The following is a 45849-nucleotide window of genomic DNA, read 5'->3' on the forward strand; positions in this document are numbered from 1 at the left end:
TCTAAAATAGTCGTTCTTCGTCTTGCCCGCTGCTTTGTCATACAGTCTGAAGTTGACCGGATAAGAATGACCGGAGGGGTCACTGTAGTACAGAGTAATTAGGTTGAGTCCCTTCACCGGTCGCTTGTGCTTGCCAGAGTAAAAGTAATCCACCAAGGCACTTTTGCTGGGGTCGCGATACGGTTTGTCTTCCACACTATCGTCTACGCTGAGCGTCCCGGATTCTAGGTTCAGCTCGCCTTTAACCTCGTCAAAGAGGTCTTTGGGCGTGTAACGTTCGCGTAATAAAAAGCGATTCACGCTATCGTGGCTCAAATCTGCCAAAATTTCTGAGAGCCGCACGCAGCTCACATACTTCGGCTCTGAGAGCAAAAATAAGGTGTAGAGCGTGCTATCGCACTGGGCTGTAGATGGTTTTGATAGCTCACGCATGGCCTAGCGATCACTCAAAAAGAAGGGGGCTCCTGCCAGCATACAGGCTGGCTACTCTGTCAATGCGTAAGTCCTAAGACTTACCTGAGCGATTGAATCATAGCTCTGAGCGTCTCTTCCTGCGCTTCAATACTCTCAGTGAGCTTAAACTGCACCAACGCACGAATCAGATTATGCGTTGGGTGCTTGACCTTAAAGTAGACATTGCCCTCTAGATAGTCGGTAAAAAATCTCAGACCCAGCTCAAAAGCCAGCAGGCGAATAGCATCGTACAGGTAGAGATAGTCCGACTCACTCAAAAAGTCTTTAGCCTGCACCAAATATCCGCGCAGCATGGCCCTAGCCAGCTCAACATCAAAAACAACATTTTCCCAGTCTTCGGTCTCTTCTCCCAGCGGATTACAGCCCGAGCGCAGACAGTCGCCGATATCGTAGTGCAAGAGCCCTGGCTTGAGCGTGTCCAAATCGATCAGACTGACCGCCTGGCCGTTTTCTCCTAGCATTATATTGTTTATCTTGGGGTCGCCGTGAATGGGCCGTAGCTGTAGATGGCCTGCCGCCTTAGCCCGCTCTAGCACATGCGCCCAGTCCTGCCGCTGCTCCACAAACGCCAAGCAATAGTGAACCTGTTCGGCCTGCAAGCTGTCTAGCGCATCGGTCAGCGCTGCGTTTGAATCGGCGTCAGTAGCCGTCGTCTTGCCATCCGTACAGCGCTCTGTCAGCACTTGTGCGTAGTGATCCAGGTACGCTGGCGTGATGTGAAACCCTTCTAAGGTATCAGCGAGCCGGTCAACAGGCAGCGTGCTGATCAGTCGATGAAACATGGCCAAGCCGTAGCCGACCTCTTCAGCATGGGCCAGACTCTCCACAGTTTCGAGCACATGGGAATCTTCGATAAAGCTAATAGCCCGCCAGTATTCACCGCTCTCTAGCCAGAAATGCTCGCCCTGCTGAGTCGGTAGAATATGGGGCGTCTCCCATCGCCTGGGCAGATCTGTAGGCTGGCAGCGCAGATGTTCGCTCAGCACGGCCATGTTTTGAATCACCAGCTCAGGCTGACGAAATACCTGGGCGTTAATGCGCTGCAGTACAAATCGCGATTCTGAGCGCGAGGGCAAAAAAACGGTCACTAAAAAAGTACTGTTAATATTGCCGTTGCCCAACGGACGAATATCGCTGACCTGACCGCTACGGACAAACCGTTCGGCAATGGCCCACAGCAGAGACTCCGCTGACCCGGTCGGATGCTTGTCTGAAACCAATGCGGCTGCAGGTACTTTCGGCATAGCGATGCTGAGATTTTCGAGATCTGCCTGTCCTATGTAGCCCGCCGTTGCCCGGTTAGCAACGTAGCCCCGAGCGGTCTTGCTAGAAAATCAGCTCCCTAAAAAGCGAGACGAACCAGCACAAGCGTATCTCAAGCGTCTTTAGAACGACACTTAAGAAAATAGCCGATAGTTGACACCTGCCATCGTTTGTCAGGCGATCTGTAATACCTTTGTTACAGATCTAGCCACTATTGCCCTGGGCAGAGGATTTTCTAAAGAGAGCTAGAGTTCAAGCTTTCAGCCTCTTCGGGGGTCTGCGGAATGTGAATGCCGCACTCCTGCTTAAGCCCTTTAAAGCGGGTCGACCGCTCGTCGGTGTCATCAGCGGTCATCGGGCGGCTAGAGTGCCAGTCGCCCACGGTGACATAGCCCTGGTCAAAGAGCGGATGATAGGGCAGATCGTGGGCTATCAAGTAGTCGTAAACGTCTTTAGAGCTCCAGTGTAGAATGGGCAGCAGCTTGTATCGCATAGCGCCGGAGGCCGCGTTCAGATGGGCACTCTCTGCCTTCGCTGCCTGCACGCTAATCCGGTTCAGCGTCTGACGATGACTTGTCTGCCCTGAGCGGAGCCCTGTCAGCCAAGCAGTTGCGCCTAACTCTGCGAGCGATCGCTCCAAAGGCTCTACCTTACGAATGCTGTCGTAGCGATTGAGGGCGGCTACCGTGTTTTCTTCCCATAGGCGACCATACAGGGACTCCATCCGAGCCGGGCTAATAGCCGACTGATACACCTTGAGATTGAGCGAGAGGCGGCGGCTGAGCTGCTCGGCAAAGCGATAGGTCTCTGGCGGCAAGTAACCCGTATCTATCCAGATAACCGGAATCTGGGGGACAACGCGGGTTACCAGACTCAGCATGACGGCTGACTGAATACCAAAGCTGGTGGTCATCACCAGCCCTTCGCCAAACGTCTGATAGCCCCACTCAACCAGATCGGCAGCTTGAGCCTGATCGAATTTTCGATTGAGACTCTCAAGGTCTAGGGCATTGAGCCATAGGCGATTGGGCTGGTCGGAATCAACGCTTTGGCGACTGGGTAACGGACTGGCCATAGAGAAATATCCTGCTCCCGCTGATGACGGTATAGCTCAGTGCTAACCTACCAGCTACAGCTTCCCATGTTCGGCTCAGTAATACCAAACTTACCTAACGTCTGCCAACGACTTCGCGAATTCGATAGATCGGTCGCCGCTGCGATTCGTGATAGGTGCGCATGCCCAGCTCTGCCAGCAGACCAAAGCTAAACAGCTGAATACCAGAGATAATCAGCAGCACCGCTAGCATCAGCAGGGGGCGATCGCCAATGCCCTGATTGAGAAATATTTTTAGAAAGCTAAGATAGAGTCCCAGCGCAAATCCGGTCACAATTGAGAGGATGCCAAACGGCCCAAAGACGTGCATGGGTCGCGTTAGGAACGTCTTCATAAAGTAGATCGTCAGCAGATCCATCACTACTCGCAGCGTGCGGCCTAGCCCGTACTTACTGTGGCCAAATTTACGAGCATGGTGGCGCACCGGGATCTCAGTGATTCGGGCTCCTTCAATGTAGGCTAGGGCGGGCAAAAAGCGGTGCAGCTCGCCGTACAGATGCATATCGCGGGCGACTTCTGCCCGGTAAGCCTTGAGTGAACAGCCGTAGTCGTGCAGAGAAACGCCCGTCACTTTGCCAATCAGCCCGTTGGCGATTTTAGAAGGCAGCAGCCGGGTCATGGCATCATCCTGCCGATCTTTGCGCCAGCCGCTGACGAGATCGTAGCCCTCCTGAATCTTGTGATAGACCGTTGGAATGTCGGCAGGTTCGTTTTGTAAGTCGCCATCCAGCGTGACGATGACTTTGCCTTTGGCCTGATGAAATCCGGCTGACATAGCTGCTGACTGGCCGTAATTGCGACGCAGGAACACCGCCTGAAGATCGTCACGGTTCTGGGAGATTTTTCTCAAAAGCTCGACCGAACCGTCAGTTGAGCCATCGTCTACGCAGATAAACTCGTAGGTGCAATCCATCCCCTGCAAGACTGTTGTAATCAGCTCTACTAACAGCGGAATGGTTTCTACCTCGTTGTAGATTGGCACGACAACCGAGATTTCTGGCGATCGCGCCCATTCTTCAGCGCTCAGATAGCTCGGGGTGATGGGAAAAGGCGGATGTCCAAGGGTAGTGTCAATCATGGCGAATCAAAATAACAAGAAATTAGGAGGTGACTACTATCTCAAATGCAAAAGTCTCAAACACAAGAGGGTATAAAATGTAGGCTACCGGCAACATCGATAAAAACTGCCGCTTCAGCGGGTCGTCTCAGGTCTTTATCCTCTCCTCTTGGGTTAAGTTAATCGGTGATTTTATGATGAATTACAGAAAGGCTTTTATAAATTCTTCAAGGCGGACGTTTCCTTGCAAGTAGTTTTAACACTGGGCGATGCTGACAGCGGGACGACTGCGAGATAGACGACTTCGAGATAATAGGAATTTGAAGCATAAACAAAGCGATTAGGCTTACTGTTTTGACTGCGCAGTGTCCGTCATTTTTTCCGATAGCCAGGCCAAGGCAGCGCCGATAACTTCGGCTAGCGTGCTAATCAGCCGGTAGAAAGCAACGCTACTCAAGATCACTGCAGCGGGAAACTCACCGCCCAGCAGCGAAATGGCCGTTGCTTCAAAGACACCGACGCCGCCCGGCGCACCGGGGATCACCAGCCCTAGCAGCCAGGCCAGGCTAAAGGCTGCCACCAAAGATTGAATGGCATCAGCTGTGAGCGGCTGCAAGGCGGCTACAGTAAAGACAAATCCTGACGCTCGCAAGGCGACAAAGCCAATCTCACCGATCAGCGGGCGGAGCGGGTATGCCTTCAGCGGCGGTGACCGGTCGCCCTCAAACGTCAGGCGCTGCGCTTTAGCCTTAGCCCGGCTCAGCGTCTGCAGAACGGGGTTAAAAATGCGGGGATGAACGCTTACCAGCGCTATACAGAGCACCACCACTTGGCCGATCCACCAGCGAGAGCCGCTCAGTTGCCAACCACCCACCAGACATCCCAAGATTAGCGCGGCCACGGCCATCAGCAGCGGCTCCATCACCACACTGAGCACCGCAGTACCGGTCGGCGTTCCGGTGGTTTGTAATGCCCGCACCCGCCCGTAGAAGTGCCAAACATTGCCCGGCAAATATTTGGCAACGTTAGTTTTGAGATAGACTTGAGTGCTCCACAGTCCGCCCAGAGGCTGATTAAAGAGGGCGAGTATCCAGTGCCAGACCCAGCCAGACCAGAGATGAGCCAGTAGCGTAATTCCTAAAGACACTGTCAGCAGTGACCAGGTCTGAGCGGTGATCTGTAAATCGGTCACCTCTCGCCAATTGTCTTTCAGAGCTTTAGCAATGAAGAAGAGCGTGCCGCCTAAAATCACCCAGCGTAAATAGGGCTTGAGCCGAGTCAGTAATGGTTTTACAAACATAATCACTTTCAAAACCTTCTGGCTCATTGGGGTTTAGTAAACCCACGATCATCAGACCGCGACCAAGATAACACCGATAGCTAAGCGAACAATCTGCCCATACGGAGAATGCTAGGGGTGTGTCAGGAGACTTGCGTTTTATGGCGGCTGATTCTATTAAGACTTCACACAAATGTTTAAGTATTCTAAGCAGCCTGACCTGGTCTCATAGATCACCTTAAAGTCTCTGTGAAGGTTTCTTAGAGAAGCGGATTGTGAGATAGACTCCACGGAACCCGATTGAGTAGAATTGCTAGCAAATCGAGGTCGGCCAACCCTGCACGTCAGTGGTTGAACGGATGGTCGAACAGATGGGTACTCTGCGCTCAGCCATGGCGACAATACTCGAACTCGTTGTTCGCACTCACTGGTGAGGTGCGGCCCTGTCATTATTATGAAAATTAAGCAGCTGTTGATTATTGGGCTGATTGTGGTGGGCATTTATGCCCGTTGCGCCAATTTGGATCAAAAAGTTTATACCGTCGATGAAGTCAGGGGAATATTGCGGGCTTCTGGCTACGCAGATGAGGAGCTGGTTGACACGGTTTATACCGGTGAGCCGGTTACCGGCAGTCGTTTTCAGCAGTACCAGGCTCCTACGGTTGAGCATCCTTTGGGCGACGCGCTCAGCGCGTTTGCCAACAATCCCGAGCATCCGCCTTTGTACTATTTGCTGATGCGGTTTTGTCTGCAGATTTTCCATGCGCCAGTCGCTTCTCGCTGGCTGGCTGTCGGCCTGGGTTTGCTGCTGCTACCGGCTATTTACTGGCTGTGTCAGGAACTGTTTGAATCGGCAGCTGTTGGCTGGAGTGCGATCGCTCTAATTGCGGTTTCACCCTTTCATGTGCTGCTTGCTCAAGAGGCCCGTCAGTATACTCTCTGGGCGCTGCTGGCGACTGTGTCCAGTGCGTTTTTGCTGCGATCGCTACGCCACAATAGTGGGAGGCAGTGGTTAGCCTACGGTCTGACGGCTGTTTTGGGCCTGTATTCTCACTTGTTTTTTCTCTGGGTACTGGTTACTCACGGGCTCTATGTCTTGATCGTAGAGCATCGGCTCACGCAGAGACTGCTGCGCTATGTGATGGTATCGGTCGGGGTCGGGATCGCCTTTTTACCCTGGGTTTGGGTGGTGGCCACGCGGCTGGCCCGACTGGAGGAAACAACTCATTGGGCTAGCAGCTACAAGACGGACTTGCTGAGTCGAATCGGCTACTGGCTGCACAATCTCGGCATTGGCTTTATCGATTTTGATTGGCCGGTCAGCTTTACCAATCCTTTCTCTTACCTGCTATTAGGGGCTGTGGCCTACAGTACCTATCAGCTCTATCGTCATACGCCAAAGCGAATATGGATATTTGTCCTGCTGCTGATGTCGGTGAGCACGCTGGCGCAAATCGTGCCCGATATTCTCAGCGGCGGTCGGCGATCGCTGCTGCCTCGCTATTCGCTGACGGCTTATCTAGGCATAGAGCTAGCAGTGGCTTTTGCTATTGCCCAAGTCTTTGGTTCTAAAAAGAGCCAGTGGGCATTGCACCTGACACAGCGGGTCGATCAGATCAGGGCACAGCAGGTCGGGGCGATCGCGCTACTACTAGGAGGCCTCATCTCCAGCTTGCTTATCACCCAGTCATTGGGGTGGGGAAAGGGCTCCAGTACCCTAACCTTACAGGCGGCTCCTCTAATTAACTCAGTAGCACAGCCAGTGGTTTTGACCGATGCTGACTATACCTACATTCTCTCTTTGAGCTATCAAGTCTCCCCTGACACCCGCTTTGTTTTGCTCAATCAAGCACAAAACCCTGACTATGCAGCAGCTCTGAAACAGCTTCCACCAGACAGTGACCTTTTTGTCTATAGCGCTTCCGACTCGCTGCTGGCCTTTTTACAAGCGACAAAAGATATCGTGATTACCCAGCCCACAGACGCCCTTCGTGAAGCGCAGCTCTATCAGGGCGTCACACCTCCTAGCCCAGCTCCTCATAGCACTATCTGACTGTCCGCCCCTCAACCGCCCCCCTCTTTAGCGACATGGAAAAACAACCGAAAACTTCAGAAGACTTGCTGAAGCCCTCATCTGGCTTAGCGGTAAGGGATCTGCCGATATCACTGGTCATTTTTTTAGTGGCGCTAGTGCTGCGACTGCTGGAGGTAGATGTGCCAATCAACGCCGACGAAGAGCTGTGGATGTATCGAGGCACAGCCTTTGCACTGCATCTGTTTGAGGGCGATTTAGCAGGAACCTACCTGCGTCATCATCCCGGTGTGACAAATATGTGGCTCACGGGCAGCAGCATGTTTCTCAACTGCCTATGGCACAAGCTCCATCCGCAGTTTTGGGGAATTGATCAACCGGCGTCGGTGGGGGCTTGCCTCAATGTGATGAGTTTCCCAATTGGGCTGTGGATTTTGCCCAGGATTTTTCAGGCGATAGTCACAGCTGGCTGCATAGTGGCTATCTACGATTTGGTACGGCGGCTAATAGGCAGGCCAATTGCGCTGATGACTATTGGCCTACTGATGCTAGAGCCCTTCTTCTTAGCCTATCAGCGCTACTTGACAACAGATGCCTTGCAATCATCTTTTGGGGCGGTTGGGCTGTTGGCGATGCTACTTTACCTGAAACAGCCTTTAGGCCAGGTAGAGGGGGCAACCGGGCGACCTCGCAAGTGGCTACTGCTCTCAGGCGTCATGACGGGCCTTTCGATTCTGTCTAAGATTCCGTCGGTATTCGTCATTCCAGCAGTGTTGACCTGGCTCATTGTGATTGAACTGCGCAATGGCGAAGCCGCTCTTTCGGAGAATCACAATTTTTCTCCCCAAGGCTCTTTCTCTAGACGAGGTTGGCCAAGACAAGGGCTAGATTTTGTGCTTTGGCTGATGACGATTGGTATGACCGCGTTTTTAATTTGGCCCGCTTTGTGGGTTGCGCCAATCGACACCTTGACACAGCTGTTAACAGGGCTGAGAGAAGAGTCAACGCGGGGAGCCTTCTTCTATTTGGGACAAACGACTGATGTGATTGGCCCATCTTTTTATCCGCTGGTACTGTTCTATCGACTTTCTCCTATCTTCTTACTCGGGCTCGTGATTGCGGTTATCATGGCATTTCGGCATCGGGGCGACCGGCAGCACTCTGTTTTCCTGCTACTGCTGATGGTAATTGGCAGTCTGTGGATGTTGGGGATGCTGTCGATTATTGGCAGTAAGATTGATCGCTACATCAGTTTGGTGATTCCGCTGTTAGCTGTCCTCTCAGCCACGGGTTGGGTCTGGCTATGGACTGAAGCAAGGGTGAAGCCATGGCAAAGGCTACCAATCTCTGAACCCGCTTCTGGATTTTTTTTGGGCCGTTCTTCCGGAAAAGGAACCGCACCGCCGCGTCGGAGCCTGGCTGCCGGTATGGTGGGATTGCTGCTGGTGCAATCGGTGGTAGTTGTCATCTACCAGCCTAACTATTTGACCTATTTTAATCCGCTGGCTCAACTGATATACCCGGCAGAGCGGGTATTTATGATCGGGCAAGGTGAAGGACTTGATCAGGCAGCTCGATGGATAAACCGGTCGCCTGAGGCCAAAGACATGACGGTAGCCGCTTGGTATGCCTCGGCTTTTCATCCCTATTTTGAAGGCAATGTCGTCCCCATCCCCAAGGTCACTGAAACGACATCCCCCCTATGGCTGAACACCCACCGGGTCGCGCTCTATATCAATCAGTATCAGCGCGATTTGCCTGAGCGCGAGATGCTGGACTACTTTTCGGCCCAGCCGCTGCTGCATAGCGTCCGCTTTCACGGGCTGGACTATGTGAAGATCTATCCGGGGCCAGTGGCTACGCCAGGCGATTTGGCAGCTATTGCTGAGCCGCAGTCTGTCAAGGTAAGCGATCGCATTCAGTTTTACGGTCACGAGCTTAAGGGCGATCGCCCAACCCCCGATCAGGCGCTGCAAGTCACGACCTACTGGGAATTTGCCGATGCCTTACCCGCCGAATCGAAGCTGGTGCTAACCCTAAAAAATTCGACCGATGAAATCAGCACCACGGCAGATCGACTGATGGGCGGCTATATCGCCATGGATAAGGTGCCCCAAAACATCCCTCTGCGAGAGAGCCAGACTATTCCACTCGAAACGCTGTCGCCCGGCAGATATAACCTCACAGCTAGCTGGCAAGTGCCGGCACCTCAACAGCCAGCGGCATCCTACAAGCTGTCTTTGGGCTCAGTGGAGATCGGCGCAGGCAGCTAGAAGCCGTGAGGCGGGCACTCGCGTCGTTGGGTCGATTATTCTAAATCCACCTTTTTACGTAGGGATTTTAGCTGCGATCGCTGCGTCTTATTCTCCAGTCGGCGTCGCTGCGATCCTTTCGTAGGACGGGTCGGTCGCCGTTTTTTGGGCAATACATTTACTGCTTGAACCATCTGCTGTAGTCGGGACAAGGCTTCCTCACGATTGCGCTCTTGCGAGCGGTGCTGCTGCGACTTAATCACGATTACGCCGTCTTTAGTCAAGCGCTTATCTCGCAGCGTCAGCAGCCGTCGCTTATAAAAATCTGGCAGTGAAGACGCTCCCACGTCAAAGCGCAAATGCACCGCGCTTGCTACTTTATTAACATTTTGTCCGCCCGCACCCTGAGATCGAATAGCGCTCATTTCGATCTCGCTTTCTGGGATAGACACACTGTTAGAGATTTTTAGCATTGCAAAGATAACCAGAATTCAGAAGGTAGACAGCCAGCTGTCTACTCCCTACTAAGATATCTCTACAGATGCATTCGTCGCTTGCGCACCGCTTTGCCCGCCATAAGCAATGGTTCTAGTGGTCACTTATATGGTGAGTAAAGCGGCCAACGCTATAATTTCTACCCTGTGAAAAACAGCACCCAGAAACCAGGCAACAGTTGAATTCTTCCTTTAGTAAGAGACTTATATGGAGATAACAAGAGCAGTCACTCACAGCTAACACTGTCAGGCTGATGTTATGCATTCCCTATCGCCAGTTGAAGAACTATCTGTGCACTATCTGAGGTGCTGTTTTTGGACGCGACAGATGCGGGGACAACCATCGTCATAGCGCCTCCTTGGCGAACTGATTTAGGCTGTTTTATCTGTCTTTAAGAGAGCTTGCTGCCCTCATGCCTCTATCTTAGATCCGTACCGACTCAACCTTAGTAAACAAACAACAAACGTTAACATCTCTAGAGACCATTCTTCCTGCTATCCCTGGCTAGCTGCTATCCCTGGCTAGCTTCAGAACCGCTCTCTCTGACCACCGCCCTGCCAGATTGCGGTCAGTCATCGCGTGTTTATTAATGTTAATATCTTTGAAGTGTCTATGGTCGGCTTCACCTGCTTTCTCCTACCAATCTGCGTTGGCTTACAGTTAAAGCGGTGGGTACAGGCCAGAGGGGGAGAGGTCGGAGGGGGAGAGGTTTGGTTCACTCGTCTTGTCTCTCTAACGCGCGCGCAACATAGCCGCTATCGGTTAGCAGCCGGGCTTTCAGCAAAACTTCAGTCGCACTTTAAGGAATAAGTTCATGAGCGAGCAGACCCAAGAATGTCTTAGAGTAGGCCAAAGTGCGCCCGACTTTACGGCTACGGCCGTAGTCGATCAAGAATTTAAGACGATCAAACTGTCTGACTATCGCGGCAAATACGTCGTGCTCTTTTTTTATCCTCTAGATTTCACATTTGTCTGCCCGACTGAAATCACCGCTTTTAGCGACGGCTACAGCGACTTCAGCGATATCGATACAGAGATCCTCGGCGTCTCGGTAGACAGCGAGTTTTCTCACCTGGCCTGGATCCAATCCGACCGCAAGTCGGGTGGAGTAGGCGATCTTGACTATCCTTTGGTTTCGGATATCAAAAAAGAAATTAGCGCTGCCTACAACGTACTAGACCCTGAAGTAGGCGTCGCCTTGCGCGGCCTCTTCATCATTGACAAAGACGGCATCATTCAGCACGCGACAATTAACAATCTTGCCTTTGGTCGCAGCGTAGACGAAACCTTGCGAGTGCTTCAGGCTATTCAACACGTGCAGTCGCACCCTGATGAGGTTTGCCCCGCTGGCTGGCAACCCGGTGACAAAACCATGAACCCTGACCCCGCGAAGTCCAAAGAGTTCTTTGCCGCCGTCTAGCCGTCTCAAGCAATTAACCCGAAAATTTGACTCGCATTTTTGACTCATATCTAATGACTAACCTTGGCCATTGACACGTCATGCAGCTGACTTCAAAAGGGAGCGATTTTCAGGGCCTAATCAGCCGCCGCTTTTTTAAAAACCTTTTGCCCATTCCCGCTAGCTGCCGGTTTCAGCTAGGTCAACTGCTACCCGACTTCACGCTGCCAGCAGTTGATGGCACTGCTAGCAGGCTCTCTAGCTACCGGGGCAAACCCCTTGTACTTGCCTTTACGCGCATTTTTACCGAAAAGCAATACTGTCCGTTCTGCTACCCCCATATACTGGCGCTCAACGAGGCTTACGATCAGTTTGTTGGGCTAGGGGCTACCGTGCTGATGATTACCAGCACCGATCTAGATCAGAGCCGGGTCGTTCAGCAGGATCTGTCTCTAGCGATGCCGCTGCTCGTTGATCCGGCCTGCCAGACTTTTCGCCGGCATGGCACTGGCCAAGCACTGGGTGCGCCTTTACCGGCCCAATTTGTCATAGATGCTGAGGGCAGACTGCGCTTTCAGCATCTATTTTCGTTTGCGCACACAAACGCGACGCCTGAGCGGCTGCTCTGGGCCATTCGCAATTTATAAGCAAGCCAGGCCGGACTAAAAAAGCCAAGTCAAAAGGCCGAAACCAACGGAGAAGGAGGGATTCGAACCCTCGATGAAGTTTACACCCCATAACTCCTTAGCAGGGAGCCGCTTTCAACCACTCAGCCACTTCTCCATGAGTGAGCATCCATAATACCAAGAACTCTGCGAAAGCCCTAGCAATATTATCGGATGATTTTAATTAGGGATCTGCAGCCTCCGAAAACAGGCGCTCTGCCAAAGCTCGTTGGCCAGCTGCCGGGGACGCAGTTGTGTTGATGCGCGGGAGGCGATGCTTAAAGCCACAGAGAATTTCCCAGGAGATGGTGTTGGCCATGTCTGCCCAGTGATCGGCGCTGAGGGTGTAGCCGCCCGCCTGACCCAGCAGAGTAACGACATCACCCGCTCGCACAGACTGCAAATTTGAGACATCTAGCATGAGCTGATCCATGGTGATAGCGCCAATTTGGTTGACTCGCTGACCGTTGACGACGACCTGCAGCTGGTTGGATAAAACACGCGGGACGCCGTCGGCGTAGCCAATGCCGACAATGGCAATCTGCATCGACTGCTGAGCGACAAATTTGTGACTGTAGCTAACGCCTGTGCCTGGCGCTATCGTCTTCAGATGGGTGATCCGGGCTTTGACGGCTAATACAGGCTTTAGCTCAGCAGCAGACTTCAGGTGAGGGGCCGGGTACAGACCGTAGGTAGCCAGGCCCACGCGAACCATGTCGTAGTGCAGGGCAGGATCAGTCAGGGCGGCAGCGGCGTTAGCCAGGTGGAGTCGGGGAGGGAGCAGATCTGCTTGCTTGAGGGCAGCGATCGCCTGCTCAAATCGCTGCTGCTGCAGCCGCATCACGGTCGGGTCAGGGCTATCGGCAGTCGCCAAATGCGAGTACAGACTGACCGGTTCCAAATGGGCGAGCTGCTGCACAAAGCGGGCAAACTCGACCGCTCGCTGCCAGCTAAACCCCAGCCGAGACATGCCCGTATCCAGCTTCAGGTGTACCGGCAGTGGAACGGTTGCCCGTTGAGAATAGGCTGCCAGCGTCTCAGAAAAAATCAGCGCCTGCTGCGGGTTTACAATCGTCGGCTGTAGCTGCCAGTCAGCGATCGCCCTCACCTCTGCCGGGTCATTCACCGCCCCCATCACCAGAATTGGCGCGTCAATGCCTGCCTGCCGCAGCTCTATGCCCTCGGGCACCGTCGCCACCCCCAGCCAGGTGCCACCTGCCAGCAACGCCTGCTCAGCCACCGTGACCGCCCCATGGCCATAGGCATCGGCCTTGACCACCACCATCAAATCAGTACCCACCGGCAACAGCGCCTTAAGCGTACGCACATTGTGAGCCAGCGCTGCCAGATCGATTTCGACCCAAGCCCGACAGCAGCGCATCGGCAACAGGGCAGGCGTTTTGTCCCAGCTAAGCATCACAACCTCGCATCACAACTTCACAACAACCGTCTTTACTTGAGCGTTTCGGGCGTGCCCTTAGATCGGCTTCTAGACAAGCTCCCAGATAAGTCTCAAACCGGTTTCTAGTCAAGCCCTCAGACGAGTCTCTAGCCGCATATCTAGTCAAACTCAGCGGCGCATTGCTGGGGACACGCCCTCAGGCAAACAGTGTACCAGTCGCTCAAACCCCCTCATGGCTTTGTTTGTGCTACTATCTAATGCAGGATCCTGGCGAGTGTGAAATGAGTAAGGTTCTTGTTCTCAATGCTTCCTATGAGCCGCTTAACATCACAAGCTGGCGACGCGCGGTAGTGCTGGTAATTAAAGGCAAAGCGGAGCAAATAGAGCACCGCGAACAGCTGATTTATCCAGATTTTCCCCTACCGACAGTGATCCGACTGCGTCATTACGTGCGCATTCCCTACAAAGAAATTCCTCTCACCCGGCGCAACCTGCTACACCGTGATAACCATACCTGTCAGTACTGCGGTTATGCGGGCGATGGCCTGACACTTGATCATGTGTTGCCGCGATCGCGTGGCGGTGGCGACTCTTGGGAAAATATCGTCAGCGCCTGCGTTCGCTGCAATGTCAAAAAAGGCAGCCGCACGCCCAAAGAGGCCCAAATGCCACTGACCAATCCACCGCGTAAGCCTCACAGCAGCCTATATTTTGAAATCTCCAGGCATGTGCGCGGCGGCGTTCACCAGGAATGGCGACGGTACGTTATTGGGCTTAACTAGCGCCTGCGGCGATCCCGCCATTGAGATATTAGAGGTATTGATGACCTCAGTGAATTCTTAGAACTATTCAGAACTGTAAAATTCTCACCAGCCTCATGTCTCAATGCTCATAGACAGCAGGTGAGCGTTCATAATAGTAAAAGACACACCTGTAAAATTACCGACTTTGCGCGCTCGGCACTGCTAGCTACTAGCAGATTTCTGTCGGCGGTGTGGCTTCATCTCATCTCTCGTCACTTCCCGTCAAACGCCTGATTCAGGCGTCAGTCCCTCCTCCTATGTCGTTACCCAACAGCGCTTTGCTAGACAGTCAAGAGTCCCATTCAGAAGCCTCACGATCATCAGAGAAAGAGTCTCTCGTAGAGAAAGCTGCTGCCCTGCGGCGCACCGCTGGCTTTGAGAGTAGTCCTACCGAGGCTTTAGAAAAGCTGCTTAAAAAGCACAGCGGCACCCGCCAATTAGTGCTGCTTCAAGATTTTCCCGACCCCGATGCGCTGTCGGCAGCTTGGACCTACCGTTTAATTGCCAATGAGTACAGCATTCAGTGCGACATTTATTATTCGGGTACGCTCAGCCATCAAGAAAATATTGCTTTAGTCAAGCTCACCAACTTACCCGCTAAACGTTGGCCCACTCAGGCAAGCGACGCCCCAGATTTATCTCAGTATCAGGGCTATGTCTTGATCGATACGCAAGGGACGACCAGCCATCTGACCGAACGAGTCAGAGATGCGCATTTGCCGCTGATTTTGGTCGTCGATCACCATGCGGCTCAGGGTAAGCTCGACGCCGAACTCGCAGACATTCGCCCCGACATTCACGCGACAGCCACGATGATGACCCAGTATCTGCAGGCGGGTCTGATGCAGCTAGATCGGAGCAACAATACGCATGTGAAATGCGCAACGGCCCTGATGCACGGCCTCCGCTCAGATACCAGCCATCTGATGCAGGCGTCTGAACCTGACTTTTTGGCGGCGGCTTACCTCAGCCAGTTTTACGATGCCCAGCTGCTCAGCGCTGTCTTGCAAGCCTCGAGATCGCGGCGGGTGATGGATGTGATTGAGCGATCGCTGCGCAACCGTAAAATGCAAAACAGCGTTTCTATCGCTGGGGTGGGGTACCTACGCTACGAAGATCGAGATGCCATTCCGCAGGCCGCTGACTTTTTGATTACCGAAGAAAACGTGCATACAGCTGTGGTGTACGGCATCGTCCATGACGAAGATGAGGAAAAAGAGCTGGTCGTCGGCTCCCTGCGCACGAACAAGATCACGCTTGACCCAGACGAATTTATCAAAGAAGCCTTTGGTCAAGACAGCCGAGGCCGCTTCTTTGGCGGCGGTCGCTCGATGGCAGGCGGCTTTGAGATCCCCATTGGCTTTCTCTCCGGCTACTACGATAACAGTGACTACACCCGCCAGAAATGGGAGGTCTTTGACAAGCAGATCAAGCAAAAATTGCAGCGGCTAGTCAACCCAGAAGACGGCGTTTTGAACTCTGACTAACGCCCGGTCGTTCGATTCTGATGGTATCGCTGCTTACAGCAGGCTTAGCGAGCCTTGCAGACTGTCCTATGGACTGTCCTGTGGACATGGCGGCGTAACATAAATTAGTGACCTCTGACTGCCGTCTTGTCCTCACTGCGCTGATCCCTCACCGTGTGCTAAACCATGCCGACCACCGAAGTTTATTTTATTCGTCATGGGATTGCTGAAGCGCGGCATAGCGGGGTGAGTGAGGCAGCGCGATCGCTCACAGCCAAAGGCGTTACCAGAACCCAGCGAGTGGCTCAGCGACTGGCTGATCTGGGCCTACAGTTTGATGCTTTGCTCAGCAGTCCGCTGGTCAGGGCGCAGCAGACTGCCGAAATTTTGCTCGCTGCCGGGTTAGCCTCACACCTTCTAGACTGTCCGGCGCTCAGTCTAGAAGGTGAGTTGTCCGACTGGCTGAACTGGCTGGCTAATTGGCAGCACTTGGAGCAGTCGTCAGACTGCCCGGCGATCGCCATCGTCGGCCACGAACCCAACTTGAGCGGGTGGGCGCAAAAGCTAGTCACTGGCCAAGAAAGCGATCAGTGGACGCTCAAAAAAGCTGGCATTATTGGCCTGCAGCTACCCGCTGCGAGTGAGGCGATTGGCCGGAGTCAGCTTTTTTGGCTATCGCCGCCACGCTTTTTGCTCTAGCTTCTGCTCTAAAGGGGCGGGCTCTGTCAAGAAACACAGACTAATTTCACCGGTTTTGTATCGCTTGCATAGCTATGTCTCTACACACAGCGATATGGTAGAAAGCACTGGCTAAGCATCGATTAATTAAGGAAGGAGTCTACAGATGATGACGACATGCGACTATCGGCCAGGCTTAGAGGGCGTTCCGGCCACGCAGTCGAGTATCAGTTATGTAGATGGCAAAGAAGGAATTTTAGAATATCGCGGCATTCGCATTGGCGATATTGCGCAGCACAGCAGCTTTTTAGAGACGGCCTATCTGCTGATCTGGGGCGGTCTGCCCACTCATCACGAGCTCCAGGCTTTTGAGCATCAGGTTCAGTATCACCGCAGGCTCAAGTATCGCATTCGCGACATGATGAAGTGCTTCCCGGAGAGCGGCCACCCCATGGACGCCCTGCAAGCCTGCGCCGCCGCTCTGGGCCTGTTTCACTCGCGCCGGGCGCTAGAAGATCCGACCTACGTGCAAGATGCGGTCGTGCGGCTAATAGCCAAGATCCCGACGATGGTAGCCGCGTTTGCACTGATGCGTAAAGGTAACGATCCGGTGCAGCCCCGCGACGATCTCAGCTACGCCGCTAATTTTCTCTATATGCTCAATGAGCAGGAGCCCGACCCTTTAGCTGCGCGGATCTTTGATGTCTGCCTGATTCTCCACGCCGAGCATACGATCAACGCCTCGACCTTTTCGGCGATGGTGACCGCTTCTACGCTAACTGACCCTTATGCAGTGGTCGCTTCAGCGGTAGGCACGCTGGCTGGCCCGCTACATGGGGGTGCAAATGAAGAAGTGATCGCCATGCTCAAAGAAATCGGCTCTGTAGAAAATGTACGGCCCTATATAGACGCCCGGATCGCCAACAAGGAAAAGATTATGGGCTTCGGCCACCGCGTCTATAAGGTGAAAGACCCTCGGGCTGAGACATTACAGCGACTAGCCGAGCAGCTCTTTGACAAAGAAGGGCGGGATGCCTACTACGACATTGCCCTGGAGTTAGAGCTAGTGGTCAAAGAAAAACTCGGCCACAAGGGCATCTACCCTAACGTGGACTTCTATTCGGGACTGGTTTATCGCAAGCTGGGCATTCCAACCGACTTGTTTACGCCGATTTTTGCGATCGCCCGCGTCGCTGGCTGGCTCGCCCACTGGAAGGAGCAAATTGGTAAAAATAGAATCTTCCGGCCCACTCAAATCTACGAAGGCCCCCACGACCAGCGCTACGTTCCGTTAGAAAACCGCCTGCAGCTATGGGAAAAACAGCCCTAGCAGATGTATCGGAACCCGCCCAACTAAGCTGATTACAGCGGTCTCAATCGGCCCTGACAGAGTAACAATACAGAGGTGATGGGCATTACCCCTCTTCTCAATATCTAAAATTCAGCTGAATATAGCTCCAGTGACGATTTTCAGGAACTCCAGCCCCTCCGGCTTTGTCGGAGGGGTTTTATTTTGTGGGGAGGGAAGGAGGCAGGGGATGTTTATCGCGGTTCCCGGATGCATTCGGGAACCGCGAGTCACTTTACCCGTTGAAACATAGGGTTTTCAGCCGGTGTGATGAACCTCGGCACAGTGACCAACGCTATAGACTCTATGGTGAGATGGCTAGCATTTCAATTGGGCCTGACTCTTCTGAAAAGGCCTATAGAAGTTGATTAAGCGCTAGAATCTGTGAGACAACTGTAACTAGACACAGCCACCCTTAAAGCGCATGAATCCAGGCATTGACCTTCAAGGTACGTTCGTTCAAGCCCTTATTGAGTTAGGATTGCCCGCCGGGGTTGCCAAAACTGTCTGGGTTCCTCTGCCAATGGTGCTAATGCTGATTGTGGCTACAGTGAGCATTTTCATCACGGTCTGGCTAGAGCGTAAAATCTCAGCCGCCGCTCAACAGCGCATTGGCCCCGAATACGTCGGCCCATTGGGCTCGCTCCAGGCTGCTGCTGACGGCATCAAGCTCCTTTTCAAAGCAGATATTACACCGGCCAAATCTGACCCCTGGCTGTTTACGCTCGGCCCTGCCATTGTGGTGATTCCGGTCTTTCTATCTTTTTTGATTGTGCCCTTTGGCCAAAATATGGTGATCACCGATTTGGGCATCGGCATCTTTTTATGGATTGCGCTTTCTAGCGTTGTCCCCATCGGCCTGCTAATGGCAGGCTACGCCTCTAACAATAAATACTCACTGCTGGGCGGACTCCGAGCGGCGGCTCAATCCATTAGCTACGAGGTTCCGCTAGCGCTAGCAGTCTTGGCAGTCGTGATGATGACCAATGGCCTCAGTACCATTGACATCGTCAATCAGCAGTCGAGCTACGGCATTTTAGGATGGAACATCTGGCGGCAGCCAGTTGGCTTTGTGGTTTTTTGGATTGCTGCTTTAGCCGAGTGCGAGCGCCTACCCTTTGACCTACCTGAGGCAGAAGAAGAGCTGGTAGCGGGCTACCAGACTGAATACACCGGAATGAAATTCGGTCTGTTTTATGTGGGCTCATACGTTAACTTGACCCTGTCAGCGCTGATCGTTTCGGTGCTTTATCTGGGCGGATGGAACTTTCCGATTCCGGTCGAGACGCTGACGGGGCTCTTGGGAATAAGCGAGACAGCGCCCTGGGTGCAGGTGATCACCGCCTCTCTAGGTATTGTCATGACCATGATCAAGGCTTATCTGCTGATCTTTTTGACCATTTTGCTGCGGTGGACGGTGCCTCGCGTCAGAATCGATCAGCTTTTAGATTTGGGCTGGAAGTTTTTACTGCCCGTTTCCCTGGTCAATCTGCTGGCAACCGCTGCGCTCAAGCTATCTTTCCCGTTTGCCTTTGGTGGCTAAGGCAGCGCGCGCTCAGGCATCAATACTTGCTGAACCTAATCTATACCCCTTGCCATGTTGAATTTTCTAAAACAAGTTGGAGACTACGCTAAAGAGACCGCTCAGGCGGCGAAGTTTATCGGGCAGGGGCTAGCGGTTACCTTTGACCATATGAAGCGTCGCCCGGTAACGGTGCAGTACCCCTACGAAAAGCTGGTGCCTTCAGAGCGCTATCGCGGTCGCATTCACTTTGAATTTGATAAGTGCATTTCTTGCGAGGTGTGCGTTCGGGTGTGTCCGATCAATCTGCCAGTCGTCGATTGGGAATTCAACAGAGAGACGAAGAAAAAAAATCTGAAGCACTACAGCATTGATTTTGGCGTCTGCATTTTTTGCGGCAACTGCGTAGAGTATTGCCCGACTAACTGCCTATCGATGACCGAAGAGTACGAGCTGTCATCTTATGATCGCCACGATCTCAACTATGACAGCGTCGCCCTTGGCCGCTTGCCCTATAAGGTCACTGAAGATCCGATGGTGACCCCGCTGCGCGAGCTGGCCTATCTCCCCAAAGGCGTAATGGATCCTCACGATTTGCCAGCAGGTTCTCGGCGGGCCGGTCGCCTGCCCAAAGATATTGTGGCAGACATTGAGGCTGAGCAAGCTAAAGAACCGGCTGAAGCCACGGCAGATAGTGACTAGTCTATGCTGGCCCTGAATGGCTTGAGGGCAGATAGCTTTATAGCTTTGCGTCCTTTGGCTTTACCTTTAATCCTGTTGAGACGACACACCGTGAGGAGAAAATTTTGAATTTAGCAGAAGGCGTACAGCTAGTTTCATTGGGCATTTTGGGCCTGATTATGATTGCTGGAGCGTTGGGCGTAGTACTGCTCTCTAATATTGTCTACTCAGCGTTTTTACTAGCCCTGGTCTTTATCAGCATTTCCGGACTCTATATTTTGCTCAATGCTGGGTTCGTCGCTGCGGCTCAGGTGCTGATTTATGTAGGCGCGGTAAACGTACTGATCTTATTTGGGATCATGCTGGTCAACAAAGAGGAAAACTTTGCGCCGATCAACCGTGCCTGGCTGGGTAAAGCGGCGACCGGTGCGGTCTGTGCGGGTATTTTTGGGCTGCTAGGCACGATGATTGTGTCTCATCCCTGGGCACTGTCTAGCGAGGTGGCGGCGGGTGATTTGGCCATTGAGGTAATTGGCCAGCACTTCTTTAGCGACTATTTGCTGCCCTTTGAGCTAGCTTCGATTTTGCTGCTAGTGGCGCTAGTCGGGGCGATTGTTCTGGCTCGCCGTGAGTATATTCTTGATGAAACACCGACCCAGACAGAGTCACTGACGCTGCCTGAGCGTCCGCGTGAGCTGGTAGCAGCGGGCAGTGCACGCGACCAGGATTGATAGCCTGACTGACTGGCTTTGGAGTGTAGACCACTGTGGATTTTTGACGACTTATGCAACTTGAGTATTTTTTACTGTTGGCGGCTGCCCTGTTTTGCATCGGCATCTATGGGTTGGTCAGCAGCCGCAACGTAATCCGCGTCCTGATGTCGATTGAGCTGATGCTTAACGCGGTGAATATCAACCTGATGGCGTTCTCTAACTATCTAGACTCAGCTGCTATTAGAGGGCAAGTGTTTGCCATTTTTGTGCTTACAATCGCTGCGGCTGAATCGGCGGTGGGGCTGGCAATTGTGCTTTCTATCTATCGCAACCGCGATACTGTAGATATGGAGCAGTTTAATTTGCTGAAGTGGTAAGTGATGAATTGAGCGGCCTGTAGACTGTGGCAGACCCTTAGGTAGGTAAACCGTGCAGCTCAAGCAGGTAATTATTGTCTATAAGGCGGGTAATAAGCTCAGCAAAAGCTGGGCTGACAAGTGCGCGCGTCAGCTAGAAGCGCTGGGGGCCAAGGTGATGTTGGGGCCGAGCGGCGCTCAAGATAATCCTTACCCAGTCTTTTTAGAATCGACTGCGACGCCGATTGATCTAGCGGTGGTGCTGGGTGGAGATGGGACGGCGCTCTCGGCAGCGCGGCATCTGGCAGCGGACGATATTCCGATTTTGGCGGTCAACGTAGGCGGCCATTTGGGCTTTTTGACCGAGTCTTTTGAGGTGATTGGCGATTTTGAGACGGTATGGGAGCGGCTGCAGGGCGATCGCTTTGCCATTCAACAGCGAATGATGCTGCAAGCGCAGGCTCACGTGGGCGACTCTTATAACTTTGAACCGATGAGCGATCGCTACTTTGCGCTCAACGAAATGTGCGTCAAACCGGCCTCACCCAACCGCATGATTACGTCCATCTTGGAAGTCGAAATTGACGGCGAAGTGGTTGATCAGTACCAGGGTGATGGCCTGCTGATCAGCACGCCCACCGGTTCGACTGGCTATACCGTCGCGGCCAACGGCCCGATTGTACATCCGGGCATGCAGTGCATTATTGTCACTCCAATTTGCCCGATGAGCCTATCGAGCCGACCGATCGTGCTGCCGCCCGGCAGTACTGTCAGCGTTTGGCCCCTAGCCGATGCCGAGGGTAATACCAAACTGTGGACAGACGGGGTCTTTGGCACGACGATCTGGCCAGGTCAGCGGGTGGATATTCGCATGGCCAGCCATCTGGCTAAATTTGTGATTTTGCGCAAAGACCACTCCTACTACCGCACCCTGCGCAGTAAGCTACAGTGGGCGGGCGCTCGGGTGAACTATCACAACGATCATCGCAAAAAGTAGATGCCTGGTCGGCTCAGTTGACTTGGAGCAGATCGGTCGGTGAGACGGTCAGCTCGGTCAGCGAAGCTGTAATTTTTACCGTTTCTGACAGCGAGACGTTCTGACAGTCTGTCTGCGCTGGATAGGCTTTGGCAATGTATGACGCACCGACCAGGCGGTAGAATCCCTGACTGTTGGTCAGCCACTGGCTGACAACTTCACTGGGGCTATCTGTAGAGTCCTGAGGACGGTCTTGAGGCGGCAGGCTGTAGTAGATTTGGCGATCGCGTCCAAACACAGGCGAATCGAACACCTTAACAGAAAGCGTAGCCACCTTATCGGCAGACAGCCCGGTAGTCGACTGATCGGGGCCAACGTATTCAATGGCAAAGCACTGACCGGCAGCGCTGCGGTAGACCAGTCGATAGGCATTGGGACCAGCAGCGTCGTGCTCAGCTAGCGTAAACCCATCTGGCACATAGGCCGGAGCCATCACCGGTAAGCCCTGAAGCTGGTTGAGTACCGACGGCGGCACTTTAGCCAGGTAGGCTCCCGGTGGTGGTGGTGGCGGCATTGATAGCGGAGCGGGAGGGGCGACAGATGGCCGCTGCTCTGAGGTCGAGTTGGCCACCTCTTGGGGCTGACAGCCTGATAAATAGAAGGTAGCGAGGGCGATCGCCCCCCAGAAAATTGCGCTTGGCCTCTTGAAGTTTAGTCGCGCCATAGTTCTATTAATAGTTCTATTAACTGCTTTCTCATCAGTAAGCCCTACCGTCTCTATGCTCAAACCGTCGCTCACCCTCGGCAGTGAGTGTAAAAACCAGATCTTCATCAGGATACGTCGCTTGGTCGGGCTGAGTGCGATCGCCCACTTCCAAATACATCGCTGGTACAGCCGACCGATTCACTAGATGATGGCCGTTCGCCTTGCCTGCTGCAAAGCCAGCCATGTCACCCGGTTGTAACCATTGCTCGCCCTCATCGGTAATCAAGACCAGCTCGCCTTTGACGACATAGATAAACTCATCCTGAGCAGAGTGCCAGTGCCTGAGCGCTGACTGGCTACCGGGTTCAAGCGTAGTCAGGTTCACACCAAAATTCTTCAGGCCAGCAGCCTTGCCCACGCGCTGACGAGAGCGACCAGCGACTCGGGCTCTAAAGAAGGCGGGATAGCTCGTGCCGTTTTCAATCGGAATAGACAACAGATCAATTTGCATACCTTCCTCACGCTTGGAGAATTACTAATTAAAATTTTGGCTGCCAACCCGGTTCGAGGGGAGTGGCTTGAAAGGCTGGTAGGGCTTCAGCCCGTTTGGACAAAGCCGATAGCGCTGGGTAGCGATCGCTCTTCACCACATCTGCAATCATATGCTGAGTAAACTGCCAGGCCACACAAACGGTAATGTCAGCTTGAGTAAGGCGATCGCCCACCAGCCAGCCAGCCGACACGTAGGGTTCGAGCAAGTCATAGGCGGCGATAACCTGAGACTGAACGCGGCTTCGCCAGGGCTGATACTGCTTTTCGGCAGGCCGTTTGCGCTCATACTCGATCTGTACACTCTTATCACAGGCATTGAGCCCCAGGCCAATTAACCGAAGCGATCGCTGATAGTCGGCAATCGGCTCTGGCATCAGCGTTTGGCCTGTCAATTTTTCGATATACGCCAAGATCAGCGTCGAATCCATCAGCACTTCGCCGTCATCGCAGATCAGGGTGGGGGCTTTGATCAGCGGATTGGTTTGGCTAAACTCGTCAATGTTGCGAAAGACAGAGAGCGGTTTGTGGTCAAAGGGAAGATTGAAGAGGTGGAGAGCGATCGCCACCCGCCGCACATAGGGTGAATCAAGCATTCCAATTAGCTGCATGGCACTACCTACGGTCAGTTACCTCCCCAGACAACCATAGATATCGACCAGCGCATATCTATTCTTTCGATAGCTCTATCCCCATTCACAGATACTCAAGCTACTCGCTAACGGGCAGCGCCCGAAAAATATCTTCTACTAGCGCCTTCGTCTTATCGTCTAGCAAACGCCAGTCCACCTCGCCCTGCTCATCTAACAAGCGATCATCCGCCTCTATCTGCCCACCTTCAGCCGGGCGATAGTCCACCGCGCACACCTGATAGCACAGCCCCCAAATATCCACCGTCTGATCAGCGCTGCCAGCTTTAGTCAGTCTCAGCGTATAGAGCGGTGCAGGCTGAGGCAGTTGCGACATCAAAGCCGCTACCCGATCGTGCGTTTCGGGCGGCACACCGTGTAGTTGCTGTTGCAACGTTGCGTAGTCTGTCTTTTGCTCATCAGTCGTGCCTGCTGGCCAGATTAGCTCCTCTTCGTAGCGGCCCTGCCAGGTTGTCTCATCAAGCTGCTTACGAATATTGTCAATCACCCGAATCAGCGCTGGCTGCATGAGCTGCTCTACTTGAGCCTTAGCTAAGGGTGTAGCAAATTTTGGCATCGCGTCAAGCTCCCTTTACTCAACCTAATCCATCCGAAACCAGGCCGTTAGCGCGACTGCTAGGCCATCGGCAGCATCGTCGGGCTTAGGAATACTTTTTAGCTTTAGCTCACGAGCAATAGCATCTTGCACTTCCACTTTGTCGGCATTGCCGTGCCCGGTAATCGACTGCTTAATTTGCGCAGGCGTAAATTCGACAAAGGGCAAATTACGCTGGGCCAACACCAGCATCACCACGCCCCGCGCCTGCGCCACCAAAATGGTATTCCCCATCCGGTAGAAAAACAGCTTTTCAATCGAGACCAAGTCTGGCTGATACTCGTCAATCACGCTGTGCAAATCGTCGTAAATAGTGCACAGCCGTTTGCCAGTATCGGTACGCGCTGGGGTTTGCACCACGCCATAGTCCACCACGCGAATATCGGGCGAGAGGTCGCGCTTTTTAGCCGGGTCGTATTCGATTACGCCAAACCCCAAAATCGCCAGCCCCGGATCGAGCCCCAGAATGCGTTCGCTCATATTGCGCTATCCGAAACTATGCTTGAGCGAGCTATCTGACCCCCGCTGGCTGACGACCGTTAGCCAACATATCCGGCTCTGCAACCCCAAAGGTTTTACTGAACGTCTTCTCTACCTTGTAGCCCGAATCGATGGATTCTAAAGGATCTTTGCGCAGCCGGTGGCGCAGGCACAGGGCAATCACCCGCTGCACGTCTTCGAGAGTGACTTCGGCGCGGCCTTCATAAGCGGCCAGTGCTTTAGCAGCCCGGTTGGTGACAATGTCACCCCGCAAACCGTCTACGTCTAGCTCTGAGCACACTTCAGAAATTTTCAGCCGATACTCATGCTCCAAGCTCACTTCCCTGAGCCGGTTTTGAGCGTCGATGATCTTTTGCTGAAGAGCCACCTGGTCGGCCTCACACTTAGCCGAAAACGCTTCCGGGTCACGGTCAAATTCGGTTCGCTGTTCGACGATTTGCACTCGCAGCTCAGGATCGCGCACAGTGCGAATTTCGGCATGCATGCCAAACCGGTCCAGGAGCTGAGGCCGCAGCTCGCCTTCTTCTGGGTTACCCGAACCAATCAGCACAAACTGAGCCGGGTGACGAATCGAAATGCCCTCTCGCTCCACCGTATTCCAACCAGAGGCAGCAGAGTCAAGCAGCACATCGACGAGGTGGTCATCGAGCAAATTGACTTCATCTACATAGAGCAAGCCACGATTGGCTTTGGCCAGCAGCCCCGGCTCAAATGCCTTAACGCCTTCAGATAGCGCTTTCTCAATATCGATGGTACCGCACACGCGATCTTCGGTTGCGCCTAAGGGCAGATCAACCATGGGCACTTTTTTGGATGCTAGGGCAATCTCCTGGCCTTCACGCTCTGCCTGTACATCAGGGTTGCCAGGGGCGCGGTTAAACGGGTCATCGGCGACTACTTCAATATCGGGCAGCAGATCGGCTAGGGCGCGGATGGTGGTTGATTTGCCGGTGCCGCGATCGCCCATAATCATCACCCCACCGATCTTAGGGTCAATCACGTTAAGGATCAGCGCTAGCTTCATGTCTTCTTGGCCGATTACCGCAGTGAAGGGAAATACGGCGCGGCGGGCGGGTGGCTTGGCAATACTCACAGGCTTGAAATATATATGATCGAGGGCTTAACCATTGTGCCACAGGAGGCCCTGTCTAAGTTTCTGATATATCCCTTCGGACATCAGCTGCCGCGCTTTCCTAGAATGGGATAAGCCATAGCACCCAAAGGGTGAGCAACGTTTCTATCTCAATTTGGTTCAACCGGCTCTAACTATTTTTGGCAATGCCCCTTAAGGTGCCTGCTTGCCCTTTAACTGCACCCTATTGTCCCTCAACGACAACGGGCGCTCCCTAATGGGAGCGCCCGAAAGCCTTATTTGCAAATGTTTTGCCAATCGGAGCGACAGGATTTGAACCTGCGACCCCTACTACCCCAAAGTAGTAACAATTCATTGTGTAGCAGTCGTTTCAGCCTTTTGTTTATCACGCTGCACCCAATCTGCACCCAAACGACCGCTTTTAAGGGCTGTTTGATTACCGTTACAGAAATCAATTGCCGCTTGGCCCGCTTGCGTCATTGACTACCTCTCGCCTCAACAGGTAGTCAAGAATTCGGTGCTGTATTCTGCTGTGCGATCGCAGATGCTTGTAACAGCAGATCGCCAGCGCTGCTGAACACTTCCCCGGCCCTATCCATCCGGCGTTCTAGGCCGTTTAGCCTATCGTCAGTCATTTTCTAAATCCTCACTGCTCATAGCTGGATCTTCTACTGAGTAAAGCTCTGACGGCTCGCAGTTAAGAGCCTCACACAGCTTTGCAAATCGCACGAACGATTCAATAGAGTTTCTATTCCTCTCCCAGTTCCTGATGGTCGAAGGGTCAACGCCGATAAAGTCAGCGAGCTGACGTTGTGTAAGCCCTGCCTGCTCCCTCAGCTCAGTAATCTTTGACATATAAATTTCTCCCATGCGCTACCGAATAGCATAACCTTAACGCTAAATTCCTAGCGCTAAATAATTGACACTGCTAAATCATTAGCGCTAAAGTCTAAGCGTTAACCTTTAGCTTTGAGGTTACTTATCATGTCCCTCTCCATAGCCGCAATAGTTGCCGGCAGCTTCGCCTTCCTGGCAGGCGCAGGCGGCGCAGTCGGATACGCTACCCACCGCAAGCAGCAGCGCAGTGAGTGGGCCGCGCAGACCTGGCGCAATGTGACGCTGCGTGATGGCGTGACTGAGCGATCGCCCTTCCACACAGCCGACAGTTCATTCAACCTTCCTGGCATGGTCGAGGTATTTCCGCGATCACACACACCCAACCGCGCTGTACACGCATGGGAGCACGACCCGCTACCCGGCGACCGTCCCCGACACACGTCTGATAGCCACAGTGACGGCCTCACCGCAGTTCTCCCCGGTGAATCACTAGCTGAGGAACTACCCAGCACCCCGCTAGAACTCAGCGACCCACCCGACCCGGCAGAGCGCGCCAGGTGCAGACGACTCTACGGCCAAGGACTCAGCCAGACTAAAACGATTAGCGCGGTATGGGGACTGAGTAAAGGCGGAAGCCGCCGCTACTACGAAGCCCGCCGCCGATTCCGCGAGCACGTTCGCGACATTGCCCGCCCCGACCTACTGATATCCCTCGAAGCTGAGGAGGGCCAAACCGATGCTTAATATCCCAATGCTTACCCGTGCCTTTGCTGGCATCCTGCTAGCGCTAGGTCTGTACCTGGCGACAGAAAACACCGTCATCAGCGCAGACGTTTTAGAAACATCATCAGGCGCTAGCGCGGTCACGGCTTTTGCCGTCGCCGTCGCCGCCACCGGCCTAGAGCTGACCTTTGCTAGCTGGATGCGTCAGGAGAAAGGCGCGTCTGCAATCGTAGGTGAGATGAAAAATAAGCCGCTGCATACGGCGCTAAGGCTTGCTGTGTCAGGCGTTGGTCTAGGTTTGGTGTACCATTTCGATTTACTCACCACAGCGCGTCACCCTGCATTCGCTGGTAGTGAGAACTACTTCTTTGGCGTGATAGTTCTAGCGCTAGTGTTTGGCCCTGAAGCCTGCATTGTGATCGCATCTTGGCTATGGCATAAAGCGCGTGACGTAGAAAGCCGCCATTTAGACCAAAACACAACCAAAGACGCCGAAAATCGTAGGCTCAAAAGTAAGCGAGACAAGCTAGTAGCGATAGCAGATGAGGTGGGCACTGCTGAAGCCATTGAAACCGCCCGCAAGCGTTGGGGGTCGCCTGATGACTTTAGGATTCTGTAGCTGCGTGATAGCTGCGCTTAGCAGTGACCGGAATGGTATACCTTTCCCAGCGCAATTATTCATTTATTGGCAGCGCTTAGGATTCACCGCAAGGGTGTTACCCTTCCGGCTGCGTTTATCAACTTCCTGCATCGCTTTTTATTGCGGTCGATTGGTCGGCTCTAGGGGCAAACACTTTAAACTCACAGGCGCTGCGATCGCACATCTAATTTCAGTTTTAGCGCGATGTGACCGCCAAAACTAGCATGTAACCATAGGTTCCTGCTACGCGCATACATCCTGCCCGGTGGATCGAATGTGACTGAAAAGCACCGCCAGTGGTAGTCAGTGCTAATACATTCGTAATATAGGTGCGCTTAGTACGATGGATTATCAGAACCTGCTAGTGGTCATACAACCCTATTAGGGGTGTTCTTAGCACGTTGGATTTTCGACCTTGCTCAAAGGCGTCCGATTCTTACCGGTCATTCATTGCAATCGCGCCTTTGACCTTAAAGGGAAAGGGCTTTAGGCAATCGGCGCGATTTATTGAATGTGACCGGTAAGGTTTAACCCTTCCGAGCGCAATTTATGACTCATCACAATCACATGGCCGCTACGTCACTGCATTAAACCTGGCAGCTATGCGATCAGCTCTTGACTGCGTGTACTACACAAGTCGCATTTACACCCTAGAAAGCAGCGCAGATATAGGGATTTAGTTGTATAGGCAACTAAGCTAAAAGCTACTAGAAACAATGGTTTCAGGGGTTTACAAAGCCTTTTATTTAGCCTAAGCTTCAGCCAGTCATACGGAGTAGTACAAAGGCTTTTATCTAAATGAAATATTCATTCAGCAGCGCGGCTGACCTGGCAGCGCAGCTAAGCGTTTCTAGATCGTTTCTGCGTGACCGGCGAAACTCCGGTGAGTGGCAGAACGGCATCCACTGGACATATCTAAACCCAGGCAACCCTAGAGCAGGCATCCGCTACAACACTGAGCTGTGTATGCACTGGATTACCTGCAAGGGCACAGACGCTCATGAGCAGGCTGTTCAGTCGTATCTCAAGACCTTGCATCACGAACCTATTCAAGCACTCACAGGGAGCAAATAAGCCATGACATCGGTAGACAAAAAAAATGGCCGCTACATGCCCCGTAGCGGCTCAATCACTTACAGTCAAAACGACCGAATGCATCATTCCTCAAAGGATAACCCATGCCCGGTATGTGATCGCACAAAGGACGGTGACTGCTCCATCTCCCAGGATAGAGAGCTAGTCCTCTGCCATACCAACGCCAAACAGCTAGCCGTACCGACCGCCAACGGCTATCACTTCACCGGCAAGCTCTGTGACGATGGTCTACACGGCCCCGATAGCGCCGCCATCTACACCAAGTCACCCAAACAGATCTACACCCGCGCTCAGCCCTTTAAAAAGGTCAAATCACCAAAGGAAATTAAGAAAGCCGTTCAACTGTCCTCTATGGAAGTGGAGGTGGAAACCGACTATCTAGGCATGATGGTTTCAGAAGGCTCTGAGACGCTAGAGCAGGCGCAAGTCACCCTAGCCGCCTGGTGCAAAGAAAACGGCCACAGCGCTTACTCTGCCAGTCGGTTGCTAGATACCAAGGTGAAAGCCGCCCGCGAGCGACAGGGCATCCAGGGCACCTCAGACGAAGCGCCGCGACTGGTGAGGGAATACCGGCTGATAGAGCAGCAGTTTGGCGATCGCCTGCGCCTGAATGAGCTGCTGAAGCAGGTAGAGCTAGACGGTGAGTACTTCGACCCAGCTAAGGCCAAGCTAGAAATAAACATCACTCACAGCCTTTCTATCAAGGGAGCCCGTGAGGATCTATCAGACAGCATCCTGAAGCTAGCAAAGCAAAACAGCTATAGCCCCGTTGGTGAGTACCTGAGAGCAGTTCACCAAGAGCACGGCGATAGCACAGACGTTTTGAACGGCTTTGCTCAGCGTCATCTTGGTACCTCAGAGCCGATTCACGATGCCCTACTCAAGCGCTTTCTCATCGCCGCCGTCGCCCGTGCGATCGCACCCGGCTGTAAACACGACTGCGCCCTTATTCTGCAAGGCCCGCAGGGTTACGGTAAATCAACCTTCTTTAAGATACTGGCGTCAGAGCCCTGGTTTGATGACTCGCTAGGCTCAGCCTCTGACAAAGACGAAAAGCTGAAGCTACACCAGTTTTGGATGGTCGAGTGGGCAGAGCTGGAAAACGTATTCCGCCGCCGCGACGTGAGCCAGGTAAAGGCGTTTATGTCGTCTGCGATAGACAACCTGCGCCCGCCCTATGGTCAGTCAATGGAACGGCTGAAACGTGCCTCTGTCATCGTTGGCACCACGAACCAAGAGCAGTTCTTAGCCGATACCACCGGCAACCGTCGCTTCTGGGTAGTGCCTGTCACCCGGCCTCTCGACCTGGCAGCGCTACGAGCAGAACGCGACCGCGTTTGGGCTGCTGCTGTCACCCTCTACCAGGCTGGCGAGCAGTGGTGGTTAACCGCAGAGGAGAGCCGGGAAGTAGATGCTATGCGAGAGCAATACGAATCTGAAGACGCATGGTTTGAGCCGATCAGCGACTACGTTGATGGCCTAGAAATGGTAACGATTCAAGCAATACTAACGAGTGCAATTGATATGGAAGTAGGTAGGCGCAATTCTGGTCACTTTCGGCGCGTCGGCGATGTTTTACGAAAGCTTGGGTGGGAGAAGTTACCCAACGCAGTGGCACACAATGGGAAAAAGCAGAAAGTTTGGAAACGAAGTTTTCCCCCAAGTTGCTGATCTATCGGTGCCATCGGTGCCAAGAATCTACACGTCAGTTATATCAATGTTTAGACCCTGGCACCGATGCGGCACCGATTGGCACCGATGGCACCGATAAAAACTTCCGTTGGCACCGATGGCACCGACGCGACCCCGATAATTTAGGCCATCGGTGCCAGCTACAACAGTTGATGCCAAAGGGTTTCAGAGATTTTGGCACCGATACACCGATAAAAACACCCTCGTATAGAGGAAAAACGCGACCTACTGTCACACCCAACTGTCCACTGTCACACTCCAGTTACTAACAGAAACCGCCCCTAAAAGATGACCAGACGAAAGCAAGCGAGAAGCAAAAAAAACACCGTCAGTATCAACGTTCGCAGCGGCATGTTATTCCTGCGTTGGCGACACATGGGCAAACGCCCTCAGCTATCGCTCGGCCTAGCTGATACCCCGCTCAACCATTACCAGGCGAGAGGCATCGCCGCGCAGATAGAAGCCGACCTGGTAACCGGCAACTATGACCTCACCCTGGCAAAGTACCGACTAACCGACCCACCAACGCCACCCAGCGCCGCACCGTCTTCTACTGCTGTACTATTTGAGCAGTTCACCGCCCACAAGCGCCGTGAGGGGGTCAGCGGTCAGGCGATCGCCACCAAATACAACTCGCTGCGCTCTAACATCGTTCGCCACGGCGAAGACATCACCAGCACAGAGCAGGCTTACCAGCTCGTGAAGATGCTGCGCGATCGCCAGTCACCTAAGACAGCAAATCAAAATCTTGTTCTTCTAAAAAGCTTTGGTGAGTGGCTAGTGAAGAAACAACATTTAGAAGAGAACGTCTTTGAGTCTGTTCGACCGCTGAAAAACACTAATATCAACGTTCAAGACAGGACACCATTTACGAAAGAAGAGTTGTTATTGTTCTTAGAGACGATGCGCACTCACCCTACCGGCTACCAGTATTATGACTTCACCGTAGTGCTTTTTTCTCTAGGTCTGAGACCATCAGAAGCTATCGGCCTACGTTGGTGTCACGTCAATTTTGACCGTAAAGAAATCGTTATCAGGGAGTCGCTGAGCCGTTCGGACGATGGCCGCTCATCTGGTGGAGCCAGACAGCGCAAAGGCACCAAGACCGGCAACGTCAGACAGCTACCGCTGAATGATCGCCTGCTGGCGCTGTTTGCAGGCAGGAAAACCGCTACGGCTAAGCCTGATGACCTCATCTTCACCACGGCCACCGGCAGGCCCATAGATGACCGCATGTATTGTCGGCGCTACTGGCGGCGCATCTGCGAAGAAGCAGGCATACCCTACCGGCCACCCTATACCGCCCGTCATACATTCATCAGCTACGGTATCGAGTACGAACGGTGGAGCCCTCACCAAGCCGCGTCAATGGCAGGGCACAGCAGCACGCGCATGATATCCGAGGTCTACGGTCACATGATGGACAGACCAAAGCTACCCGACTTTTAGCACTGCACCCAATCTGCACCCGTTTTGCTGTTTTAAGAAGTCTAAGTAAGCCTCACAAAGCACAAGCGCTCTCGTTAGAAAGCGCTTGTAACCTTTATTCTGACCGGCAAATCGCCCATCGGAGCGACAGGATTTGAACCTGCGACCCCTACTACCCCAAAGTAGTGCGCTACCAAGCTGCGCTACGCCCCGAAGCGTTTATTTGCCTATCAAGAATAGCATAAACTCTGAGGCGGTTTAGGGGCTAACTTTTGGGGTTGGGGCTGAGGCGATCGCCGCCCACTTCACAACAGACCCCCTGACTGTCCTACACATTGTCCTGAGAATATTTCATCCTATGACTGACTGAACTATTTGAGCCTGACTGATTTAGCTTGTTCAATTTAAGCAGTAGAACCCACTGAAAGACCCAGCCTATCGGCTTTTCCCAAGGCATACTTATAAACGGCTACTCATCCAAAGGACAGTCCTTAGGACTTTTATGAGGATTACTTGGTGGACTGTCCTGTGGACATGCTATAGTTTATTCAGAGAAAGGCTTGAGGGTTTAGGGGGAACGGCTTCCACTGGTAGGTAAAGCTCCCGCTGGCGTACCGCTGCCAGAATGACTAAAAGCCCGCCACTGTCGCCCTGAGCGCGGCTGCCTTTAAAATGGCAAAGTGGTGCCAGTGCTAACATCAGCATCACTGCCAACATCACCACCGACACCACCATGACCAAAACCACCGACACCCACTGATAGATATCAGCTGATATCAAACGGTTACACAAACACAAAACACACTTTCAGAGCTGGCAGAAATGTCAGCTCTTTTTTTATATTAGCGCTTCGAGACCAACCAGGCTACTTCTCCGCCTGAGCGATAGCCCGCCCGGTTGAAGACAAATCCGGCTTCGTAAAAGGTTTGCCCGTAGCGATTAATATCGTCTGGGTCGAGATCTAAGAGGTCGGCTAGTTCCGAGGTGCGAAGCTTCCAGCCTCTGCTAGCGGCTTTTTCGAGCGATTCGTAATAGGCTAGGGGGTCGGCGACAGGCCGGATTTTAGAGGCCATTTCACTGGCGAACGCGCTGATTAGCTTCAGCATATCTGCCTGCGATAAGGACACTCCTGTGGTTAGTTCTGAGGACGATTCAGCGGACTGGCCGTTGAGGTCGGCGGCTTGATTGCCGGCCGATCCGAGTCCTTTGCGGGCAATAAATTCGGCCACGTTGCCGCCGACTTGAATAAAGTCGTGCAGTTCATCGAGCAGGGCAATTTGCTGCGCGTTGACATAGGCCCGGTTGCCAATCTTCTCCCGCTCAATACCGAGGTCAGACATGCGCTTATAGACCGCGCTTCTAGCTAGTTTGTAGCGAGCGATCAGCTGATTGACCGGGATGCGATCAATGTTTCCTTTAGCCATACCCCTTCTCTACCCGTCCTCAGGAATCTCTATATTATCCTTCAGACTATCCTCAGGACCGGTGAGTCTTTAACGCATCAAGATAAAGTTACACTGCGTGCCCCGTGCTTTAGCTGCCTTTTCTAAATATGGCAACGATCTCAGCGATGATGGCTCTGGCTAATTTCCATAAATCTGTCTGGCTCAAGACGAGCCCTGAGGATAGCTCTACAGACTGGTCAGCAGCTCCGGTTGTGGCCGGGTTGGCAAGATTAAGTTTCCTATTTACTAAGAATTCAGCAGTATTGCCGCCTTGCTTTATATGTTCATGCAGCTCATCTAAGAGGGCTACCTGGTCGGCAGCAATATAGGCACGATTGCCCAGCTTTTGCCGCTTTATGCCGAGATCGGCCATGCGTTTGTAAACTGCCGACTTGCTCAACCCGTAGCGAGTAAAAAGTTGAGTAACGGGAATTTGACTACCCTCTTCATCGCTCATGTACTATCCTCCAGACCATCCTTAGGACTAATACATTTATACTATATTAAAGACAGTCCTCAGGACAAGCTGACAGGAAGATGACTAGCGGCGGGCACTTGCCTCAGTGGGGTAGTTCCCTGGGCGCACAGATAGCTCTACCGTTTGGCCACCCCGGTTGATGGTCACGGCGATCGCCTCGCCCACAGCCGTCCCTTCTACCGTTCGCTGCACCTGATCGGCTTCTGTGATGGTCTGACCATTCATTGACAAAATCACATCGCCTAGCCGTAGTCCCGACTGAGCCCCCGGCGCGTTCCGGGCAATGCCTAAAATGACTACGCCTTGATCAGCTTGTAGGCGGAGACCTGAGCGCGTATCGGCATTGATCTCTGCTTTTAATGCCGGGGTGAGCGTGCGCATTTGAATGCCAAGGTAGGCATGCTCTACGCGCCCATTGGCGATCAGCTGATCGGCGATCGCCCGCGCCTGATTGATCGGAATCGCAAAGCCGAGTCCCTGCGCGTTGCCGATAATGGCGGTGTTAATACCAATCACTTCACCCCGCTCATTCAGCAACGGGCCACCGGAGTTACCCGGATTGATTGCCGCATCGGTCTGAATGAACTGTACGCGCTTATCCGGTACGCGAATTTGGGCGCTGGTGCGGCCTGTGGCGCTGATGATGCCAGCAGTAACGGTGTTGTCGAGTCCTAAGGGATTGCCGATGGCGATCGCCCACTCACCCGGCCGCAGCGCATCCGAATCGCCAATTGAGACTACCGGCAGATTATCCGCCTCTACTTTGATTACTGCCACGTCGGTCAGCGGATCTTCGCCTAAGACTTCGCCGCGTAGCTCCCGGCCGTCTTTGAAGGTGACCGTTACCTGGTCTGCGCCCTCAACCACATGCGCGTTCGTCAAAATGATGCCATTGGCATTGAGAATAAAGCCGGAACCGGTGCCTCGCTCTATCCGCTCAGTTGGCTGATCGGGAACGCCCATATCCCCAAAAAATTCGCGGAAGAAAGGATCGTTAAAAATCACTGGGCGACGGCTGGCAGTAACGGTGCGCGCAGAGTTGATTCGCACTACGGCTGGGCCCACCCGCTCTACCGCCGTGGCGATAAAGTTTGCGCCCCCCATTAAGCGCTCGGTTCCGTTAGCCTGAGCGAGCAGGGTAGATTCGTCGGCAGGGGAAGTTAGAACAGCTGCAGGCGCTTCTGTTAGAGCGGGTTCGGATTGAATCGTCTCGTATTGGGCGGTCTCGTAAGGAAATCGGGTAGCCGTTTGCGAAGGGGAGCGGCCAGTGACTAGCAGCACAGTGCCAGCGCTCGCGGCAGTCATCAGCGCGTAGGTTAGCGACTGGCGCAGCCACCTGTAATTTCTTTGGTCAGCCTGCTTCATACTTCACCTTTTGTCAGTTACGATTTTCCGAGCTGAATTCACCAGCGATCGCGCTTCTCTGGTTTTTTCTCTGGCTTTATTCTCTGGCTTTTTTGTTCTAGCAGATTGAATAAAAGACTGTGATGTTCAGCAGTGACAGTTCTGTGAAAGGTCTCCCGGTAAATTGCCACTACAGAAAACAGGGCTCATACAAAAATTGCCTTTAAAGCGGGAGCGAGACTTTGCTGAAACGGATGGTGCGATCGCACCTATCCGCTCGTCCTACCGCTATGTTTTATGCCTATCTCTCACCAGTTCATGTCAATCGCCACATATACAGATTTCTCCTGCCTTTGTAGACGCTATATCTAGTACTCTAGAGAGTCCCTAGACCTTCTACTCTTAGCTGTCTGTTTGTACAGGGCGCTACGCTTATTGACTCACATATTGACTTAAAACATCTGTCAAGCCGGGTGAGCGCTGGCAGATGACGCATCCGAACGCACTGGTCAGCACTCACCCAAACAGACTCCTGAAAACTATCGAGGCGGATCGGTGGCTCAAGCAAATGAAGATCTTTGGAATCAGGTACTGGCCAAGCTAGAAAGCCAGCTGAGCAGTCCTACCTTTGAAACCTGGATCAAGCCTACCCGCATCCACACGCTGACTGAGCAGCAGTTGGTGGTCCTTACTGACAATCCGTTTGCCCGCAACTGGCTGCAAAAGCACTACCTGAGCCAAATTTCTGAGGTCGCCGCTGAGGTACTAGGCCACACCGTGGATGTCTCAATTACGGTGACAGACGAGGTCCCTAAGGTATCTGCGCCCGCCGATAGCACTTACTTTTCAACGCCTACCGTCGCCGCTAGCGCTGAAAAGAACGGCAGCGGCTCTTCTGATCTCAATCCCAAAGCGATTTTTTCACGCTTCGTGGTGGGCGCTAACAACCGCATGGCCCACGCAGCGGCTCTAGCAGTATCAGAATCGCCGGGCCGAGAGTTTAATCCGCTGTTTTTGTGCGGCGGAGTGGGCTTGGGTAAAACGCATCTGATGCAGGCAATTGGTCACTATCGCCTGGAAAGCAATCAAAATGCGCGGGTCGCCTATGTCTCTACTGAGCAGTTCACCAATGATCTGATTGCCTCAATTCGTCGCGATACGATGCAGCGGTTTCGCGAGCAGTATCGGGAGGTCGATGTCATCTTAGTAGACGACATTCAGTTTATTGAGGGCAAAGAATACACGCAAGAAGAGTTTTTTCACACCTTTAATACGCTGCACGAGGCCGGTAAGCAGATTGTGCTGGCTTCTGACCGACCGCCGAATAAAATTCCGCGCCTGCAAGACCGACTGTGCTCAAGATTTTCGATGGGGCTGATTGCCGATATTCAGTCGCCCGATTTTGAGACGCGCATGGCCATTTTGCAGAAGAAAGCAGAGTACGAGCAGGTCTCGCTCTCAAGAGATGTGACGGAGTATATTGCCTCTTCCTACGTGACAAATATTCGCGAGCTAGAGGGAGCGCTGACGCGGGCGATCGCCTACACCTCGATCTCGGGCCTACCAATGACCGTCGAAAACCTGATACCTGTGCTTAATCCGCCAGCAGAGCGCATCGAGTCTTCGCCTAAAGCGGTGATCAAGTCCGTATCCGATACGTTTAAAATCTCAATTGAAGATCTTAAGAGCAACTCGCGTCGCCGCGAAATCAGCCTGGCCCGGCAGGTGGGCATGTACCTAATGCGGCAGCACACCGACTTGAGCCTACCTAAGATTGGCGAACAGTTTGGCGGCAAAGACCACACCACCGTCATGTACAGCTGCGACAAAATTGCTCAGCTCGTCAAGCGCGATCTCAACCTGGCGCAGACAGTGCGCGAAGTGAGCGATCGCATCACCCTTTCCTCCAATAGCTGAGAAGCTAACACGTCAGACTCATGAGCCGCGATCGCCCGCCTGGTCTTCTCAGGGTGGGCGTTTTTTATGGAAAAATCCGGCCTACAGGTTAAGAAAAATTAAACGTACGCAGGATTTTCCTGTGGAAAACCCCTGTTTTCCTGTGGAAAACCTGTGGAGAGCCGGTGGGAAACCCATTGCCATCTGTGGAAAAGAATCCAGCTATTGCAAGGGTTGTGGAAAACTCCCAAAGTTTTCCACAGGTTTTCCACAGCATGAAAAAGGCTGAAAGCAACTTTTACTCGGACATTAGCTGAGTTTTCCACAGTTTCCACAGCCTCTACTACTACTAGTTTAAATATCTATTATTAGAAAGAAAGCAGTCTTAAAACGAGCGCAATGGCCAGTTGACAAGAGGCTGTAGAACAGGGCTAATGGGTGATAGTATTGGGCATCTCAAAGGTCTTACCTGTTCAAACATTCCCCACTGAGCGATGAAATTTAGCTGCCCGCAAACCGATTTCAACACTCATTTTTCACTGGTCAGCCGGGCAGTGCCGTCGCGGCCAAGTAAGCCGGTTTTAGGTAACGTTTTGGTTACTGCCAGCACCGATACGCAGCAGGTGACCCTGGTCGGGTTTGATGAAACTCTGGGCATCCAAACGACCTTTGCGGCTCAAGTTGATGAGAGCGGCGCGCTGACGCTACCGGCTAAGCTGCTCGGCGATATCGTCTCCCGACTGCCCAATGAAGACCTCGATATCAGCGAAGATGAAGATGAACCTGTGATCACGTTGGCCTGCTCAGCCGGACGCTACCAGGTCAGGGGGCTGAGTGCCGAAGACTATCCCAACTTGCCCGAAGTAGCCTCAGCAGAGCCGGTGAAAATTTCAGCCGATGCGCTGATTGAAGGCTTGAGAGGGTCACTATTTGCGACCAGCACTGACGAAACCAAGCAGGTCTTGACCGGCGTTCATCTTACGGCTGACGATGAGAGCTTAGAATTTGCGGCAACCGATGGGCATCGTCTAGCGATTGTGCAAACGGTGGACGAAACCGGTGCGGCTGGCCTACAGACAACTGTCACGATTCCCAGTAAGGCGCTGCGAGAGCTAGAGCGAATTTTACAGGCTTACCCCAGCAGCGAACCGGTGGCCTTACAACTCGATCAAACCCAGGCTGTATTTGACCTGGGCCAGCAGCGAATTACCAGCCGCCTGCTAGAAGGCCAGTATCCCAACTACCGTCAGCTGCTGCCTAAGCAATTTGAGCGCCAGCTAACGATAGACCGTAAGCAGTTTATCTCCTCTCTAGAACGGATTGCGGTAATGGCAGATCAGCGCAATAACATCGTCAAGCTGTCGATTGATAGCGAAAATCAGTCGCTGGCCCTGTCCGTCGAAGCGCAGGAAGTCGGCAGCGGGTTAGAGACCCTCCCCGCTCAAGTGACGGGTGAAAGCTTAGAGATTGCCTTTAACGTGCGCTATTTGCTAGACGGCCTTAAAGCCCTGCCCTCTGCAGAAATTCAGATTCAGTGCAATACCGCAACGAGCCCTTCGGTGCTGACACCACTAGGCGGCACCAAAATTACCTACCTGGTCATGCCCGTGCAGATTCGCAGCTAGGCTATAAGGCTACTGGCTGTCAAGGTTGCTGGCCCTCCATTAGCGATGTCTGACAGTGTGCAGCTGCGGGCACTGGGGAAGAGATCCGCTGAGGAGTTTAAAGCTATGAGCAAGAATCAAGAAATGTTGATTATTATGGCTCCCGTCATTGGTTGCTGCTAGGGCAATCGGGGTAAATTAATGGTGGCGCTATGTACTACGCCGCTGTACTACGCTCAGACGCTTCGCTGACGAATTAAGAGAAACCTATGGACTTAGCTTTAGCTGCGATTATATTTGGTGTGATCCTGGTGGTGTTTAGTAAAGAAGTGCTTAACGATTAGGACGGTCGGGTAACTTCGCCGGTTTTGGTGCCGAAGAAATCTATTCGGTAATCTGAGATCTTGATGCCCGTTTGAGCTTCTACTTGCTGCAGTAATTCGGCAGGTAGTTCGATGTTGATATCAATAATCTGGTGGGTATCGATACAGTTGACGTGACTGTGAGACGAATTGACGTGTCCGTATAGACGACCATCTGCTCGCTCGACACACTCGATGATGCCTTGCTCTGAGAGGGCTTCCAAGTTTTGATAAACTGAGGTGTGACCAATCTCCCGGCCTAGCTGATTGAGCCGGTCATAGATCTCGCGGGCCGACAGATGCTCCTGACTTTGCCACAGCAGCTCTAAGACATAACGCCGCTGACGGCTGAGCCGCATACCTAATGCCTGACACCGCGCGATCGCATCTTCTAATGATTCAATGGGAGAAATATCGGCGGATGGTTGCATAGCATGAGGAAAGACGAGTGGCCAAAAGGTAGAGACTACCAGTTAGGTCGCAGTCAGGTTACCGCTGGCAGAATTGCCACTGGCCTAAATCATAGTCACTACCACTTTAGCTCGAACGCTAGGAAATTGTCTATTTCGCCCCTCGACATCAGCGCTGCTGCACCTGACGGTTGACTGCTATTTTTGCCGAATAATCTTGTCCTCATTTCTCCATAAAAGTTCACGGCGAGCCGGTTGGTTGCTTTTTTCTTCTGTTTTGATTGGGGCTGCGGGAAGGGCGAGATTGGTAGGGGCGATCGCCTCAGTATCTGTCACCTCGATATCAGTCGGGCTGACATCACCTGAACTCTCTACGGCGCTGGGTTCATCACTCTCTGCTAACCTTTCTGCGACCAGCGGCTGAGAGGGATGACCCGTCAAGCCTTCACTGAGACTAGCCCGCCTATCTGTCTCCTCTCTTTGCTCTTCTATGGGGGCACTACTACTGGCCTCACCGGGTATATCAAAGATGGCTTCGATACTCGCATCAGACTCTGCTGCAGTCTGATCTACACTGTCATCGTACTCATCTTCTTCCATGCCAAATAGCGTCGGCGCGACGGTAACGTCTTGAGCTGACTCTAATACTTCACCTCCCTCTAACGCTTCACCCGAATCCGCGTCCGCTGGTTGAAAGGCAAGGTCAATCTGGCTGCTGTTTGGTAGTGCTTCTACAGGTGCAGCGGGTGGCGCAATCGAGGCCAGGACTTCTGCGTCAGAAGGGGGTAGCCCGAACGAGAGGGCCACGTAGGCATCAGTCTGGGCAGATAGGCGCGGCTCACGCAGGTCGTTAGCGGTTGTTTCTGCCGTTACCACCAGTGGCTCGTCAGTGCTGACGACTGTAGAGGCTAAGCTATCTGCACTAACTGCACCGTTGGGATCGTAAGCCTGCAAAGCCCGCGAAATAGCCAGGGCGCGCCGCTCTTGGTCCCGGCTAATACTATGAACGTTGTTGCCCAAACCGGGCGCATTCCAGGTCTGCGTATCTGGATCAATGTAAGCGTAGGTACGCGCCCACAAAATCGCCTTTTGGCCGCGCATTCCCAACCGGTTAGCTTCTGCTAAACGCTCTATATAGCCCCCCCGGTCTAGCGCTGCTAAAGGCGCTTGATTGGCCAGGTCAATGCCGTTGAGCTTAGCTTCCAAAGAGAGCTTCACGCCCAGGCCTGCCGCTTTCTCTTCCAGCTGCAGTCCCTGGTTTCGCAATCGGCTGAGCTGCTTTTCATCGGCTTCTTCTGGCGTGCTTGCTCCGTGCTGATAGGAGAAGGTGCCCATGTTCCAGACGCCGTTGCCGGGGTCGGTATGGCCGTAATATGCCGGGGTGCGCCCTCCATCTGACATGCGGGTGCCTTCGGCGCTGCCTACAGTGCGCGCGACCAGTGAGCTAGATCCGCCGTCAAAGATCCAGTCGTCCAGCCCGAGGGTGTTGTAGGCAGGGTCTGCTGGCTGCTGAGCGATTAGTTCGCTGGGCGGCTCGGAGGGCTTGTTAGAAATGTTCCCAGTCGGAAACTCTACCGGAATTTCTGTAGCGGCATTGGCTTCAGCCGTATCGTCGCGGTCTGTTCCTTTTTGGATAGCCCGACTATCGGTTTCTGCTGGCATCTGTACGCTGTTGTTAGCAAAGCTGAGCCCAATGCTGTCTTTCTGGTGAGAGATTTTGGCAGGAACAGGCTCGCTTTCGGGTAAAGTTCCTGTTATTGGTGGAAGGCTCTCCTGGTAGCGAATCAACTCTTCATCGGCGGCTTGCTGCGTGGGCTGCTCAAGGGGCTGTACAGCCTTTTGTTCTACGGATTGTTCGATCTGTGGGATCGGACTACTTGACGCTTGAGCGCTGCTTTTATCTGTTGCTGGCTGCTGCCGCGCTGATGGTAGCGCAAAGCTGAGCCCTAGATTGTCTTCGTAGGCTTTGGCTGTACCCGTCCAACTCAACAAAGTGACTAATATTCCAATAGCAAACAGATAAGGCGATTTCAACATCGTGCTAAGAAGGCGAGAAACCTAATGAATGAAAAACAGTTGCTCGAAAGAAGAAATGTCTGTTGGCGGCATCAGCAAAGCAATCACTCGTATCTGAGCGTGAGCTTTACAGAACAAACTCTACAGAATCAACTCTGCAGGCGGTGAGTTAACCTGGCGCTAGCGCTCTTTCTAAAACGCCTTTGGCCGGTTCAACAATGATCCAGGTGCCATCGGGCTGTCGCCTGAGCGTGGCGAAGCTGAGGTATTTCCCTTTGCCGATGGTTTTCCCCGCTTTGATCTTGCCGTAGGCTATATCGCGCAGTCCGCACAGCCGAAACAAGTAAGCCGGGATTTCGGGTGCAGAATACAGGGCGCAGTCCTCTAACTCGCTTAGCTCTAGCTTGCCGTCAAACGGCGCAGTTACTTGAGCGTTTTTTAGGTAGAGAGAAATATCTCCCAAACTGCCTGCTACTGTGTTGCCCGCTATCTCATCTCCCGGATTGAGCGCCCACTGCTGCTGTAAAGTGATGCTTCTAGGCACTGGCGCAGAGCGAGTTGCACAGCTACTCAGACCAACGGCGATCGCCATCAGCGGTAAGTACTGTGCAAGCTTTCGCCAGGACAACCAATCCCAAGAAAAAGCACTAAAGCTTAAAGCGATAGCCGGCATATTCATCGTTCTCATAGAGGATAACGAGGGTGGTCTCAGGGTCAAAAGCGAGGGGATAAGCTTCTCGTTCGGCTTTGACACCGGCTCGGATGTCGAGTGAAGAGAGCTGACAGTAGGGCGACTGTACGACCTGGCGCACGCGCTCCTTACTATCTCGTTCTGGAATCGCCAATAGTTTGAGCAGTTGCTCTCGCGAGAGCTGGGCGCTGTCAACAATCTCAGTCTCGCATTCTTGAGCCAGCCGGCTGATCGATGGATTTTGGCTAGCGGTATTCGACAATCTGAAGGGGCCGCTCAGCAGGGTTTTGACCCCATTGATATCGAGCAATATGCCGATCAGGGCAAACATTAAGCCGCCTGCTAGAAGCGGCTTGATAGGATAGTGGATGGAGCTAGATGTTGTCATTAAATAACCTCCTAACGAATTGAACCGGTGGACTTGCCAGCGGATTTGCCAGTGGATTTGCCAGTGGATTTGAAGAAGAAATATGGATCTGCGACTTTAAAATGAGCCGCCCAAGAACAGACCCAATAGGGCTGCTGAGAGCCGATAGGCCAGGCCAAAGTCAGATGATTTGGCAAAGACTACCCGGTAGATCGCGACGGCAATGGCTCCAACCAGGACTACTAAGAGCGGCGTTCTCAGGAAGGGGTGGCTGACCAGCACGGCTTCGATGACGATACGAGCGATCGCCGCACTGCTAAACCAAATGGCTCCGTCCAACCAGGAAAAGTGGCCGGATGGGGCATGACTACTCGGACGGTTGCCCGGGTGCATAGCGCTTCTGTGGCCCCGGCGTCGCCCCCGCCAAAACCACCGCTTGCAGTCGGCGATTATGTCTTCTGCCAGCGCCTGCAGCCAGTCTGCGCCGTTGCTCCTTGGCGAATGGCTCAGAGTACTGCCAGCATCGGCAGGGGGCCAGTGCTCACCTACGGGCGACTCGGCGGCGATGGGTTGATTGAAGGGGATGGCCGAAAGCGCCTGACGGTTGCGCAGAGCCTCGGCAGTGTCTATCGCCTCTTGCTCAGCGCGCTGAAAATCAATTGGACTGTGGGTGAGAACAAAATGTCCCTGCGCAGTTTTCTCAACATGAGGGACAGCAGCCTGCTCATTTTCAAAGAGCTGGGCGATCGCAGCTAGCTGAGGATGCTTGTGAATTCCCCGGCGGGCGAGGGTGACAGCAGCCTGCTGGGCGGCGCGCTTCATCGCCATAATGTCGGCTGTCTGCTGCTGCGATCGCAGGTTGATCTGATGAGCCCGCACCTCTAGCTCGTGAATTTCCTGCGCGACCAGGCTATCTATTTGGGCGACTGACGGGCTGGCCTCACGCGCTGCTGATCTGTTCCCAGAGCGCTGCTGTAGGGTTTCGATAGCTGCTCTGGGCTGAGGGCCTGAGCTAGCGGGTTGCCGGTGAGACGCCTCTGCCGCAGTAGACCGAGGGGCTGACCAGGGCGATGAGATCGCCTCAGCCGCTGGCAACTCGGCTTTGAGCATCTGTAATTTTTCTCGGATAGGCTGCAGGTCTACGTTAGTTTTTGTCATATTCCCAAGGCTCAAGCAGGGCGCAGAGAGGTTTGCGGGTGCGCCTCTATTGGCTTGGTACAAGTGTACTATAAACCTCAAGAAAAGTAACTAAGTTGATAAAGAAAATTTGTTAGATGTGGCCTTCTAGCTCGCCCCAAGCTGGCCAACCAGCTCACTCCCAGGCCTCTCACCTTCCCGAGAAACTCCCGAGCCGGGGGTACTCTTTCCTTACTCGTTACTGGCTCACGAACGACGGACCTGAGGCTTAGCCCTGCTGAGCAGCTGCGAACCGATGTACTGACGCTGTACTACTAATTTCTCACGAAACTGTTCGATGACGCGAACATTTCTGAGCTTGCGCTCTAAATCGATAGGTCTCAATTGACAGATTAAGTTTGAAAAGAGGTAGGGCGATCGCGCATGATGTGTAACAGATTATTGCGCTTGCCGTCCGCCCAAAGCCGGTTAGCAAACTAGCCAGAAATGGTTTCTTAGATTTTAGAGAGGGCTCAGGGCAAGCTATAGAGCAAGTACCATTGATACACCAAATATAGACGGCTCAGGCGGACGAAACACGGGCGAAGGGCCGCTTAAGCAAACGGAAAACCAGCAGAGTAGAGAGGAGAGTCCCTTCCGATGGTCAAAGCTGATCAGCACATATCTCAGCGCCTAACCAAACTGTGGGATCACCCCCCTCACCCTACTCTTCATTTGCCAAAGCCCCGCCGTCGCCGCGACCTTGAGGCCGATAACCCGGTTTATCACTCCGCTATGGCCATTTTGCTAGCCGGTCAGGTGATGCACCGTCTGATTCGCGGTCGCTATGGGCAGCGCCAGATTATGGATCACTTGATGTGCGCGGGGCCGTGCTGTCTGGCTCCGGTGGTGCTGACGAATGTTTGCGCAGGCATCATTTTTGCCATTCAGTCGGCCCGCGAGATGGCGCGGTTTGGCGCTATCAGCACGCTGGGCGGCGTATTTGCCGCTGCCTACTGCCGCGAGCTAGCCCCGTTGCTGACCGCTGGTGTATTGGCCTGTCAGGTGGGCTCAGCTTTTGCCGCTGAGATTGCCGCGATGAAGCTCACTCAGCAAATTGATGCGCTCAAAATGCTGCGCACCGACCCGGTTGACTATCTGGTGATTCCCCGGGTGCTGGCCTGTACGATTATGCTGCCGGTACTGACTGTGCTGGCACTGTTTTGCGGAGTCGCTGGGGGCGGGCTGATCACTACTTCCGTTTACGATATCTCGATGAGCAGCTTCTTAGATGGGGTGCGCGTCTACTTGAGTGTGACAGATGTGCTGCTGATTATGAGCAAGGCGGCGCTGTTTGGCGGGGTGATTGCGATCGCCAGCTGTAGCCGGGGACTGACGGCTGCCTGTCATGGTCGAGGGGTGGGCGAGTCGGCGACCGCTGCTGTTGTTACCGCTTGGGTAGCCCTCTTTGCAATAGACCTACTCATCTCCTGCTTTGCCCTCTTGCACATGATGCGCTAGCGCTGACCAATTCCTATTGCTACCAAAAAGTCGGCTAGTGCTCCGCCTATAGCGCAGCTTAGGGGGTGGTGAAAGCCAGGTGCGTGACAGCGAACAATCTTTACAATGACTTCGT

The 45849-nt window shown here is 53.2% G+C and carries 43 protein-coding genes, 3 tRNA genes and 1 pseudogene; 21 read left to right on the plus strand and 26 right to left on the minus strand.

Annotation, left to right across the window (positions count from 1 at the left end):
• From CKL79_RS16400 to CKL79_RS16420, 5 genes and pseudogenes are all read right to left on the minus strand, one after another.
• Window positions 1-432, minus strand: a pseudogene (locus tag CKL79_RS16400) (IS701 family transposase); the annotation flags it as partial.
• A gap of 80 nt (window positions 433-512) precedes the next feature.
• Window positions 513-1718: an aminoglycoside phosphotransferase family protein gene (locus CKL79_RS16405; protein ID WP_121970663.1), complete on the minus strand. Its 1206-nt coding sequence runs from the start codon at window positions 1716-1718 to the stop codon at window positions 513-515.
• 254 nt (window positions 1719-1972) lie between these two features.
• Window positions 1973-2812: a phosphoadenylyl-sulfate reductase gene (locus CKL79_RS16410; protein WP_121970664.1), complete on the minus strand. Its 840-nt coding sequence runs from the start codon at window positions 2810-2812 to the stop codon at window positions 1973-1975.
• 94 nt (window positions 2813-2906) lie between these two features.
• The gene (locus CKL79_RS16415) at window positions 2907-3929 is read right to left on the minus strand and encodes a glycosyltransferase (RefSeq protein ID WP_121970665.1); all 1023 of its coding nucleotides are present in this window, start codon (window positions 3927-3929) and stop codon (window positions 2907-2909) included.
• 325 nt (window positions 3930-4254) lie between these two features.
• Entirely contained in the window at window positions 4255-5208 is a 954-nt protein-coding gene (locus tag CKL79_RS16420; RefSeq protein WP_240518909.1) for a lysylphosphatidylglycerol synthase domain-containing protein, read from the minus strand.
• Window positions 5209-5641: 433 nt separating this feature from the next.
• On the opposite strand from CKL79_RS16420, the gene CKL79_RS16425 reads away from it, so the two are divergent.
• A complete protein-coding gene (locus CKL79_RS16425; RefSeq protein ID WP_121970667.1) occupies window positions 5642-7240 on the plus strand; it encodes a glycosyltransferase family 39 protein in 1599 nt (532 codons plus the stop codon).
• A gap of 35 nt (window positions 7241-7275) precedes the next feature.
• Entirely contained in the window at window positions 7276-9492 is a 2217-nt protein-coding gene (locus tag CKL79_RS23230; protein WP_170944086.1) for a glycosyltransferase family 39 protein, read from the plus strand.
• Window positions 9493-9527: 35 nt separating this feature from the next.
• Here the strand turns inward: CKL79_RS23230 and arfB are convergent, their stop codons facing one another.
• Window positions 9528-9944, minus strand: a complete 417-nt coding sequence (gene arfB / locus CKL79_RS16435; protein WP_121970668.1) for an alternative ribosome rescue aminoacyl-tRNA hydrolase ArfB — start codon at window positions 9942-9944, stop codon at window positions 9528-9530.
• Between the two features lie 836 nt (window positions 9945-10780).
• Here arfB and CKL79_RS16440 point away from each other — a divergent pair.
• Both CKL79_RS16440 and CKL79_RS16445 read left to right on the plus strand, forming a co-directional pair.
• The gene (locus CKL79_RS16440) at window positions 10781-11386 is read left to right on the plus strand and encodes a peroxiredoxin (RefSeq protein ID WP_121970669.1); all 606 of its coding nucleotides are present in this window, start codon (window positions 10781-10783) and stop codon (window positions 11384-11386) included.
• An 80-nt stretch (window positions 11387-11466) separates the two neighbouring features.
• Window positions 11467-12012, plus strand: a complete 546-nt coding sequence (locus CKL79_RS16445; RefSeq protein WP_121970670.1) for a peroxiredoxin family protein — start codon at window positions 11467-11469, stop codon at window positions 12010-12012.
• A 47-nt stretch (window positions 12013-12059) separates the two neighbouring features.
• Here CKL79_RS16445 and CKL79_RS16450 read toward each other — a convergent pair.
• Window positions 12060-12148: transfer RNA gene (locus tag CKL79_RS16450), tRNA-Ser, on the minus strand.
• 66 nt (window positions 12149-12214) lie between these two features.
• On the minus strand, window positions 12215-13447 hold the full coding sequence (gene alr / locus CKL79_RS16455) for an alanine racemase (protein WP_121970671.1): 1233 nt from the start codon (window positions 13445-13447) through the stop codon (window positions 12215-12217).
• A 266-nt stretch (window positions 13448-13713) separates the two neighbouring features.
• Between alr and CKL79_RS16460 the strand changes: the two genes are divergently transcribed.
• The 9 genes from CKL79_RS16460 to CKL79_RS16500 all read left to right on the plus strand — a co-directional run bounded on the left by CKL79_RS16460 (window position 13714) and on the right by CKL79_RS16500 (window position 21996).
• Window positions 13714-14214, plus strand: a complete 501-nt coding sequence (locus CKL79_RS16460) for an HNH endonuclease (protein WP_121970701.1) — start codon at window positions 13714-13716, stop codon at window positions 14212-14214.
• 278 nt (window positions 14215-14492) lie between these two features.
• Entirely contained in the window at window positions 14493-15722 is a 1230-nt protein-coding gene (locus tag CKL79_RS16465) for a bifunctional oligoribonuclease/PAP phosphatase NrnA (RefSeq protein WP_121970672.1), read from the plus strand.
• 165 nt (window positions 15723-15887) lie between these two features.
• The gene (gene sixA, locus CKL79_RS16470) at window positions 15888-16400 is read left to right on the plus strand and encodes a phosphohistidine phosphatase SixA (protein WP_121970673.1); all 513 of its coding nucleotides are present in this window, start codon (window positions 15888-15890) and stop codon (window positions 16398-16400) included.
• Between the two features lie 148 nt (window positions 16401-16548).
• The gene (locus CKL79_RS16475; RefSeq protein ID WP_121970702.1) at window positions 16549-17709 is read left to right on the plus strand and encodes a citrate synthase; all 1161 of its coding nucleotides are present in this window, start codon (window positions 16549-16551) and stop codon (window positions 17707-17709) included.
• A 442-nt stretch (window positions 17710-18151) separates the two neighbouring features.
• The gene (gene nuoH, locus CKL79_RS16480; RefSeq protein WP_121970674.1) at window positions 18152-19270 is read left to right on the plus strand and encodes an NADH-quinone oxidoreductase subunit NuoH; all 1119 of its coding nucleotides are present in this window, start codon (window positions 18152-18154) and stop codon (window positions 19268-19270) included.
• Window positions 19271-19327: 57 nt separating this feature from the next.
• Window positions 19328-19951: an NAD(P)H-quinone oxidoreductase subunit I gene (gene ndhI / locus CKL79_RS16485; protein ID WP_170944087.1), complete on the plus strand. Its 624-nt coding sequence runs from the start codon at window positions 19328-19330 to the stop codon at window positions 19949-19951.
• Window positions 19952-20055: 104 nt separating this feature from the next.
• Window positions 20056-20661, plus strand: coding sequence for an NADH-quinone oxidoreductase subunit J (locus tag CKL79_RS16490; RefSeq protein WP_121970676.1), 606 nt, complete (start codon window positions 20056-20058; stop codon window positions 20659-20661).
• A gap of 53 nt (window positions 20662-20714) precedes the next feature.
• The gene (nuoK, locus tag CKL79_RS16495) at window positions 20715-21020 is read left to right on the plus strand and encodes an NADH-quinone oxidoreductase subunit NuoK (RefSeq protein WP_121970677.1); all 306 of its coding nucleotides are present in this window, start codon (window positions 20715-20717) and stop codon (window positions 21018-21020) included.
• A 52-nt stretch (window positions 21021-21072) separates the two neighbouring features.
• Window positions 21073-21996: an NAD(+) kinase gene (locus tag CKL79_RS16500; RefSeq protein WP_121970678.1), complete on the plus strand. Its 924-nt coding sequence runs from the start codon at window positions 21073-21075 to the stop codon at window positions 21994-21996.
• A 13-nt stretch (window positions 21997-22009) separates the two neighbouring features.
• Here the strand turns inward: CKL79_RS16500 and CKL79_RS16505 are convergent, their stop codons facing one another.
• The 8 genes from CKL79_RS16505 to CKL79_RS16535 all read right to left on the minus strand — a co-directional run bounded on the left by CKL79_RS16505 (window position 22010) and on the right by CKL79_RS16535 (window position 26924).
• Window positions 22010-22699 (minus strand): hypothetical protein, encoded by a 690-nt coding sequence (locus tag CKL79_RS16505; RefSeq protein WP_121970679.1) that lies wholly within the window; start codon window positions 22697-22699, stop codon window positions 22010-22012.
• Window positions 22700-22733: 34 nt separating this feature from the next.
• Window positions 22734-23192, minus strand: a complete 459-nt coding sequence (locus tag CKL79_RS16510; protein ID WP_121970680.1) for a cupin domain-containing protein — start codon at window positions 23190-23192, stop codon at window positions 22734-22736.
• Window positions 23193-23220: 28 nt separating this feature from the next.
• Complete coding sequence (locus tag CKL79_RS16515) at window positions 23221-23841, minus strand: glutathione S-transferase (RefSeq protein WP_121970681.1); 621 nt, start codon at window positions 23839-23841, stop codon at window positions 23221-23223.
• Window positions 23842-23941: 100 nt separating this feature from the next.
• Window positions 23942-24436: a hypothetical protein gene (locus CKL79_RS16520; protein WP_121970682.1), complete on the minus strand. Its 495-nt coding sequence runs from the start codon at window positions 24434-24436 to the stop codon at window positions 23942-23944.
• 24 nt (window positions 24437-24460) lie between these two features.
• A complete protein-coding gene (ruvC, locus tag CKL79_RS16525; protein WP_121970683.1) occupies window positions 24461-24955 on the minus strand; it encodes a crossover junction endodeoxyribonuclease RuvC in 495 nt (164 codons plus the stop codon).
• Window positions 24956-24986: 31 nt separating this feature from the next.
• Window positions 24987-26069, minus strand: coding sequence for a magnesium chelatase ATPase subunit I (gene bchI, locus CKL79_RS16530; protein WP_121970684.1), 1083 nt, complete (start codon window positions 26067-26069; stop codon window positions 24987-24989).
• Between the two features lie 300 nt (window positions 26070-26369).
• Window positions 26370-26461, minus strand: a tRNA-Pro gene (locus CKL79_RS23235).
• A 235-nt stretch (window positions 26462-26696) separates the two neighbouring features.
• A complete protein-coding gene (locus tag CKL79_RS16535; RefSeq protein ID WP_240518910.1) occupies window positions 26697-26924 on the minus strand; it encodes a helix-turn-helix transcriptional regulator in 228 nt (75 codons plus the stop codon).
• A 129-nt stretch (window positions 26925-27053) separates the two neighbouring features.
• Here CKL79_RS16535 and CKL79_RS16540 point away from each other — a divergent pair, with 129 nt between their 5' ends.
• The 5 genes from CKL79_RS16540 (at window position 27054) to CKL79_RS16560 (ending at window position 32505) form a co-directional block, all read left to right on the plus strand.
• Window positions 27054-27650, plus strand: coding sequence for a hypothetical protein (locus tag CKL79_RS16540; RefSeq protein ID WP_121970686.1), 597 nt, complete (start codon window positions 27054-27056; stop codon window positions 27648-27650).
• A complete protein-coding gene (locus CKL79_RS16545) occupies window positions 27643-28248 on the plus strand; it encodes a hypothetical protein (RefSeq protein WP_141242223.1) in 606 nt (201 codons plus the stop codon). Before CKL79_RS16540 ends, CKL79_RS16545 begins: the two co-directional genes overlap by 8 nt.
• A gap of 819 nt (window positions 28249-29067) precedes the next feature.
• Window positions 29068-29343: a hypothetical protein gene (locus CKL79_RS16550; protein WP_121970688.1), complete on the plus strand. Its 276-nt coding sequence runs from the start codon at window positions 29068-29070 to the stop codon at window positions 29341-29343.
• Window positions 29344-29346: 3 nt separating this feature from the next.
• Window positions 29347-31035 (plus strand): virulence-associated E family protein, encoded by a 1689-nt coding sequence (locus tag CKL79_RS16555; RefSeq protein ID WP_121970689.1) that lies wholly within the window; start codon window positions 29347-29349, stop codon window positions 31033-31035.
• Window positions 31036-31344: 309 nt separating this feature from the next.
• Complete coding sequence (locus CKL79_RS16560) at window positions 31345-32505, plus strand: site-specific integrase (RefSeq protein ID WP_121970690.1); 1161 nt, start codon at window positions 31345-31347, stop codon at window positions 32503-32505.
• A 118-nt stretch (window positions 32506-32623) separates the two neighbouring features.
• On the opposite strand, the gene CKL79_RS16565 is transcribed toward CKL79_RS16560, so the two are convergent.
• The 5 genes from CKL79_RS16565 to CKL79_RS16585 all read right to left on the minus strand — a co-directional run bounded on the left by CKL79_RS16565 (window position 32624) and on the right by CKL79_RS16585 (window position 35772).
• Window positions 32624-32697, minus strand: a tRNA-Pro gene (locus CKL79_RS16565).
• Between the two features lie 324 nt (window positions 32698-33021).
• Window positions 33022-33264 carry a hypothetical protein gene (locus tag CKL79_RS16570; RefSeq protein WP_121970691.1) on the minus strand — a complete coding sequence of 81 codons (243 nt, stop codon included), beginning with the start codon at window positions 33262-33264 and terminating at the stop codon, window positions 33022-33024.
• A gap of 62 nt (window positions 33265-33326) precedes the next feature.
• A complete protein-coding gene (locus CKL79_RS16575; protein WP_121970692.1) occupies window positions 33327-33908 on the minus strand; it encodes a hypothetical protein in 582 nt (193 codons plus the stop codon).
• A 109-nt stretch (window positions 33909-34017) separates the two neighbouring features.
• Window positions 34018-34386: a hypothetical protein gene (locus CKL79_RS16580; protein ID WP_121970693.1), complete on the minus strand. Its 369-nt coding sequence runs from the start codon at window positions 34384-34386 to the stop codon at window positions 34018-34020.
• An 84-nt stretch (window positions 34387-34470) separates the two neighbouring features.
• A complete protein-coding gene (locus tag CKL79_RS16585; protein ID WP_240518911.1) occupies window positions 34471-35772 on the minus strand; it encodes an HhoA/HhoB/HtrA family serine endopeptidase in 1302 nt (433 codons plus the stop codon).
• Window positions 35773-36306: 534 nt separating this feature from the next.
• Between CKL79_RS16585 and dnaA the strand changes: the two genes are divergently transcribed.
• Together dnaA and dnaN are read left to right on the plus strand one after the other, a co-directional pair.
• Complete coding sequence (gene dnaA / locus CKL79_RS16590) at window positions 36307-37668, plus strand: chromosomal replication initiator protein DnaA (protein WP_121970694.1); 1362 nt, start codon at window positions 36307-36309, stop codon at window positions 37666-37668.
• Window positions 37669-38141: 473 nt separating this feature from the next.
• Window positions 38142-39272 (plus strand): DNA polymerase III subunit beta, encoded by a 1131-nt coding sequence (dnaN, locus tag CKL79_RS16595; protein WP_121970695.1) that lies wholly within the window; start codon window positions 38142-38144, stop codon window positions 39270-39272.
• A 319-nt stretch (window positions 39273-39591) separates the two neighbouring features.
• On the opposite strand, the gene CKL79_RS16600 is transcribed toward dnaN, so the two are convergent.
• The 5 genes from CKL79_RS16600 to CKL79_RS16620 form a co-directional block, all read right to left on the minus strand.
• Window positions 39592-40044: a Fur family transcriptional regulator gene (locus tag CKL79_RS16600; RefSeq protein ID WP_121970696.1), complete on the minus strand. Its 453-nt coding sequence runs from the start codon at window positions 40042-40044 to the stop codon at window positions 39592-39594.
• A gap of 177 nt (window positions 40045-40221) precedes the next feature.
• Entirely contained in the window at window positions 40222-42060 is a 1839-nt protein-coding gene (locus CKL79_RS16605; RefSeq protein WP_121970697.1) for a hypothetical protein, read from the minus strand.
• Between the two features lie 148 nt (window positions 42061-42208).
• Entirely contained in the window at window positions 42209-42718 is a 510-nt protein-coding gene (locus CKL79_RS16610) for a hypothetical protein (protein ID WP_205879120.1), read from the minus strand.
• A complete protein-coding gene (locus CKL79_RS16615) occupies window positions 42687-43118 on the minus strand; it encodes a hypothetical protein (protein ID WP_121970699.1) in 432 nt (143 codons plus the stop codon). The genes CKL79_RS16610 and CKL79_RS16615 overlap by 32 nt, the downstream gene beginning before the upstream one ends.
• Window positions 43119-43214: 96 nt before the next feature.
• Window positions 43215-44255 carry a hypothetical protein gene (locus tag CKL79_RS16620; RefSeq protein ID WP_121970700.1) on the minus strand — a complete coding sequence of 347 codons (1041 nt, stop codon included), beginning with the start codon at window positions 44253-44255 and terminating at the stop codon, window positions 43215-43217.
• 618 nt (window positions 44256-44873) lie between these two features.
• Here CKL79_RS16620 and CKL79_RS16625 point away from each other — a divergent pair.
• Window positions 44874-45734, plus strand: a complete 861-nt coding sequence (locus CKL79_RS16625) for an ABC transporter permease (protein WP_240518912.1) — start codon at window positions 44874-44876, stop codon at window positions 45732-45734.
• Window positions 45735-45849: the final 115 nt, after the last annotated feature.

This window comes from Leptolyngbya sp. BC1307, from assembly GCF_002286735.1.
Taxonomy (GTDB): domain Bacteria; phylum Cyanobacteriota; class Cyanobacteriia; order Phormidesmidales; family Phormidesmidaceae; genus Phormidesmis.

What these genes read in the sequence shown, in the direction of transcription:
- CKL79_RS16405 (WP_121970663.1), bottom strand. Translation starts at nt 1,718, where the DNA reads ATGCCGAAAGTACCTGCAGCCGCATTGGTTTCAGACAAGCATCCGACC.
- CKL79_RS16410 (WP_121970664.1), bottom strand. Translation starts at nt 2,812, where the DNA reads ATGGCCAGTCCGTTACCCAGTCGCCAAAGCGTTGATTCCGACCAGCCC.
- CKL79_RS16415 (WP_121970665.1), bottom strand. Translation starts at nt 3,929, where the DNA reads ATGATTGACACTACCCTTGGACATCCGCCTTTTCCCATCACCCCGAGC.
- CKL79_RS16420 (WP_240518909.1), bottom strand. Translation starts at nt 5,208, where the DNA reads ATGTTTGTAAAACCATTACTGACTCGGCTCAAGCCCTATTTACGCTGG.
- CKL79_RS16425 (WP_121970667.1), top strand. Translation starts at nt 5,642, where the DNA reads ATGAAAATTAAGCAGCTGTTGATTATTGGGCTGATTGTGGTGGGCATT.
- CKL79_RS23230 (WP_170944086.1), top strand. Translation starts at nt 7,276, where the DNA reads ATGGAAAAACAACCGAAAACTTCAGAAGACTTGCTGAAGCCCTCATCT.
- arfB (WP_121970668.1), bottom strand. Translation starts at nt 9,944, where the DNA reads ATGCTAAAAATCTCTAACAGTGTGTCTATCCCAGAAAGCGAGATCGAA.
- CKL79_RS16440 (WP_121970669.1), top strand. Translation starts at nt 10,781, where the DNA reads ATGAGCGAGCAGACCCAAGAATGTCTTAGAGTAGGCCAAAGTGCGCCC.
- CKL79_RS16445 (WP_121970670.1), top strand. Translation starts at nt 11,467, where the DNA reads ATGCAGCTGACTTCAAAAGGGAGCGATTTTCAGGGCCTAATCAGCCGC.
- alr (WP_121970671.1), bottom strand. Translation starts at nt 13,447, where the DNA reads ATGCTTAGCTGGGACAAAACGCCTGCCCTGTTGCCGATGCGCTGCTGT.
- CKL79_RS16460 (WP_121970701.1), top strand. Translation starts at nt 13,714, where the DNA reads ATGAGTAAGGTTCTTGTTCTCAATGCTTCCTATGAGCCGCTTAACATC.
- CKL79_RS16465 (WP_121970672.1), top strand. Translation starts at nt 14,493, where the DNA reads ATGTCGTTACCCAACAGCGCTTTGCTAGACAGTCAAGAGTCCCATTCA.
- sixA (WP_121970673.1), top strand. Translation starts at nt 15,888, where the DNA reads ATGCCGACCACCGAAGTTTATTTTATTCGTCATGGGATTGCTGAAGCG.
- CKL79_RS16475 (WP_121970702.1), top strand. Translation starts at nt 16,549, where the DNA reads ATGACGACATGCGACTATCGGCCAGGCTTAGAGGGCGTTCCGGCCACG.
- nuoH (WP_121970674.1), top strand. Translation starts at nt 18,152, where the DNA reads ATGAATCCAGGCATTGACCTTCAAGGTACGTTCGTTCAAGCCCTTATT.
- nuoK (WP_121970677.1), top strand. Translation starts at nt 20,715, where the DNA reads ATGCAACTTGAGTATTTTTTACTGTTGGCGGCTGCCCTGTTTTGCATC.
- CKL79_RS16505 (WP_121970679.1), bottom strand. Translation starts at nt 22,699, where the DNA reads ATGGCGCGACTAAACTTCAAGAGGCCAAGCGCAATTTTCTGGGGGGCG.
- CKL79_RS16510 (WP_121970680.1), bottom strand. Translation starts at nt 23,192, where the DNA reads ATGCAAATTGATCTGTTGTCTATTCCGATTGAAAACGGCACGAGCTAT.
- CKL79_RS16515 (WP_121970681.1), bottom strand. Translation starts at nt 23,841, where the DNA reads ATGCAGCTAATTGGAATGCTTGATTCACCCTATGTGCGGCGGGTGGCG.
- CKL79_RS16520 (WP_121970682.1), bottom strand. Translation starts at nt 24,436, where the DNA reads ATGCCAAAATTTGCTACACCCTTAGCTAAGGCTCAAGTAGAGCAGCTC.
- ruvC (WP_121970683.1), bottom strand. Translation starts at nt 24,955, where the DNA reads ATGAGCGAACGCATTCTGGGGCTCGATCCGGGGCTGGCGATTTTGGGG.
- CKL79_RS16535 (WP_240518910.1), bottom strand. Translation starts at nt 26,924, where the DNA reads ATGTCAAAGATTACTGAGCTGAGGGAGCAGGCAGGGCTTACACAACGT.
- CKL79_RS16540 (WP_121970686.1), top strand. Translation starts at nt 27,054, where the DNA reads ATGTCCCTCTCCATAGCCGCAATAGTTGCCGGCAGCTTCGCCTTCCTG.
- CKL79_RS16545 (WP_141242223.1), top strand. Translation starts at nt 27,643, where the DNA reads ATGCTTAATATCCCAATGCTTACCCGTGCCTTTGCTGGCATCCTGCTA.
- CKL79_RS16550 (WP_121970688.1), top strand. Translation starts at nt 29,068, where the DNA reads ATGAAATATTCATTCAGCAGCGCGGCTGACCTGGCAGCGCAGCTAAGC.
- CKL79_RS16555 (WP_121970689.1), top strand. Translation starts at nt 29,347, where the DNA reads ATGACATCGGTAGACAAAAAAAATGGCCGCTACATGCCCCGTAGCGGC.
- CKL79_RS16560 (WP_121970690.1), top strand. Translation starts at nt 31,345, where the DNA reads ATGACCAGACGAAAGCAAGCGAGAAGCAAAAAAAACACCGTCAGTATC.
- CKL79_RS16575 (WP_121970692.1), bottom strand. Translation starts at nt 33,908, where the DNA reads ATGGCTAAAGGAAACATTGATCGCATCCCGGTCAATCAGCTGATCGCT.
- CKL79_RS16580 (WP_121970693.1), bottom strand. Translation starts at nt 34,386, where the DNA reads ATGAGCGATGAAGAGGGTAGTCAAATTCCCGTTACTCAACTTTTTACT.
- CKL79_RS16585 (WP_240518911.1), bottom strand. Translation starts at nt 35,772, where the DNA reads ATGAAGCAGGCTGACCAAAGAAATTACAGGTGGCTGCGCCAGTCGCTA.
- dnaN (WP_121970695.1), top strand. Translation starts at nt 38,142, where the DNA reads ATGAAATTTAGCTGCCCGCAAACCGATTTCAACACTCATTTTTCACTG.
- CKL79_RS16600 (WP_121970696.1), bottom strand. Translation starts at nt 40,044, where the DNA reads ATGCAACCATCCGCCGATATTTCTCCCATTGAATCATTAGAAGATGCG.
- CKL79_RS16605 (WP_121970697.1), bottom strand. Translation starts at nt 42,060, where the DNA reads ATGTTGAAATCGCCTTATCTGTTTGCTATTGGAATATTAGTCACTTTG.
- CKL79_RS16610 (WP_205879120.1), bottom strand. Translation starts at nt 42,718, where the DNA reads ATGAATATGCCGGCTATCGCTTTAAGCTTTAGTGCTTTTTCTTGGGAT.
- CKL79_RS16615 (WP_121970699.1), bottom strand. Translation starts at nt 43,118, where the DNA reads ATGACAACATCTAGCTCCATCCACTATCCTATCAAGCCGCTTCTAGCA.
- CKL79_RS16620 (WP_121970700.1), bottom strand. Translation starts at nt 44,255, where the DNA reads ATGACAAAAACTAACGTAGACCTGCAGCCTATCCGAGAAAAATTACAG.
- CKL79_RS16625 (WP_240518912.1), top strand. Translation starts at nt 44,874, where the DNA reads ATGGTCAAAGCTGATCAGCACATATCTCAGCGCCTAACCAAACTGTGG.